Below are 57,465 nucleotides of genomic sequence, written 5' to 3'. Positions count from 1 at the left end.
AAAAATGAGTTATAATATCGGAAATTATGTTGTTTACTGTTCAAAGGAAATCTGTCGGATTGAAAGCAAAGTAAAAAAATGCTTTAACGGTGTTGATGAAACTGAATATTTTAAGCTTATACCAATCAGAACCAAAAATTCTTCTTATTATATTCCATGCAATAATTGTGAATCAAAAGTAAGAAACCTGATTACTAAGGAAGAAATTTATAGTTTGATTGATGAAATGCCTGAAGCTGAAACGCAATGGTACGAGGATAAAAATACAAGAAAAAATATATTTAACTCTGTACTAAGAAGCGACGATTATCATCAGATTATTTCAATGATGCATACTTTATATATTCAACAGGAAAATCAACGATTAAAGGGTAAAAAACTCCTTGCTGCCGATGAAAGAATGATGCAGGATGCTGAACATTTAATTCACCAGGAATTTGCTTTTGTTTTAGGCATTGAAGAAGATCAGATAGGTAATTTTATAACTGAAAGAATTAAATCTAAAAATTGCGAAGATTAGTTAAAATAATAATTAAATGGTACATGAAAAAGGCTGCGTATATATTATGCGCAGCCTTTTTGATATGTATAGTATTAATTAAAATTTTTTGACATTTAGATTCTGGATCTTTAATTTCATTAATTTACATAATTATCCCTATCATATTTTTTATATTATATAATTATAATTATGACAATTTAAAGAAAAAATATATTTATACTTGCATTTTATCAAATAACATGGTATAATATAATTCATAAAAATAAATAAATTAGTTCAACAACTTTGTATTATTTTTGTAATATTACTCAAATTGTAATGGGGATGATTTCGATGAATAAAAAAATAGTAATAACTTTGGAAAGACAATTTGGAAGCGGCGGACTTGAAATCGGTAAAAAGGTGGCCGACAAATTGGGTATACCATGCTACAATAAGGAAATACTTCAACAAGCAGCTGAAAAATGCAATGTTCCGGAAGAATATCTGGAAAGCATGCAGGAAGAAGTTTCACAAAGTTTTTTATATAAGTTATCTTTGGCGTCCAAATCCGGTAAAAAAATAGATAATATTATATCAAAGTCAAATATTCTATACAATGAAATAGTAAAAATAATAAATAAAATGGCTTCTTCAGGAAGTTGTGTGATTATTGGAAGGTGTGCGGATTTTATTCTTCGTGATCTTGATTCATGTTTCCATACATTTATTTATGCTGATATGGAAAGCCGCATTAAGCGTGTTATTGAAGAATATGGTGTGAGTCCTGGTTCTGCTGAATATATTATAAAAAAGAATGACAAGCGCCGCGAATCTTTTTACAGCGGCAATACTGGTCATACTTGGGGACTTAAGGAACATTATAATATTTGTCTTAACAGCGGAAAATTCGGTGTAGAAAATTGTTCTGATATAATTATTGACACACTTAAGTATATTTAAAATAAAAGGCACTGATTATATATCAGCGCCTTTCTTAAATACAGCATTAAACAGCAGTTTGAACTTTATTTTTAAAAAATCTGTTTTTGATCTTCTGGTATTTAGGTGACATTACTTCGAGTAGTGCGCAATATTTGTCAACAAATACAATAACATAACTTTCTTTGTATTTGGGAAGCTTAAATGTCATTGGCCACATGTGTTTTACAATAATGTCATGTTCAAGAAGACTTACATCAAATACTTCTCTGGCATTTTCAGCAGCTAAAACCGGATGATGTGCACAATGTGATTTTTCACCTTTATGTTTAACTCTTTCCTTTCGGTTATAATAGAAAAGATCATGCATTAGTCCGGCACGGGCGGCAGAAACAGCATTAAAACCAAAAAAATTACATATAATATAGTTATAATATGCAACATTAAGACTATGCTGAAGTCTTGTAGTATATATATGGTGAGTTATATCACCTAGTTTTTGAATTTCTTTACTTTCAAAAATATCAGAAATACAGTTATAAAACGGTAATTCAAGAATATTTTTTTTGGAACCTACGGCACTTATCATTTTTAACACCTCATTATTATTATATAGCTTCCAAAGTAAATTATAAATCATGCAGCATAATAAGTCAAGTGAAAATCTTGTAAAAAAATAATCGGTCATGTCGACCGATTATTAATTTTATATATAATTAAATAACACTCAGAAGAATTCCGGCAGCAACTGCGGAGCCTATAACTCCGGCAACATTTGGTCCCATAGCATTCATAAGCAGGAAGTTTGTGGGATCAGTTTCCGCACCAACCTTCTGTGAAACGCGGGCAGCCATAGGAACGGCAGAAACACCTGCTGAACCGATAAGAGGGTTAACCTTGCCGCCAGTAACCTTGCACATGATTTTACCGAACAATACGCCGCATGCAGTACCTACAGAAAATGCAACGACACCGAGAATGATAACCTTACCGAATTCAATATTAATAATTTTGTCAGCCTGAGTTGTAGCACCAACAGAAATGCCGAGGAATATAGTGATAATATTCATCAAAGCATTTTGAGCTGTATCAACAAGTCTGCTGCAAACACCGCTTTCCTTAAACAAATTGCCCAGCATCAGCATACCAACCAGCGGGGCAGCTGAAGGAACAAGAAGTGCAACAATTAACGTAACTGCAATAGGGAAAATAATTTTTTCTGTTTTTGAAACCTGACGAAGCTGAGGCATTTTTATTGCACGTTCTTTTTTGCTTGTCAGAAGTTTCATTATCGGAGGCTGGATAACAGGAACAAGAGCCATATATGTATAAGCAGCCAGAGCAATCGTACCAGTACTTATTTTATATCCGCCGCCGCTTAAAAGCTTACTTGAAACATAGATAGCTGTAGGACCGTCAGCGCCGCCGATAATGGCTATAGAACCGCATTCAGCAGCTGAGAATCCAAGCACTGCGGCACCGATAAATGTAAGAAAGATACCTGCCTGTGCGGCAGCGCCCAGCAAAAAGCTTTTCGGATTGGCAATAAGCGGACCGAAGTCAGTCATTGTACCAATTCCCAGGAATATAAGAGGAGGATATATTTGCAGCTTGACCCCTAGATATAAAATATCAAGAAGACCGCCCTCATGCAATACCTGTCCGAAGTCGATATTGGAAGCGTTAACCCATAATTCCGGATGGTACATACCCGCTTCAGGAAGGTTTGTCAAAAACATACCAAATGAAATCGGAAGAAGAAGAAGCGGTTCAAATTGCTTTACAATTGCAAGATACATAAAAACGAATGATATAAGAATCATTATGCCGCTTTTCCAGTCCATATGAGCAATACCGCTGGAAAGAGCAAGATCTTTAATGGTATCTATAAAGATACTGAAAACTTCACCCATAGATAATTAATCCTTTCATAAAATTATGCTGATTGAATCAGAACGGCATAGTATCGTTCTGAACGCCTGCCAGTGACCATGCAGATCTTGAAGGTCTGTTTTTAACGGCTTTGACAGATTTAACTCTGTAATTCTTTCCGTCTGCCTGTCCCATCGAAGCAACGGCAGCAGAAATAACCGCTATAATTTCATCTTCACTATCGTTGGAAACATTAACCGGCGCAGTTACGGGTGCAGGCGCAGTTACTTTGGGTGCAGGAACTTTTTCATTTGGGGTAGGCTTATTTCTTGAAGTGAAAATTTTGCCGAAAGCCCAAACAAAAAGTATAAGAATGACAAGACCTAAAAAAACAACGCTGAGACCGGTGATTACAACGGCAGTTACATAGCTGATTTCAAGCTTTTCAGCCATGGAATATAGAGCGGTCAGATCCATATTGCAACACTCTCCTATATTAAAATTTATAATACATAATTATTATTATACACTATTTTTTTCCGTTTTGCAAGAAAAAAATAAAATTAAAATAAAAAACAGTATTAATAAACGAAAATATTAAATCATTCAGGTTTTATTATAATTTCACCAATCTCGGGGCGATTGTTAAATCTTGCAGGAATCGGGTAATTTCCTATACCTGAGGTAATAAACATATATCCGCCGCTGTAGCTGAACAGACCTTTATCGTACACGTTTTCTTTACTGCCGAAAAGTTCCGGAAGTATTTGGCTGTTATGATATGCAGGCCCCAGGAACGGTATCTGAATCACTCCGCCGTGTGTATCGCCGCAAAGAGTAAGGTCTGCACCGAATGATTCATAATCTTTATACATTGGGATGTGTGCAAGTAATATGTTATATGTATTTTTATTCAGTTCAAATTCATTAGAAAGATCAAATGTTGGAGAGAAGTAGGCGTTGCTTATGCCATAAAAAGTAATTTCAGTATCCTTTATTTTAATAGTTTCAGATTCCTGATCCAGCACATTTATTCCATTTTTTTCCATTTTAGATACATATTCATTGTGTCTGTCGTCATGCTCGCCCAGAACAAAATAAAGCTTAAAGCCGTCTTTGATTATATCTGTCATAAGGTTCATAGAAATTTGTTTTTCATCTTCCGATGCGTTGCTTGAATGCATGTCTCCCAGAACGCATACTACATCAGGATTTATTTTATTTATTCTTTTAACGATTCTTTCATTGCTTATTGAAAACGGATAATCGGAAGCGTGCAGATCGCTGAGTACAGCAATTTTTATTTCATTTTTTATCTTATCGGATTTTATTTCTGCTTTGGTTGTTTTGAGAGTGCAGTTATTAAACCACCATACTATAAACAGAATAAGCGTCAGTTTTGCAAGTTTTGATATGCAGCCGCTTCTATTCTTTTTTTTACTGACCGGAGGCGGCTCCGGCTGTACTGATATATTCTGGTTTATATCTTCCATTATTTCAATGAGTCTCCTTTATGAATATGTACGTCAAGCTGTCTGAACGGAATAGTTATGTTATGTTCGTTAAACGCCTGGTTTACCATTTCGGTAAAATCAAATTTTACCTGCCAGTAATTTTCTGTTGCGGTCCATACGCGTGCAACAATTTGCAAAGAATCTTCTGCCTGAACCCCTAATCTTACAAACGGCGGTTCGGGTTCTTTGAGAATAAGTTCATGCTTTTGAGCAAGTTCTGTAATAATTTTTTTGGCGCGTTCAAGATCGTCTGAATAGCTGATTCCAAATTCAAAATCAACTCGGCGTTTGTTTTGTTCACTGTAATTTATTATCTGGGAATCAGCAACCTTTCCGTTGGGTATATATATTGTTTTATTGTCGGTAGTGAGAATTTTTGTATAAAGAATACTTATGCTTTCTACTGTTCCGGAGGCAGAATTAGTCTCTACAAAATCTCCGGACTTAAACGGTTTGGAAAATAATATTATAAATCCTCCGGCAAGATTTGACAGACTGTTCTGCAAAGCCAGTCCTATAGCAAGTCCGGCAGCGCTTAAAACAGCTATGATTGACGTCATCGGTATATTAAGTATTGACAAAGCAATAATTATTGTTATAATATAAAGAAGTACTTTGAGTATAGAGGAAATAAACCCTATAGCCGCTGCGTCAATATTTGCCTTATTTAGGCATTTTTTAAAAATTCTTAAAATAGATTTTGTGATTAATATTCCTATTAAAAAAGTTAAAGCTGCAGTTCCCAGAGACGGCAGCATGTCCTTGGCTTTATTGCCTACTGCGCTTATGATTATTTCCAGCTTGTCAGTTTCCTTGACCGGACTGTTTATAGCGCTGGATAGGATTTCCTGAAAAGACTCGGTAACAACAGATGTTTCCGTAGTTGTAGTTGTTTCCGATATTGACGTAATAGCAGCAGTAGTCATAAAATCCTCCGTATACTAAAAATATTTTTAATTTCTTATTTATAATTATATTGTGATGTGATAAAAAAGTCAATGTTTAAATATAATTAAAATAATTTTTTTTACGGCTTGAAAATGTCGAATTGTGTCGAATAACGCTTATATAAAGCGAATTACATGGAAAGTATATTTTATGAAAAAGAACCTTATTTTATATTTCAGCATATCTTTTTTGATTTTTATATCAGTATCTATTGTTCTGTTTTCAAAGGAAAGCAAAAAGGAAACGCCTGATGTATCTGATTATTATCAATTTTGGGAAAATACACAACCGGAAACGGAATTTGTTTCATCTTTTGCCGAATCATCGACGGCGAAGAATGAAAATAGTGTTATGGAGTCCACAGCGGCTGTATCTGAAAGTATTCCTGCTATAACAGAAGCAGAAACAGAAACGGAATTTTTGTATCTTGATTTGAATACGGCGTCTGTGGAAGAATTTATGAAGCTTAAAGGCATCGGCGAAATTACAGCACAGAAAATAGTTGATTACCGAAACGCTTTCGGACCGTTTTACAGTACTTATGAAATAATGAATGTCAGCGGAATAGGTGAGGGGACATACAGTGCGATAGAGCCGCATATATATGTAACATATGAAAAAATGGACGAAGAAGAAACTGAAGATGTACGGGAAGCAGAGGAGTTTGTTGCTCAGGAAATTATACCGTCTGAAAACTCTGTGTCTCCGCCAATGGAAAATTTTACTGAACAGACAGCGGAAACATCGGAAGCTGTAATACCTGTTTTGGATATTAATACGGCATCGGCAGAAGATTTTCAGAAGCTTCCCGGAATCGATATTATGACAGCGGAAAATATTGTGAAGCTGAGGACAAGTATACACTATTTTCAGAATATATATGAATTGCTTTATGCTGAAAATATGACGCCGGAAAAATTCCAAGATATAAAAAACTATGTTTACGTAAAGTAAAATTCGTTTTAAAAAAGTTATATGTTTAATGTAATGCACATTATTATAAATGAATGGTATGTTTTTAAAAGAATAAATGTGGAAATACACCAAAAAAAGATATATTTTTTTAATATTGAACAAAAAATATACTTTAACCGTTTTGTAACTATATTCTATAACTTGTATTTTATACGTTAAAATGCACAAAAATAAAATATTTAATTTGTTTAAATCGCTAAAAAAATATTAAGGATTGATGTTAGGCATTGACTTTTCGTTGTCAATATTGTATATTATTGATACGAAAGCGTTCGATTATTTTTCAGTTTTCATAGTGTTCAAGAATTTTTATACCACTTGAACGGAAAGGCGATGTCATAATGGTATCAATAAAGACCATTGCAGAAGAATGCGGAGTATCAATAGCGACAGTAAGTAAAGCTTTGAATAATCATAGTGATGTCGGTGTTGCTACGAAGCAGCTTGTTTGCGAAACTGCCAAAAGGCTCGGCTATCTTCCGAATGCTCAGGCCAGGGCACTGAAAACAAACAAGACATACAACATTGGTGTTTTACTTAATGACAAAGCTAAAAGCGGTCTGACGCATTGCTATTTTTCAGCTGTTCTTGATGGTTTCAGAGTCGAGGCTGAGAAAAAAGGCTATGATATAACGTTTATATGCGGTCAGATAGGCGGCAGTTCTATGTCGTATTACGAGCATTGCGTTTATAGGTGTGTTGACGGTATTCTTGCGGCATGCGTTGATTTTTACAGTAATGAAGTCCGAGAACTGATGGATGGAGATATCCCCATGGTTTCTATTGATTTCAGAAATGAAAACGGTTATTCCGTATCATCAGATAATGCCGAAGGTATAAGCGCTATAGTAAGATATGTTTATGAATGCGGTCATAGAAAAATTGCGTATATTTACGGTGACAGCTCACAGGTTACAACAACCAGACTTAATTCATATCGGGACACAATAAAAGAACTTGGAATTCAGCTTCAGCCTGACTATCTGAAGCAGGGCAGACATCTTGATTCTGAAATTACTGAAAAACTTACTGGGGAAATGATGAATCTTCTTGATCCCCCTACGTGTATAATTGTTCCAGACGATTTATCTGCAATAGGAGCAATGAATGCTGTTAAAAAAGTCGGTAAGACGATTCCAGACGATATTTCAATTGTTGGTTATGACGGTATTCAAATGACTCAGCTGATGAATCCGAGTCTTACAACGTTCTGTCAGAATACATATGAAATAGGTCGTACAGCTGCAGATCTGCTGATTAAAATTATTAAAAAAATTGAAATTCCGTTTAGTCAGCATAATATTATAGTCGGCGGTCATTTAATCAAGGGAAATACTGTCAAGCACATTTGACGGTTTTCATATAAACAAACAGTTTATTATATTTTATTTTTAAAATATAATATAATTATTAAGGAGGAAAACTACCAATGAACAAATTAAAAAGAACATTAGCACTGGTTGCTACTCTTGCAATCTCTGCAACAGCATTTGTAGGATGTGGTGATAGCAGCTCATCTTCATCATCATCTTCTTCAGAAGAAAGCAGCAGCAGTGAATCATCATCAAATTCTGAATCTTCTTCTGAAGGTGAAAGCTCAACTGCTGAACAGGGCGAATTTACATATTCAGGTTCACTTCCAACAGGCGGTGACAAGATGACAATCCTTTGCTGGACACCTGATGACGTAAATGTTATGCTCGACATGTGGAAAGCTGATACAGGTTACACAGATGATCAGATCAACTTTGTAAACTTCGGTGTTGGCGGCGGTGAAGCTTCTGCTCAGTATGACCAGTACTTCCTCGGCGGTTCTGACGTTGATATCTTCATGGTTGAAGCTGACTGGGCTCTCAAGTACATTAACGACGATTCAGCAACAGCTCCTATGAGCGATCTTGGTTTCTCAGATGACGCATTTGCTGGTCAGTATGCATATACAATGGATATCGGTAAGGATTCCAACGGTGTAATCAAGGGCGTTTCATGGCAGGCAGCTCCTGGTGGTTGGTGCTACAGAACAGATCTGGCTGAATCATACCTCGGCGTTAAGACACCTGAAGAAATGCAGGCTAAGGTTTCTGACTGGGATGCATTCCAGGCTACAGCTAAGGAAGTATATGATGCTTCAGGCAATAAGACAGCTCTGACAACAACACTCGGCGGTATCTGGCAGGCATTCGCTGCTAACAGATCTACACCATGGGTTGTAGATGATAAGCTTGCTGTTGACGATTTCTGCAACACATTTATTGATCTTGCTAAGAATATGAGAGACAATGGTTATGTTACAGAACTTAACCAGTGGACAGACGAATGGAAGGCTGCAGGCCAGACAGACGATACAATGGGTTACTTTGTATCAACATGGGGCTTCGGCGAATCAATCCTTCTTTCTGCTGCAGGCGGTGAAGGCGGTGCTACATACGGCAAGTGGAACGTATGCCAGGGACCTACACCTTACTACTGGGGCGGTACATGGATCTGCGTATCACCTAAGACAGATAATGCAGATATGGCTGCTAACTTCATCAACTACTTCACAGTTGATAACACATCTATGAAGAAGTATGCTCTCGGCAAGCCTGACTATGTAAATAACATGGCTGTAATGGAAGAAATTGTTAGCGAAGGTTCTAACAGCAACCCACTTCTCGGTGGTCAGGATCAGTTCGCAGTTCTTCACGAAACTGGTAAGAACATCAATCTGAACGGTCTTATCACTCCTTATGATGCTTCAATTAAGCAGGCATTCATTGATGCAGTAAATGCTTACTGTGCAGGTGAAACAGCTGATGCAGCTGCTTGTATCGAAGACTTTAAGGATAGAGTAGCTGAATCTGTTACAGATATTACAGTTGAATAATTAAATTATTTTATTTTCTTTAACATGCCTACGGGGTGGTATAATCCATCCCGTATACATGTATTATTAATCTGATTTCTTAGAGAGAGGTGTACTTTATGGCATCTGCTGCACAAAGAAATATTCGTTCAATCAGCTATGCTAAATACGGTTATTTCTTTATTTTGCCCTTCTTTTTGGTATATTGTTTTTTCCAGCTTTGGCCATTAATCAATACTTTTATTCTTAGCTTTAAGGGCAATGGTAAGAAAATTGATGAATTTATTGGCTTGGGCAACTTTGAAGCTTTGCTGTTCGGTACTGGTAACATGGGACGTACAGCATCGGCTATTCATGAAACATTTTTTCAGACATTAGGTAATACATTTATTGTCTGGATTGGTAACTTTATCCCGCAGATTATTATTTCTCTTTTGCTTGCCGTTTGGTTTACTGACGCAAAGCTTAAAATTCCGGGAAAAGGTTTCTTCAAAGTAGTAATGTACATGCCTAATATTATTACTGCTGCATCTGTTGCTGCTCTATATCTTTCACTTTTTGCTGAATCTAAGTATGGTCCTATAAATAATCTTTTACTTAGTGTAGGTTTAATTGATAATCCAATTAAGTTTGTAACAGGCGTTTGGCAGTCCAGAGGCATGATAATGTTTATTCAGTGCTGGATGTGGTTCGGTAATACTATGATCATGCTCATGTCTGGTATTATGGGATTGAATCCATCATTGTTTGAAGCTGCAAATATTGACGGCGCTAGCAGTGGTCAGGTATTCAGAAAGATAACTTTGCCGCTCCTTAGACCTATAATGTTATATACAATGGTCACATCAATGATCGGTGGCTTACAGATGTTTGATATTCCTTATATGTATATTAAAGGTACGCAGAGAAATGAATATACGAAAACTGTTGCGGTATTTATTTATGAGCATTTTCGTGAAAAAATGCCGAATCCAAACTATGGATTCTCAGCAGCAGCATCTGTTATTTTGTTTGTAATTACAATTGTGCTAGGATCTATTACTTTCTTTTTTAATCGTGATAAAGATGAAGCGGCTAGGAAGAAAGAACGTAAGGCTAATATGAAAGCTCTTAAGGCAAAACAAAAAGGTTTAGGGGGTATGGAGATATGAGTCAGCCAAAGGAAAATTATTCGGCTAAGCTCCGTGCTAAATCTATGGTTTATTTTGTCATTTGCATTATTTTGACTCTTATTTGTCTTGTTCCAATTTACATATTGATAATTAATGCAACACGTAAACATGTAGATATTATTAGTTCTGTTTCATTTATTCCGGGAAGTAATCTTGCTGCAAATGTTAAGAAGCTTCTTAATGACCCAATGTTTCAATTTGATCCGTTTATCGGTTTCAAGAACAGTGCTATTATTGCTGTAGGCAGTACGGTTCTTAGTGTTTTCTTCTCAGCTTTAACAGCATATGGTCTTGTTGTATATGATTTTAAACTTAGAGGACCGGCATATACATTTATCCTTGTAGTTATGATGGTTCCTATGCAGGTTACATCAGTTGGTTTCTTGCAGTTTATGATTAAATTGGGACTTTCGGACTCGTTTATTCCTTTGATTGTTCCTACAATTGCTGCTCCTGCTATTGTTTTCTTTATGAGGCAGTATTTGAAATCTTCTTTCCCGCTTGATATTGTCGAAGCGGCGCGAATTGACGGTTGCGGAGAATTTAGGACATTCCTTACAATTGCTATTCCTATGATGAAGCCGGCTATTGCTGTTCAGGCAATCTTTGCTTTCATTCAAAACTGGAACAACTTCTACCAGCCATCAATGATTCTTGTTTCACGTAAGTTTGAACAGTTAACAATGCCTATGATGATTAATATGCTTAAGTCAAATGATAAAATTGCTGACTATGGTGTAATTTATGCAGGTATTGCATTATCAATTATTCCAGTTGTAGTTATCTATCTCTTACTGTCACGTTTCATTGTTGAAGGCGTTGCACTTGGCGGTGTAAAAGAATAATAATTAATTATTATAATTCAAAACAGCAAGTGAATATTCACTTGCTGTTTAAATATATGAGGTGATATAATTGATTCGTGAAATAAAATCGGATGATAAAATTGATTTTATTAAAATGTGCATGGATTTTTATAATACAGATGGCGTTGATCATTCTATTCCTGTATCTAATATGGAAAAAACATTTAATCTTTTAATGGAAGGTTTAGATTTTGCAAAAGCTTATGTATGTGAAAAAAATAATAAAACTGTCGGTTATATTCTTCTTGCATTGACATATTCCAATGAAGCAGGCGGAATGGTAGTTTGGCTTGATGAAATTTATGTAAAACCTGAATTTAGATCTCAGGGAATCGGTTCTGAACTTATTGATTTTGTTATTGAAAAATATAAAAATAAAATTTCACGTTTTCGTCTTGAAATAACTGAGTCAAACATTGGGGCGAAAAAATTATATTTATCAAAAGGCTTTAAGGATCTATCTTATCGTCAGATGGAAATATTGTATGATTAAGAATAACCGTTTATGTAATTTCAACATAAACGGTCTTTTTTATATTTGTTTTTTATATTCGGATTCCAGCCATTGAATCATATTAGCAAATCCATCTTCATCAAGAGGAAAGTTTTTTTCAATTTCAATTTTTGCTAGTTCGGAGCACAACATACCGTGCCATATAAGAACAGTTAATTCATTCTCTTTGGGAATAATTTTGTAATTGAAATTATTAAGACTTCCGCTAAAAATATTTCCGCACTTATAATAATAAAAGTTTCTCAAATCAAATATTTCAGACGCACTTGTTCCCATAATAACACATCCTTACTCATCAAGCGCAGTTCTTAAATTGTTTGTAAATTTACCTACCATTTCGGCAGAATCTTTGCCATTTTTTCCAATTATATTTACAATAGCGCTTCCTACAATTACGCCATCACAATATTGCTTGAGATTTTTTGCTTGTTCCGGACCTGAAATACCAAATCCTATAGCACATGGCGTATCAGTATGCTTTTTAATTTCACCTATAAATTGGTTAAAATCTGTAGTAAATCCCGAACGCATACCTGTAACACCGGTTGACGAAACACAATAAACGAATCCTTTGGCTTCTTTTGCAATCATACTTATTCTGTCAGTTGATGTGGGGGTAATAAGACTTATGTTAATAATACTGTGCTTATCAGCTGATTCTTGAATTTCTTCTTTTTCTTCAAATGGAAGATCTGGTACTATAACACCGTCAATGCCTGTATCTTCACACATTGTAAAGAATTTTTCAGTACCGAAACGAAAAATTGAATTGACATACATCATAAGAAGCAAAGGAATATTTGTTTTACTTCTGAGACGCTTAACCATCTCAAAGATTCCTTTTAACGTAGTACCGTTTTTTAATGCACGTTCGCTTGCAGCCTGTATAACCGGCCCTTCAGCGATCGGATCGGAAAACGGTACGCCCAGTTCAATAATATCAGCGCCGTTTTCAGCCATTTTCAAAACGGCAGATTCAGTCGTATCATAGCCGCCATCTCCGCATGTAACATAAGTAATAAGAGCTTTTTTGTTTTCTGCTTTTAACTGTTGAAGTTTTTTATCAATCCTGTTCATTTAATTTCACCCCTCTGTATCTTGCAACCTGATAAACGTCTTTGTCTCCTCGTCCTGATAAATTTATAACCATAACTTGATCCTTATTCATTGAAGGAGCAATTTTCATTGCGGCAGCTACTGCATGTGCAGATTCAATAGCGGGAATGATACCTTCTGTTCTTGAAAGATATTCAAATGCACATACAGCTTCCTCATCAGTTATAGGCATATATTCTGCTCTTTTTCTCTTAAACAGATCAGCATGTTCAGGACCGATTCCCGGATAATCAAGCCCGGCAGAAATAGAATATACTTCATCGATTTGTCCCTCGTCATTTTGAAGAAAAATTGATTTCATACCATGGAAAATACCGTCACTGCCCTTGGCAGAGGTAGCGGCATGATATTTGGTATCAATACCTTTACCGGCAGCTTCTGCACCTATTAGTCTTACCGAATCATCTCCGATAAAATTGTAGAAAGCCCCCATGGCATTAGAACCGCCTCCTACGCAGGCTACAACGCAGTCCGGTAACTTGTTTTCTTTTTCATAGAGCTGTTCTTTTATTTCTTTACTTATGATTTTCTGAAAATCACGTACCATTTCAGGGTAAGGGTGAGGACCCATAACAGAACCTATTAAGTAATATGTTGTTTCTATATTTGTAGCCCAGTCTTTCATAGCTTCATTGATTGCATCTTTCAGAGTGCCGGTACCACTTTTTGCCGGAGTGACCTTTGCTCCCAGAAGTTCCATACGGTAAACGTTGAGAGACTGTCTTTCCATATCAACTTCACCCATATATACTTCACATTCCATACCGAAAAGAGCTGCGGCAGTAGCAGTTGCAACACCATGCTGACCTGCACCTGTTTCCGCAATAATACGCTTTTTGCCCATTTTCTTTGCAAGAAGGATCTGACCTAAAACGTTGTTTATTTTGTGTGAACCAGTATGGTTCAGATCTTCACGCTTGATATAAATTTTAGGACCATTTAAATCCTTAGTCATTTTTTCTGCATAGTAAAGCATTGAGGGACGTCCGGCATAATCTCTGTAAAGAGCCTTGAGTTCTTCACAGAATTCCTTGTCATTTTTATAATGCTCATATGCTGCTTCAAGTTCACATACGGCATGCATAACTGTTTCCGGGACATATTGACCGCCGTAAATTCCGAATCTACCTTTTTTATTCAAAGTTCCCACTCCTTATAAGTTTCATAATATTTTCTATTTTTTCCTTGTCTTTGAAACCGTCTGTTTCGATTCCGCCGGAGATGTCTATACCGTACGGTTTAACTGTTCTGACGGCATCACAGATATTATCCTTATTAAGACCTCCTGCGAGGAAAAAAGGGGTTTTTATATCAACGTTGTTAATAATACTCCAGTCTGCGGTTTTTCCTGTTCCGCCGTATTCATTTGCTGAAAAACTGTCAAGAAGCAGAAGATCTGCCCCCATCTTATCTGCAATTGTAATGTCCTCAGCATTTTTTACTCTGACAGCCTTCCATATTTTACATTTTACCATTTTTTTTAATTCTTGTAAATACTCGGCATTTTCATCGCCGTGAAGCTGAATCACGTCAAGTTCTTCGGCATAATATTTCAAAATGTATTCCAAAGGTTCGTTTACAAATACCCCCACAGTTCTGATGTTCTTATCAAGATAACTTTTAAGTTCACAGAATGTTCCCAGACCTATAGAGCGTCTGAAGCCTTGGGACAGAATAAAACCTACATAATCGGGTTTGAATTCATTTACATATCGGATATCCTCTAGTCGTCTTATTCCGCATAATTTTATTTTCATACATTTTTCCTCAATGAAGCCATAGTATCGCTGATATTTCCGCTTCTCATAAGTGTTTCACCGATTAAAACGGCATCGGCTCCGGCTGATTTAACCTTTTTCATATCATCGTTGACAGCAATTCCGCTTTCTGAAACCAGTAAGCATTTATCAGGGATCATTTTGCTTAAACGTACTGTATTTTCAAGACTTACTTCAAAGGTTTTTAAATTTCTGTTATTTATTCCCACTATTTTAGGGGAACACTTTAAAATTGATTCAAGTTCTTTTTCGCTGTGAGCCTCAAAAAGACAGTTCATGCCAAGTCCTTCTGCGATATCTTTAAAATGTTTCATGGTATCTGTATCCAGAACGGCGGCTATGAGAAGTATGGCGTCAGCGCCTATTGCTCTTGCCTCAAAAATCTGATACTCGTCAAAAATGAAATCCTTTCTAAGTATCGGTAAATCTACTGCTTTTCTGATTTCCTGAAGATATTTACTGCTTCCTTGAAAGTAAAATTCTTCTGTCAGACATGAAATAGCGTCAGCGCCTGCATTTTCATATGCAATTGCAATTTCAACAGGTTTGAAATCCTCTTTTATTACAGATTTTGAAGGAGACGCTTTTTTTACTTCTGAAATTACAGATAGTTTTTCACCATTTAAAGCTTTGTAAAAATCACGGCACGGAGTATCAATATTCAGCGCCTTTTTTTTGATTTCCGCAAATGGTACAGCCGATTTTTCTCTTTCCAACTGAATTTTTCTTTTTTCAATTATATCGTCTAAAATCATATGAATCACCATTAAAAACTGTTTGATTTTTCAATAAGCTGATTAAGCTTTGCCGCAGCCCAACCGCCGTCAATACTTGCGGCGGCAAGTTCTATGCCGTTTTTGATTGATTCAGCCTTACCGCATACATATAAAGCACATCCAGCATTGAGAAGTACAATATCACGTTTGGCATCTCTTATTTTACCGTTTAAAATGCCAAGAGTAATCTGCGCATTTTCTTCGGCAGTACCGCCTACAACATCTTCTTTGGATGCTTTGCTGAATCCGTAGTCTTCAGGATTTAGCTCGTAAAATGTCATTTCATTATCTTGTATTTCGCATACAGATGTATTATCGGAAATTGATATTTCATCAAGCTTATCGTTTCCGTATACCAGCATTGCTCTTTTAATTCCCAGATTTATGAGTACTTCACCCATTGGCTTTAAAAGTTCTTTGTCATAGACGCCCAGAAGTATATAATTTGTATTTGCAGGATTTGCAAGAGGGCCCAATATATTAAATACTGTTCGTATTCCTGTTTCTCGTCTTGAAGGACCAACAAATCTCATAGAACCGTGATAGCTTTGTGCAAAAAGGAATGATATACCGATAGAATTTATCATTTCCTTCGCCTGTTCCGGAGAAGATGTGATTTTAACGCCCAGATTTTCCAGTACGTCGGCAGCACCGCTTTTACTTGAAACGCTTCTGTTACCGTGCTTAGCGACCTTAGCACCGCAGCCTGCTATTACAAATGAAGATGTGGTTGAAATATTAAATGTATTGGACAGATCGCCGCCTGTACCTACAATGTCAATAGCGTCTTTACAGCCTTCAATGGTATTTGCTTTTTCTCTCATTACCTTAGCAAGACCGGTGATTTCTTCAATAGTTTCACCTTTGATTCGCAGTGCGGTAAGAAATGAAGAAATTTGTGCGTCAGTTGCTCTTCCGCTCATGATTATATTCATTGCTTTCATTGATTCTTCAAGTGTCAGATTTTTTTGATCTACCACTTTTGAGATTAATGATTTTAATTCTGTTTTGGGTAGTTCTTCTTCTGAAACTTCTTTTTCATTTAAATTAATATCTTTTATTTGTAAAAGGAAGTTTTTAATTATGATTTTACCGTATCCGGTAAGTACTGATTCGGGATGGAACTGTAAACCGTATGTGGAATGTTCTTTATGTTCAACAGCCATGATCTGACCGGCTGAATCTGTACCGGTCACTTTAAGACAATCCGGAATATTACTGCTGTCTGCAATCAATGAATGATATCTGGCAGAAACGATGGTTTCGGGAAGTCCTTTGAAAATTGCCGATGAAGTATCAATTTTTATATTACTTGATTTACCGTGCATAAGTTCTTTTGCAGGAATAATCGTGCCTCCGAAAGCTTCGCATATTGACTGATGTCCCAGGCAAATTCCCAGAATCGGTAATTTACCGCTGAAGTGCTTAATTGCTTCGACTGAAATTCCTGCATCTTTCGGATAACCAGGACCTGGAGAAATTATTAATGCCTGGGGTGACAGTTTTTCAATTTCGTCAAGTGTAATCTCATCATTTCTTACAACTTGTATGTCCTGATGTAATTCGCCGATATATTGATAAAGATTATATGTGAATGAATCATAATTATCTATTAATAGTATCATAAAGCGGTTGCCTCCTCTATAGCATTGATCATTGCTTTGGCTTTGTTCTGAGTTTCACAGAATTCTTTTTCGGGAACAGAATCGTAAACGATTCCAGCGCCTGCCTGAATATAGGCTTTTTTATTTTTAAATAAAACTGTCCGTATTGCAATACATGTATCAATATTACCGTCAAAGCCGATATATCCTACCGTACCGCCGTAAAGACCTCTTCTTTTATTTTCAAGCTCATCAATGATTTCCATAGCTCTTACCTTTGGTGCTCCCGAAAGAGTGCCTGCCGGAAGTACTGCCATTAATGCGTCAAGAGCATTTTTATCGGATCTAAGTTTTCCCTTTACGTCGGAAACAAGGTGCATAACCTTTGAATATCTTTCGGTTTTCATAAAGCTTGTTACTTCAACGCTTCCAAATTCTGAAACCTTACCCACATCATTACGTCCCAGATCCACAAGCATTGTGTGTTCTGCACATTCCTTCGGATCGGAAATCAGTGATTTTTCCAGAGTCAGATCTTCTTCTTCTGTTTTTCCTCGTGGGACTGTGCCTGCAATAGGCTTAGTTTTTACAATGCCGTCTGTAACGTTTACAAGCATTTCAGGAGAAGCGCCGGCAATATTGTAGTCCTTGTTTTTGAAATAGTACAGATAAGGGGAAGGATTGGTAGCTCTCAGCATACGGTAAACATTGAAACTATCTGGCGGATTGTCAATTTCAAATCTCTGAGATAATACTATCTGGAAAATATCTCCTGCAACGATATGTTTTTTTGCTGTTTCTACATTGTTTATAAATTCTTCTTTTGTTACATTAGAGTTTACCGTAATATTTTTGGTAGTGCCGATATTTCTTGGTCTTTCAAAATAAGAATTTATTTTATCAGTAATTTTATCCATTCTCTTTTCAGCATCTGTGTACTGCTGTTCGATATTATCATTATTATAAATATTTATTATAATTATTATTTTACTGTTAAGATGATCATAGGCTACAACTTCATCATAAAGGAACAGATGACAGTCCGGCATCAGAGTGTCGTCTTCCGGAACATTAACAAGCTTTTTTTCCGTATAGCGTACTGTATCGTATCCGAAATAACCAGCAAATCCGCCTGTAAAGTTCGGCATGCCTTTAATTTTAGGGGCTTTATAATTATTTAGAATATTTTGAAGAAAACTAACGGGATTTGAAATTTTTTCTTCGGTTGTTATTCCGTTTTCAGTAAGCATTGCTGTACCTTTGTTGATTTTTACTTCAATTTTCGGGTTAATACCAATAAAGGAATAACGTCCCCATTGATTGCCGTTATTTACACTTTCAAGTATAAAAGCGTTTTCTTCGTTCCTTTTCAGAGCTTTGAAAATATGAATAGGTGTAAATGAATCAGATAGTATTTCCCTTACAACCGGAAATACATTGTATTCACTGTATTTTTTCTTTGCTTCTTCAATTGACGGATAAATCATAATTATTTCTCCTTTTTTAGCTCAGGCAAACTTGCAAAAGGCAATAAAAAAAGCCCATCATCCTCATAAGGGACGATAGACATCGTGGTGCCACCCAAATTCGAGAGTTAAAGTAAAAACTCTCCTTTTTCAGATACGCCGGAATCAATCCTTAATATCCTATCCCTGTAACGTGGGAACAACGGCGATAGATACTTGAAGCTAAAAAGCTTTGTTCACTATGCTTCTCACAAATCCATTCATCAAACAGCGTATGTACCGAATTCACACCATTCATCGGCTCTCTGAAACATCGTTTTGCAGATTACTTACCTTTGCTCTTAGAATTTAAAAATATTATGTTAATATTATATGCCCGAATTTTTGATTTGTCAAGAGTTTTTTAAAATTAAAGAATTTAATTTTTTGTTTTGATATTTCTTAAAAAAATTAATATAATAGAAATTAATATGATTCCCAGAACGGAACCGGAAAAATCTATAAATACGTCACGCAGTTCACAGCTTCTGCCGGGTACAAAATATTGATGGATTTCATCGCTTACCGCATATGCCAGACAAATAACCAGAGCAATCAAGTGAGGAAATTTAAATTTAGAAATACGAACTGCTGTGTTTGTAAGTATGCCTAAAGTTGCATAAACTGTAAAATGTGCGGTTTTTCTGACAATAAATTGGCATTTATTAATTAGGATATCCTGAGAAGGTTTATCTATAGTGTTAAAGTCACGGTAAAGTATTTTTGCAAGAAATTTAGCAAAGCCACCGCTTGTGCCTGACGATTGATCTGCATTCTGTGCGGAAAAGCAGAATATAACCAGCATGCAAAGTATAACTGCCGTCCATGAAGTTATAATTAATATTTTTGAATTTTTCATATTTACCACCATTTAAAGAATTATTTTATTGTAACATTTATTATTAATAAAGTCAATAAAAAGAAAATATTGAAAATATTTCTTAAAAGTGTTAAAATGATTTTATATAAAAATAAAGGAGAGTGCGGATATGAAATTATGCGCCGGACAGTATAAGTATTTACTGACAGTATATGAATTAAGCAAAACGCTTAAAACAGTACGTTCTGTTGATATTGCCAACAGTCTTTCTGTTACAAGACCCAGCGTCAGCAAGATGTTAAAATGTATGGCAAGACTTGAGCTAATAGAACCTGAATATGCAACAAGCGTTATTATGACCGATTTAGGAAAGGAAACTGCAAAAAATCTTTCTGTTAATTTTAATACAATAAATACTTTTTTTACAGAAATTTTAAAACTGGACGAGCATTCTGCCCACGAACAAAGCATATTGTTTTTGGCGTCATTTCCTGAAACAACAGTTGAGAAATTGTCTGCAATAACCAGAAATACGATAAAAAAGAGACATAAGAAGGCGCATGAAAATAATACGTAGTATTTTTGAAATAAAATTTTTTTAACTCTTTTATTTTAGACATGAATGTGGTATAATTATATTTATAATTATTATTTGCGGTTTTTGACCGGTATTTTAAGGAGGATATTTATGAGAGCGGTTATAACTGTTATCGGAAAAGATAATGTAGGAATATTAGCAAAGGTAAGCAATGTCTGTGCTGAATATAATGCAAATGTTATGGACGTTACACAGAGCGTACTTCAGGATATGTTCGCTATGATTATGATGGTTGATATATCACAAATGAATACTGATTTTGTGGTACTTGGCGAAAAACTTAATGAATTGGGAAAATCACTGAATCTTTCAATTCATACTATGCATCAGGATATATTTAATTCTATGCACCGTATATAATTTTTAAGGAGAATTATTTAGATGATTAACGTTTACGATATACTTGAGACTATCAGAATGATTCAAGACGAATGTCTTGATATCAGAACGATTACAATGGGAATCTCTCTCCTGGACTGTATTGACAGCGATATTGACAAGGCATGTGAAAAGGTTTATAACAAGATTACTTCAAAAGCAAAGGATCTTGTAAAAACAGGAGAGCGGATAGAAAAGGAATACGGTATTCCTATAATACATAAAAGAATTTCTGTTACTCCTATAGCAATAATTTCAGCGGCATGTACGGAAAAGAATCCCGTAAAATTCGCTCTTGCGCTTCAAAAGGCAGCCGATACATGCGGTGTAAATTTTATAGGCGGTTATTCAGCACTTGTACAAAAGGGTTTCAGTGCGGGAGATATTGAGCTTATCAATTCAATTCCCGAAGCACTGGCAGTTACTTCAAATATCTGTTCATCAGTAAATGTAGGTTCAAGCAAAACAGGTATTAATATGGACGCAGTTGCAATGATGGGAAAAATTATAAAGCAATCCGCTGAAAGAACCGCTGACAATCAGTGTATAGGTCCTGCAAAACTGGTAGTATTCTGTAATGCTCCTGAGGATAATCCGTTTATGGCGGGAGCTTTCCATGGTACGGGAGAACCTGATTGTGTTATTAATGTGGGCGTTTCAGGGCCGGGTGTAGTGAGGGCGGCAATTGAAAAGCATCCTGATGCATCAATTGACGAAATTGCTGACATAATAAAGAAAACGGCTTTTAAGGTTACCAGAATGGGACAGCTGGTGGGCTCTAAAGCGTCTGAAATGCTGGGAGTGCCTTTTGGTATAGTAGACTTATCTTTGGCACCGACTCCGGCAGTAGGAGACAGTGTTGCTCATATTCTTGAAGGAATAGGACTTGAATCGTGCGGAACTCACGGTACGACAGCAGCGCTTGCACTGCTTAATGACGCTGTAAAGAAAGGCGGCGTTATGGCGTCATCAAATGTGGGCGGACTGTCCGGCGCATTTATTCCTGTTTCTGAGGACGCAGGTATGATTGATGCTGTAAATAACGGCGCTCTATGTCTTGAAAAGCTTGAGGCAATGACAGCCGTATGCTCAGTGGGACTTGATATGATAGTTGTTCCCGGAGATATTACTGCCGAAACAATTTCCGCAATTATTGCCGATGAAGCGGCTATCGGTATGGTTAATAATAAAACTACTGCTGTAAGACTTATTCCGGCAATTGGAAAAAATGTCGGCGATACTCTGGAATTCGGAGGTCTTTTAGGCAGCGGACCGGTAATGAATATAAACAGAAAATCTCCTGCCAAATTTATTTCAAGAGGCGGAAGAATACCTGCGCCTATGCACAGTATTAAAAACTGATATTAACGAGGTTATGATTTATGGAAAGTGTTATAAACAGGATCATTGAAATAGATAAGAATGCAACTGAACGAATAAATTCAGCGTCTGAAAAAAGAAATCAGATTATTGAAGATACTAAAAAGCAGTGTATGGAAATAAGAACCAAAATTGAACGTGATGCCGATATGAGGATTTCTCAGATAGAGGATTTTAATAAGTCGGAATTTGAAAAGGAAGTTTCAGAGCTTGAAAAAAAATTCAATGATGAAATTAATGAAATGAACGCTTTTTATGATTATAATCATGAAACAATAGAAAAGGAAATATTGGCAGAAATAGTAGGTGAGTAAATGAAAGCTTCAAAGAATGCAACTGTCGCAAAAATAAGAGCTGTTTACGGTAAACGGCTTAAAGAAAATGATTATTATGAACTTTCTGCAAAGAAAAAAGTCAGCGAAGCGGCAGAATATTTAAAACGCAATACTCACTTTTCAGCCGTACTTTCCAATATTGACACGTCAGTTATACATCGGGGATTTCTTGAATCTCTGCTGAATAAAGCGTATTATGACCAATATGAACGTCTGTGCAGATTTCAACATTTAAATGAAGAACCTTTTTATAATTTCCTTCTGGTGCGTTTTGAAATACGTGAGCTTCTTAAAGCAATACTTTACCTGAATAACGACAGCAGCGATGTTTATATTGAATCTATGCATGCGTATCTTCTAAAAAAGGCAAGCTTTGATCTCATAGAACTGGCAAAAGCATCTGATTTTAGGCAGCTTCTTAACGTTATAAGACATACGCCTTACTATAATATTATTAAAAATATTGAAACGGATAAAAACGGTATTATTCCGTATACAAAATGTGAGGTAATGTTAAGAACATACTATATGAAATGGCTTATTGAAACAGCTAAAAAAGATTTCAGCGGAACGTCTCAGACAGCTCTGCTTGATCAGTTCAATATTCAGACAGACGTTATAAATATTATAAATGCTTATCGTATGAAAAAATATTTTAATGCGGATATAAATTTTCTGAAAGACAATATGCTTCCGTTCTATGGAAGATTGGGACGTGAAAAACAGTCTGAACTGTTTGAAACGTCATCTCCAGAAGAGTTTTTGCGTATGCTGTCAAAGACGTCATATGGAAGGCGCATGGATAATCTTGATGAAAATATGGAGAGTGAACAATTTGAACGTGAATTGGTAAAACTTAAATGCAGTATGGCAAGAAGAGCGCTGATGTTTTCTGAAAATGCAGCCGTAAGTCTTTATTCTCTTATGTATCTGTCTGAAGTAGAATTAAATAATATTGTTAATATTGTTGAAAGTATAAGATATAATAAAAGTATATCTTATATGTCTGATATTATTGTAATACAATAAAATAAGATACGGAGGTGAAAAAATGTCAATAGAGAAAATGGAGTTTCTGACAATTGTCGGCGTTATGAAAGACCTTGACAGAGTTCTTGCAAAATGTGTTGAAAGCGGGTGTTTTCATATGACTGACGCTTCTAAGGAAACCTCCGGAAACAATGAAGAATTTATTCGTCTTGATGAAGAAAATCCATATAAAGATCTGCTTAAAAGAATAGTGGATATAAATATCGGTGAAAATTTTAGCTTTAATGAGGTAAGTACCGATGATATTTTAGCTATGACTACAGAGGATATTGACTCGTCGTTTACTCAACTGGAAAAGGAATTCAAAATTCAAAGCGATGAGATTTATGAACTTAACTCAAAAATCAAGGAATGCAGACAGGCAATGCTTCAGATGAAGCATTTAAAGGGTATGCATATTGATTTGGAGCGTTTGCTGAACTGCTCTCATATAAAAGTCAGATTCGGAAGACTTCCGTGTGAAAGCTATTTGAAATTGTCATATTATGATAATAAAACATTTATATTTATGCCGTATGACGATGACGGGAATTATAAATGGGGATTTTATTTAGCTCCGATTGACAGTATAAAGGAAACAGATAATATTTTTAAATCATTGTATTTTGAAAGAATCTGGCTACCTGATTTTGTTACCGGAACACCTGAAGAAGAATACAGTAATCTCAGCCGGAAAATTGAAAAAATGGAAGAGAAGAAAAGTATTGCTGTAGAATGCCGCAGTCGCATGATTTCTGATAAGGGAGAGCTTGTTAATAAATACTTTTGCCGTATTAAATACTTATATGATTTGTTTGAGATGAGACGAAATGTAACTGTCTATAAGGAAAAATTTTATATGACGGGATTTGTTCCTAAAAAATGTATAGAGGAATTTAAAAAGCTTTTTGACAGTATCAATACCGTTTCGCTTGTTATAAAGCCGGCAGGCGAGGGGAATATTGAGAAAACGCCTGTAAAGCTTAAAAATAATTCATTTTCTAAACCGTTTTCAATGTTTGTTGAAATGTACGGATTACCGTCCTATAACGGATTTAATCCTACTATGCTTGTAGCTGTTACCTATACTTTATTGTTTGGAATTATGTTCGGTGATTTGGGACAAGGTTTGGTTATTTCCTTGGTGGGATATTTTGTGTACAGAAAAAAGGGAAATCTGCTTGGCGCTATTTTACAGCGTGTAGGACTTTCCAGTGCATTTTTTGGTTTGGTGTACGGTTCTGTGTTTGGATTTGAGCATGCTCTTGACCCTTTGTATAAATCAATGGGTCTTAAGCATAAACCGTTAGAAATCATGGACAATACTATGGTTATTCTGCTTGGAGCAATTGTAATAGGTATAGTTATAATCTTGATATCTATAATTATAAACATATTTATTAGCTTGAAACACAGGGATTATTCTGAGGCATTGTTTGGAAATAACGGGATAGCGGGGCTTATACTGTTTAGTTCGCTTTTAGCGGGGGTTGCAGTTATGATGATAGGAAATGGAAGTCTTTTTACAGCTCCGTATGTAATCTGTCTTATAGTGATCCCGCTGGTAATAATGTTTTTCAGGGAACCGCTGGGTTGTTTGGTTTCAGGTAAGAAATTTAAACTAGAAAGCGGAATAGGAGATTTTATTGCGTCTAACTTTTTTGAAGTGTTTGAATTTATTTTAGGGTACGCTACCAATACTCTTTCATTTGTCAGAATAGGAGGATTTATTTTCTCTCATGCCGGAATGATGTCGGTTGTGATGCTTCTTTCAGAAAGCGTTTCAGCGGGTGCGTCTCCTGTTGTTGTAGTTATCGGAAATATTTTTGTAATGGGTATGGAAGGTCTTATTGTAGGTATTCAGGTTCTGAGACTGGAATTCTATGAAGTATTTTCTCGTTTTTATGATGGAGACGGTCAGCCCTTTGAACCGGTAAAAATAAATTATGATAAAAATATTGATTAAAGGAGTTATTTTATTATGAATATTTATGAAATAATGTTGCTGCCTCTTTTTGCTGTTGTAATGCTGATTCTTCCCGTGGTGTATATTCTTAAAAAGAAAAAGAGCAACAGCGCTGCTAAAACTGCATTTGTTGTAAATATATGCTCATTTTTTGCAGTGTTGGCACTGGGAATTATCCTTCCTGTGGGCGGATTTGTAAACGCTGAAGCTGTTGAAACAGTAAACGATGTAATCGGAAATGCGGGTCTGGGGTATCTTGCCGCAGCACTTTCTGTAGGTCTGGGTTCTATCGGATGCGGTATTGCCGTAGGCTCTGCTGCACCGGCCGCTATCGGAGCAGTTGCAGAAGAGCCAAAGTCATTTTCAAAAGCATTAATTTTTGTGGCTTTGGGCGAGGGCGTTGCTTTATATGGATTTTTGATCTCATTTATGATACTGAATGCACTTTAATTTATAAAAATCGTTAAGGTATACTGATATGAAATTTTATTTAATAAGCGATAATATTGATACTCAAATGGGAATGAGACTGGCAGGAATCAGCGGAGCAGTTGTTCATGAACCGGATGAAGTAAGAGAAGAACTTGAAAAGGCTGTTCGTAATAAAGAAATTGCAATTATACTTATGACGGAAAAGCTTGTGAAGCTTTGCAGTGAGTTGGTATATGACATAAAGTTAAATTATAAATCGCCTCTTATTGTAGAAATTCCGGACAGACATGCCACATCTCATATTACTGATACAATTAACAGGTATGTAAGCGATGCTATAGGACTTAAATTATAAACAAGGAGTGCGGTGTGATGAATGAAATACAGGCTGAAAAGCTTGACAGATTTGTAAATTCAGTAAATAATGAGGTTGATGAAAAAATAAATAAAATAATTTCCGAGGCTGAGATTCAGAAAAGTCATCATGTTAAAAAAACAGAAGATGAGGAATTGTTGAATGCATATAATAAAATTCAGAGATCAATCAGGGATATCGAATCAAAGTACCGCAGAATGCTGGCGTTAAAACAGCAGCAGCTGAAAACTGATTCTCTCATGCAGAGAGAAAATCTTGCGCAAAAAATTTTTGATGCAGTAAGTAAACGAATCTGTGAATTTACCGTTTCGGAAAAATATGAAAATTATCTTATAAATCTTGTGAAAAATGAAAAGATAAATGAGAATTTCATTATAATGATTTCCGAAAAGGATTTAAAGTACAGTAATGTTTTGCAGGATATATCCGGCTGTAAAGTTGAAACTGATCCTGATATAGTAATGGGCGGAATATCAATTGTCGATACTGAAAACGGTATTGCAGTAGATAAGACATTTGACAGTGCGATAAAAGAACAAAGAAAACAATTCAGCAGCAGGTACAAATTCAGAAATGAAAATCTCAGTTGATTAGGAGTGTGATCGGTATTGAATAAAATATACTCTGTCAATGGACCTGTTGTAAAGGTTAAAGATACCAAAGACTTTTCTATGCTTGAGATGGTGTATGTAGGAGAAAAAAAGCTCATAGGGGAAGTTATCGGAATAACCGGAGAATTTACAACAATACAGGTTTATGAAGTGACGACAGGACTTAAAGTGGGCGAACCGGTTTTTAATACAGGTTCGCCTATGAGCGCAACTTTGGGACCGGGAATAATTTCAAATATTTTTGACGGAATTGAACGTCCTTTAAAAGAAATTGAAAAAATTTCCGGAGCATTTATAAATGAAGGATCTAATGTTCCGGCAATTGATACGGAAAATATATATGACGTTACAATGGAAGTTACAGTCGGAACAGAACTGACAGGCGGAAGCGTATATGCCTCCTGTCCGGAAACGCCTGTTATCAGGCATTATTGTATGCTTTCTCCTTTTCTCAGCGGAAAGGTTATATGGATCGCTGAAAACGGTAAATATCGTGTAAATGATACTGTATGCAAAATAGAAGATAATAAGGGTAAGGTTCATGAGCTTACACTGTGCCAGAAATGGCCGATACGTCAGCCCAGACCTGTAGCTGAAAGGCTTATGATTTCACGTCCGCTTATTACAGGACAGAGAATCATAGATACCATTCTGCCGATTGCAAAAGGCGGTACCGCCGCAATTCCCGGCGGTTTCGGAACAGGTAAGACTATGACTCAGCATCAGCTGGCAAAGTGGTGCGACGCTGATATTATCGTGTATATTGGCTGCGGCGAACGAGGAAATGAAATGACTCAGGTACTGGAGGAATTTTCAGAGCTTATAGATCCGAAAACCAACCGTCCTCTTACCGATAGAACAGTACTTATTGCCAATACGTCAAATATGCCTGTAGCGGCAAGAGAAGCATCAATTTATACAGGAATCACTCTTGCCGAATATTACAGAGATATGGGATATCATATTGCTATAATGGCTGATTCCACTTCCAGATGGGCAGAGGCTTTAAGAGAAATATCCGGACGTCTGGAGGAAATGCCGGCAGAAGAGGGATTTCCTGCTTATCTGCCGTCCCGCCTTTCGGAATTTTACGAAAGAGCAGGTTACATGAAAACACTTTGCGGAAAAGAAGGTTCTGTGACAATAATCGGTGCGGTATCTCCGCAGGGTTCTGACTTTTCCGAGCCTGTAACTCAGAATACAAAGCGTTTTGTGCGCTGCTTCTGGGCGCTTGACAAATCTTTGGCTTATGCCAGACATTATCCTGCTATTAACTGGACGACAAGCTACAGCGAATATATAGATGATCTTTCTGAATTTTATGATAGGGAAGCAGGATCGGATTTTTTAAAGCTTCGTCAGGAAATATCAAATATTCTAATAGAAGAAAACCAATTGATGGAAATAGTAAAGCTTATCGGTGCAGACGTATTGCCTGATGAGCAAAAGCTGATAATAGACCTTGCAAGGGTTATAAGAGTTGGATTTCTTCAGCAGAATGCATATCATAAAGACGATACTTATGTTCCGCTTCAGAAACAGAAGCTTATGATGGAGGTTATCCTTACTCTTTACAATGAAGCCAAAAAAGCTTTATCACAAGGAGTATCTATGGAACAAATTACCAGTACCGGCTTAATGGAAAAGATTATTAAAATAAAGTACGATATACCAAATGATAAATTGGAAATGTTCGATGATTATAAAAAAGAAATAAAATCAGTATTTGATAAGCTTGAAAGCAATGAAGAGGAAAGGAGTGCCGTATGAGTATTCAGTATATTGGACTGAGCGAAATAAACGGTCCTCTTGTGGCTCTTGATCATGTTAAAGGCGTGGGATATGATGAAATTGCAAATATCCGTTTAAGCGACGGTACGGAAAGAGTCGGCAGAATTGTTGAAATATCCGGAGAAAAAGCTATTCTTCAGGTGTTTGAGGGTACTAAAGGGCTTTCTCTTACTAATACTAAAACAAGCTTTACAGGCAAACCAATGGAGCTTGCTTTGTCTGAGGAAATGTTGGGCAGAGTATTCAGCGGTTCGGGAAAACCTATTGACGGACTGGGAGATATTTATCCAGAAAAGTTTGCTGATATAAACGGAAAGCCGTTGAATCCTGTTTCAAGAACATATCCAAGAAATTATATCAGAACAGGTATCTCTTCAATTGATTGTCTTATGACGCTTATCAGAGGGCAGAAGCTTCCGATTTTTTCAGGTTCCGGACTGTCTCACAATAAGCTTGCAGTACAGATCGTAAGACAAGCAAAGATCGCAGATGAAAACGGTCAGGATTTTGCAGTCGTATTTGGAGCTATGGGCGTTAAAAATGATGTTGCGGATTATTTTAAAAAATCCTTTGCGGAAAGCGGCGTTCAGCAAAAGGTTGTAATGTTTATGAATCTTTCAAACGATCCGATCATTGAAAGAATATTGACTCCCAGATGTGCTCTTACGGCAGCTGAATACCTTGCCTTTGAAAAGAATATGCATATACTTGTTATTCTGACCGATATAACTTCCTATTGTGAAGCGCTTCGTGAATTTTCATCTTCAAAAGGTGAAATTCCCGGACGTAAGGGTTACCCTGGATATTTGTATTCTGATTTAGCGTCACTTTATGAGAGAGCGGGGATTGCCGAGGGTTCTACAGGCAGCGTTACACAGATTCCCATTCTGACCATGCCTAATGATGATATTACTCATCCGATTCCTGACTTAACTGGATATATTACCGAAGGTCAGATCGTTCTGGACAGGAGTCTTGACCAGACCGGTATCTATCCTTCAATTTCGATTTTACCTTCTCTTTCAAGACTTATGAAGGACGGTATCGGAGAGGGCTATACAAGATTTGATCATTCTTCAGTTGCTAATCAGCTTTTTGCGGCGTATGCAAAGGTTCAGGACGCAAGAGCTCTGGCATCGGTAATAGGTGAGGAAGAGTTGTCTGAAGTTGACCGTCAGTATATGAAATTCGGCGTGCAGTTTGAAAAACATTTTATCACTCAGGGGTTTAATGAGGACCGTTCTATTGAAGAAACTCTTGATTTAGGTTGGGCTTTGCTGTCACTTTTGCCGGTAAGTGAGCTTGACCGAATAGACGAGGATATGCTGAACAAATATTATGACGCTGAAAAAGCATTGCAAATGTTTAAGTAAATAGTGCATCAAAGGGGGTATCTTTATGGCAGAACAGATTTTTCCAACTAAAGGAAATCTGATTAAAGCACGAAAAACTTTAGCGCTTTGCCGTCTGGGATATGACCTTATGGACAGAAAGCGCAATATTCTCATAAGAGAAATGATGCAGCTTATGGACAAAGCAAAGTCTTTGAGAAATTCCATTGAGGATACTTATAAAGAAGCGTATGCTGCTTTGCAGGATGCAAATATTACCCTTGGCGTTATTGATAAAATTGCCAGAAGTGTTCCCATAGAGGACGGTATTACAGTTACTTACAGGAGTGTTATGGGTGTTGACATTCCTAATGTAACGCTTGAGCGCAGAGAAATAGAAGTACCTTATGGGTTTTATTATACAAATTCACAGCTTGATAAAGCATATGTTTCTTTTTCCAAGGTTAAAGATATGACTGTATTGTTAGCGGAGGTTGATAACAGTATTTATCGTCTTGCTACAGCAATAAAAAAAGCACAGCGCAGAGCAAATGCATTACAGAATATATTGATTCCAAGATATGAAGGAATGGTAAAATATATTCTTGAAAGTCTGGAAGAAAAGGAACGTGAGGAATTTTCACGTCTTAAAGTAATTAAATCATATAAATTGAAGAAAAATAAAAATGCCTTTTAAGTTTATAAAAGGCATTTTTATCTAATATAGGTTTACTACAAATCTTTCCCAAAAGCTATTTTGATAATCATTGATTATCAGATAGGTAATTTACAATAAATTCCTTTAATTCGTTCTGCTGGACTGATTTTTCAGACAGTTCAGAAAGAATTTTTTCGCACAATTTTAAATCAGTAGAAATATCTTCGATCGTTAAGACATTATAGCAGTCTGATGCAGAAATATTGTATGTAACCGCTGTTAAGCCGTCAATTGTCTTATTAAAGGACGACAGGAAATATATCCTCTGACTGTCTTTTGATACATTACATTTTATCAATTTTAAATTACTCATATTTTTTCTCCTTTTATTTTGATATTTACATTATATCATAAAATTCGACAAATTAACGTCACAATTATCGCAATATTCGCCAAAATATGTCGAATATGGTGTGAAATTAAAATGATAACCGCACATGGAAGTGTGCGGTTATCAAAAGTTATCAAATAGTTCGTTTGTTTTTTCAATTAAAATTTTTCCGCTTGTAATGTCGGTTAATTTTTTGCAGAATGAATCATAAAGTTCTGATTTAACATTTACAGTAATTTTCACATTATTTCCAAAATCTGAACTAATTAGCTTTGTTTCAAATTCAGGAAGAATATAACTGATTTTGCCGTATAAATCGTAGTCCATTGTGATTATTGCCGTATTACAAAAATACATGTTTAAAATATCAGCTTCGTTTACTGCTAGCGAGGCGCAGTGTGAATACGCACGCACAAGTCCGCCGCCGCCTAGAAGAATTCCGCCAAAATATCTGGTTACAACACAGCATATATCAGTAAGTTGATGTTTTTGTAAAACGTCCAGAACAGGTATACCTGCAGTACCCTGAGGTTCGCCGTCGTCTGAATATCGTGTTATGTTATTATCACGCAATATATAAGCATAAACATTATGTTTGGCTTTTCTATGTTCCGCCTTGATATTATTTATGAAATTAACTGCTTCATCATTAGTAGAAACAGGACATAAATAGCCTATAAATTCTGAACGCTTTTCAATAAAAGACGCTTTAGCCGGTGCTTTGATAGTTGTGTAATTCATAATTTAACTCCGAAAATGCAAAAAGGACGACACATAGCCGTCCTTATTTTTACTTGTCCATATTGAAACGCTTTTTAAATCTGTCAACACGTCCACCTGTATCAACAAGCTTTTGCTTGCCAGTATAGAACGGATGGCACTTTGAACAGATTTCAACCTTAATGTCCTTCTTAGTAGAACGAGTTTCAATTACATTACCGCAATGGCAAGTGATTGTAGTTTTTTCAAACTGCGGATGGATTCCTTCTTTCATGATTGTCACCTCTTTCAATTTAACAATTATGATTAACACAGCAGCCCATCAGTTACCTTAGACAGTAGTGCTATTGATAATTCACTAACATTTATAATTATATCATATCAAAAAAGAAAAATCAAGTGATTTTTAAAGTTTTTTATATTTTTTTCCCTGCCAGCTGTCAGAATCAGCCTGTAACTTGTCAATTCCTCCGAGAACTGAAATTTTGTCTGTACTCCATAAGGGTGCAATAAGTTTATCCTTATTTCCGTCGCCTGTTATTCTTTCTATAACAGTTTGGGGTGGAATGTATTCCAGTTGATTTACAACAGTAGAAATGTAGTTTTCTTTTGACATTACATTAAGCATATCGTTTTTATACATCTCTTCGAGCGGGGTATTTTTTATAACGTGAAGTAACTGAATTTTTAGTGCGTCCGGTTTCAATTTTCCAACATTACGGGCAGTTTCGAGCATCATATCTATGTTTTCGCCGGGCAGACCGTTGATAATATGAATACAGGTTCTTATGTTTCTTTTTTTCAGTGAAAAGAAGCCTTTTAAAAATTCATTGTGGTTATAGCCTCTGTTTATCAATTTCAGAGTATTGTCATGAATCGTCTGCATGCCCAGTTCTACCGTAAGATAGGTTTTATGCGAAAGCTCTTCCAGAAAGTCAAGGATTTGTGGCTGAAGGCAGTCTGCCCGTGTGCCTATGGAGATACCTGCTACATCTGGCTGAGACAGTACCGGCAAATATATATTTTTTAATTTTTGAACGTCGGCGTAGGTATTGGTATTTGCCTGAAAATAAGCAATGGCACGGGCGTTCAGATTTTTTTTCTTAATTCTTTTAAGTTCCATTTTTATTTGTTCTTCTACTGATTTTAAATAGGAATTAGTGAAATAACCGCTTCCGCCGTCACAGAATATACAGCCTCCGATACCTTTAGAGCCGTCTTTATTGGGACAGGTAAATCCTGCGTCTATAACAGCTTTAAAGATTTTTACATTAAATGTTTGTTTGTTATGATAAGAAAGGGTATGATACCGTTTATTATCACAGGAGAATTCAAATGGATTTTTCATAAATTATGTTCCTTTATAAATTTACAAAATGTTAATAAATTAGATAAAATTTATAATATTTATTATGATAACATATAATAAGGGAGGTTGGCATGTTATCATGTTATCATATAAAAAATTTTTTAAACTGGCTGAATCAAAGAATCTTAATATTGAGGAACTCCGGAAAATGTTTACACCAAGGACAATTTACAGACTTGAAAACGGATCAGAAATATCAATTTATATAATTGAAAAAATCTGCTGTAAAATGCATTGTCAGCCTGGGGACTTTATGGAATATATAAACGATAAGTAAGAATGATTTGATTTAACCAAAACTTCCTTACAGCATATAATGTATTATCCTGTCTGATAATCAGGAAAAATATAGATGTATTTGCTGTAAGGGAGTTTATTTTTATGCCTAAAGTTTTTTTAAGTCCTTCCACACAGGAATGGAATGAATATGTAACCGGCGGAAATGAAGAACAGTATATGAATCTTCTTGCCGATAAAATGGAGCCGTATCTAAGGTCAAGCGGGATAACATATGTCAGAAATGATCCTGACCGTAATGTTACGGGTGCAATTGCTGATTCAAATTCAGCTTATTATGATGTACATCTTGCATTACATTCAAATGCTGCCCCAGAACGCCTTGCGGGACAATTGAGAGGAATAGATATTTATTTTGCACCCGGAAGCTTTGACAGTGAACGTCTTGCAAATATTATTGCAAATAATTTAAAAAGTATTTATCCGCTTCCGGATAAAAGCAGAGCTGTTCCGACAACCAGTCTCGGAGAAGTGACCCAGACTCGTGCTACAGCTGTATTGTGCGAGCTTGGATATCATGATAATGTTGAAGATGTTACATGGCTGAAAAACAATCTTGACGCTATAGCCAAAAATCTTGTACAGTCCCTTTGCGATTATTTTGGAATACCGTTTGTAAATGCCGGACCTGTTTATAAAGGAATGGTTGCAGCCGGAGGTTCAACTTTGAATTTAAGGGATTATCCGTCAATGGGAGGAAAGATAATAGGTTCTATTCCTGACGGTTCAATGGTGACTATTTATGGAGATACAGGTAACGGCTGGTATATTGTGAATTACAACGGACAAACAGGATATGCAAGCAGTCAGTTTATTGTTGCCGGTTAGGTCGGTAAAAATGCCGTCGCTCAAGCGACGGCATTTATTGTTTAAATGTTTCTTAAATTTCAACAGTTACTATAAAACCGTCAATATTATTTCCTGAAACGGTATACGTTTTATCTGACGGAACCGGTATATCAGTATTTGAAGAAAGGTCGGCAGCCACATAATAAATTTCATAGTTTTTATCTGTTCCTGCTACCTTAAGGTGTTCGCCTTCGTAAGTATAGTTTTTCACCTGATCAATATATTCTTCAAGACACAGATTGTTTTCGCTCATGTAAACAGCATGGGGAACGCCTACATATCTAAACTGGTAGCTTTTTGATTCCATTCCTGTTTTGTCTTCCTTTTTTTCAGGATAACGTACAATAAAACCGTATTTTGCACAGTTTTCTTCGATCCACGCATAATTCCCGTCCGGAATATAGTAGTATGAATTTTCATCCTGAGGGAATATGCCTAAGTCAAAGCTTAAACCGGTATGATATTCAGAATATCCGCCCTGAACGTCTGATGTTCCGGCATTGTATTTGTCGTCTTGATATTCCTTTGTTCTGTATCCTGATATGACCATTATGTCAGTCAGACCGGATTCATTGTAAAAAGCGTCCAATAATGAATTAAGCGCTTTGATCGTATTGGAATCCAGATAAGTTTCATAGTCATTGACCTGATAGCTATCGGACTTGATTTCGTATACAGGGACGATGTTAGAATCCTCTTCTGTGGCAGGGAATGAATATTCATGCTGTTTGTTAACGAGGATCAGATCGCCTGTATATATATCGTTGGGCATTGCGCTGATTGTGGAATAACTGTCTAAGGATTCAAGGGAAGAGTCGTCCGAAGCGCTGCTTTCACTGTCTTTACTGTTATTTTTGTTATCAGTGGGCACAATGGAAGAAGTGTTTCCGGCTTTTTTATCATCATTTTTGCCGCATGATTTGCAGCAGGAAACCAGCAGTATTAACAATACTATTAAAATTGCCGCTACTCCTATAATACGGTCATATCTTATTCTTGGTTTTCTTTTTCTGTATGTACTCATTATAACATAAATCCTTTCTTATGAAATTTGTGAAGATATGTCTATTTTTATATAATATCATATTTTAAAGAAAAAGTAAATAAAAATAAGTTCAATTAGCATGAATTTTATCGAAAAAATAATAGAGAAAGGTTTTAATGTGCGTAATGCTGTGTTTTATACTGATTTTTATAAAAAAAATGTTAAAAAAATATAAATTAAAAAGTTGCTATTGACATTTTATGAGTTTGGGTGTATTATAAATACATCAATTTAATATAAAATGATTTTGAAACAATGGCGTTTCGGCAGTAATAAAATATGTATATACTGCTGAAGCGTCTTTTATTTTTAAAGGAGGATTTTCTTATGTCAGAAGTTCAGACAGTAGCAGATTATTTTGGTTGTAATGTATTCAGCGATAAGGTGATGAGAGACAGATTACCTAAAAACATTTATAAATCTGTTATGAATACAAAAAAATTTGGTATTGCTCTTGATGATGATGTTGCAAATGTCGTTGCAAATGCCATGAAGGACTGGGCAATTGAAAAAGGCGCTACGCATTATACTCACTGGTTTCAGCCTATGACAGGCATTACTGCTGAAAAGCATGACGCTTTTATCACTCCTACAGAGGACGGCAATATTATTCTTGAATTTTCCGGTAAAGAGCTTGTAAAGGGCGAGCCTGATGCGTCTTCGTTTCCATCCGGCGGATTGAGGGCAACATTTGAAGCAAGAGGCTATACGGCGTGGGATCCTACTTCAAACGCTTTTGTTAAAGACAATACATTATATATTCCTACAGCTTTTTGCTCATATACCGGTGAAATCCTTGATAAGAAAACTCCTCTTCTGCGTTCAATGGAAGTCGTAAATGAACAGGCTTTGAGAATCCTTAAGCTCTTCGGAAATACAACAGCTACAAGAGTTACGACAACGGTAGGTCCGGAACAGGAATATTTCCTTGTTGACAAAAAATACTATGATCAGAGAAAAGATCTTATGCTTACAGGCAGAACTCTGTTCGGTGCTATGGCTCCTAAGGGACAGGAACTGGAGGATCATTATTTTGGCAATATCAAGCAGAGAGTATCTGACTTTATGAAGGATCTTGACTGTGAACTCTGGAAGCTTGGTATTTATGCTAAAACAAAACATAACGAAGTTGCTCCGGCACAGCATGAGCTTGCACCGGTATTTACTACATCTAACATTGCTGCTGACCATAATCAGCTTACTATGGAGATTATGAAGAAGGTTGCTTTAAAGCATGGTTTGGTTTGCCTTCTTCATGAAAAGCCTTTTGCAGGTGTAAACGGTTCAGGTAAGCATAATAACTGGTCAATTTCGTCCAATGACGGTCAGAATCTTCTTGATCCGGGCGATACTCCGATGGAAAATATGCAGTTTTTGACTTTCCTTTGCGCAATTATCAAGGGTGTTGACGAGTATGCTCCGTTGCTTAGAATTTCTGCTGCTTCCGCAGGAAATGACCACAGACTCGGTGCTAATGAAGCTCCACCTGCTATTATTTCAATGTTTGTCGGTGATGAGCTTCAGGCAATACTTGATGCTATTGAAAACGGTACTTCTGTTGCTGAAAATTCAGATAAGACGTTTGAAATCGGCGTTGACGCACTTCCTAATTTCCCTAAGGATGCAACTGACAGAAACAGAACTTCTCCGTTTGCGTTTACAGGAAACAAATTTGAATTCAGAATGCTTGGTTCAGCTGATTCAATTTCCTGTACAAACGTTATGATGAATACAATTGTAGCACAGGTTCTCAGCGAATTTGCAGATGAACTTGAAAAAGCCGATGACTTTAAATCAGCTCTTAAAAAGCTTCTGGTAAAAACTATTAAAGAACATAAGAGAGTTATTTTCAATGGCAACGGCTATTCGGACGAATGGATTGACGAGGCTATAAACAGAGGACTTCCTAACCTTGTTTCTACTGTTGACGCACTTCCGCATTATACAGATGAAAAGTATGTTTCAATGTTTGAAAAATTTAAGGTTTATTCAAAGACTGAAATTGAATCAAGAAAAGAAATTCTTTTGGAAAATTATAGTAAGGTTATTAATATCGAAGCTTTGACAATGCTTGATATGGCTAAGAAGCTTATTGCTCCTGCGGCTCTTGAATATACAAAGATCATGTGTGATTCTGTAGTGTCAAAAGAGAATGCCGGAATCGACAGTTCACTTGAAAAATCACTTGCTAATAAACTTTCAGGTTTGACTGCTTCACTTTATGAAGCTATTGATACTCTTGATTCCAAGAGAATTGCTTCAAAGGATCATGAGGATTCAGCTGAATCACTGGCTAGGTATTACAGAGATGAAGTATTTGCAGATATGCAGAATCTGCGTGCTATTGCTGATGAGCTTGAAATGAACGTTCCTGAAAAATACTGGCCGATTCCAACTTATACTGACTTACTGTTTACAGTTTAATTAAGAATAATAAAAATTAAAGCGGACGATAATGTCCGCTTTTTATTTATAAAAAAATTTTTATACTCTTTACTTTTACATTGTAATGTGCTAAAATAAAAAAAGCAGATATTATTAATGGAGGAACGCCTGTGAATAATAAATTAAAAGATAAGGCAATGGACGATTTATTTGACGCTGTATTGTGCCTTGAAACTAAAGAAGAATGCTATAATTTTTTTGAAGATTTATGTACAGTGCTGGAACTTAAAGCGCTATCACAAAGACTTCAGGTAGCAAAAATGCTTAGCGAGCATCATGTATATAATGATATTGTTGCTGCAACCGGCGCAAGTACCGCTACCATCAGCCGTGTTAATCGTTCTTTGAATTATGGGTGCGACGGATATAGCATAGTATTCGAACGTATGAATAAAGGAAATGATAAAAATGATTAAAAGCTATGGTGTTTTTGCTGAATTTTATGATGTTCTTACCGCTAATATTGATTATAAAAAGCGTGCCTTATATTTTGACGAACTTATAAAGCGGCATGACGGTAAACAAGGCGGTTTGCTTTTGGATTTAGCGTGCGGTACAGGAAGCTTGTCAGAGGAGCTGGATAATTTGGGGTATGATATAATTGCTGTAGACAATTCTCCGGAAATGCTTGGAATTGCTATGAATAAAAAGATTGAACATCAGAAGAATATACAATATGTATGTCAGGATATGCGGGAGTTGGATCTGTTTGGAAATGCTGATATAACAGTCTGTGCTCTGGACAGTTTAAACCATCTTAAGAACTTTAAGGATTTATGCACTGTTTTCAGAAAAGTTTTTATGTTTACTGAACCCGGAGGATTATTTTTATTTGATATAAATACAGAATATAAGCATAAAACAGTGCTGGGTGAGCATACATTTATTTATGACGCAGATGAGGTTTACTGTGTTTGGCAGAATAGCTGTCAAAACAGTACGGTCAATATTGACCTGGACTTTTTTGTGCCTGAGAATGACAAATATCTGAGGTATTCTGAAAGCTTTCAGGAAACGGCATATCCTTTAGGTGATGTAGAAAGTGCATTAATAGATACCGGATTTGAAATACTTGGTATTTATGACGATGACAGCTTTGAACCTGTAAGACTAAACAGTGAAAGGGCAGTTTTTGCTGTTCGCAAAGGAGTGTAAAATGGGAATTTTAAAAAGAGCTATATCAAAAGACGCTTCTGTTGTATCAATGGTTTTAGACGCAACAGATATAGTTAATAAAATTGAAAGTATTCATAAAACAAGTGCGGTGGTCACTGCTGCTCTCGGCAGACTTTCTATTGCAGCGTCAATGATGGGATATGGATTAAAAGGAAAAAAAGATTCGGTAACTGTAAAAATTGACGGCGGCGGTCCTGCCGGAATGCTTATTGCAGTAGCGGATGGAATGGGAAATGTAAAATGTTATGTGCAGAATCCTGTGGTGGAAATTCCTCTGAACAGTATTGGAAAGCTTGATGTTTCCGGAGCAGTCGGTACAAACGGAACTTTAACAGTTTCAAAGGATCTTGGTCTGAAAGAACCTTATTGCGGTATGGTTCCGATAATATCGGGAGAAATAGGGGAGGATATAGCAAATTATTTTGTATCCAGCGAGCAAGTTCCTACAGTGTGCGGACTTGGCGTACTGGTCAATCCTGACTTGTCAGTAAAATGTGCAGGAGGATTTTTAGTACAGCTTCTTCCGTTTGCAGATGAAAACTGCATTTCAGTTATTGAAAAAAATATCAGTGAAATCAAATCAGTGACAGAATTGTTTATGTCGGGAAAATCAGCGGAAGAAATTGCACTTGATCTTTTAGAAGGTCTGGAACCGAATATTCTGGACAGTAATGAACCGGTTTACAAATGCGATTGCAGCCTTGAGAGAACACAGCGTATTCTTTCAGGATTAAACAGCAAAGAGCTTGAAAGTATGGCAAGAGAACAGGAAATTACTGAGGTATGCTGCAATTTTTGTAATAAAATATACAGCTTTTCTTCAAAAGAAATACTGGATATAAAAAATTTAAAAAAATTTTAAAAAAGGTATTGACAAATAAAAAAATATAGTGTATAATTAATAACGTTGCATGAGATAATTGATGTTGGTCAAAATTGGGAGCATAGCTCAGCTGGGAGAGCATCTGCCTTACAAGCAGAGGGTCATAGGTTCGAGCCCTATTGTTCCCACCATTATGGCCTGGTAGTTCAGTTGGTTAGAACGCTAGCCTGTCACGCTAGAGGTCGTGGGTTCGACTCCCATCCAGGTCGCCAACATATGCGGATTTAGCTCATCTGGTAGAGCGCCACCTTGCCAAGGTGGAGGTAGCGAGTTCGAGCCTCGTAATCCGCTCCATGTGACGGCGCTATAGCCAAGTGGTAAGGCGTGGGTCTGCAACACCCTGATCCCCAGTTCAAATCTGGGTGGCGCCTCCAAAAGCTTTGTAAATTGCGTAAATACGTAGTTTACAAGGCTTTTATTTTTACAATAATTATAGTAAAGAATATTATGTTTTTACACTGAAAATATAAATTAGTTAAGATAACGTTGTCAAAAAGATAAATTTCCTGTACATATGCAATGCCTCAGTTTATGTATAAAACACAAACTGAGGCGGTATAGAATAATTATTTTTTATTGCATAGCATATATTCGATAAAACTTTAAAGAAAATGAACATTAAATAAAAACTCAATGCTTTATTGACTGAGCCACTTGTACATTCCTTCATATTGAAGTGCGGAGCTACCCCATGAAAAGTCAGTTTCCATGCCTCTTTTTATAATTTGATTCCAGTTTTCACGGTAATTGAAATATACAGATTTTGCGTAGTTAATTACATTCAGCATATCATTTGCATTGTAGTTTGTAAATGAGAAGCCGGTACCGTAATTTTCAAATTCATTGTATGGAACAACTGTATCTTTAAGACCGCCCGTTTCTCTGACAATTGGTATTGTTCCGTATCTTAAAGCAATCAGCTGCGTGAGTCCGCAGGGTTCAAATCTTGAAGGAACTAGCATAGCGTCTGCGGCTGCATATATTCTATGTGCACGTTCATCGGAAAAGTAAATATTTGCTGAAACCCTATCAGGATATTTCCATTGGAAATGTTTGAATATATTTTCATATCTAGCTTCACCTGTGCCTAAAACAACAAATTGCGTATGTTTATCTGCAATACGTTCAATCATGTTGTTTACAAGGTCAAGACCTTTTTGATCTGTAAGACGTGAAATTATTGCGATCATGAATTTATTTTTATCCTGAGGAAGACCTAGTTCTTCCTGAAGTTTCAGCTTATTTTCAGCTTTTTTAATTTCAAAATTTTTAATTGTATATTTTTGAAAAATCTTATCATCAGTTTCCGGATTGTAAACATTGTAGTCAATACCGTTTAAAATTCCCCTCAGCTGGAGATGTCTTGCACGAAGCAGACCGTCCAGACCTTCGCCATAGTAAGGAGTTTGTATTTCATGTGCATAAGTATTGCTGACTGTTGTAATGTAATCTGCGTAAACAAGACCGCCCTTTAACATATTGGCATCTTTTTTAAATTCCAATTTATCCGGAGTAAAAACATCTGCCGGAAGATTTGTAAACTTTTTAAAGGTTTTAATATCCCATATCCCCTGGAATTTTAGATTGTGAATTGTCATTACTGTTTTGGTTCCCCAGTAGAAGGGATTATCCTTATACAAGGTTTTTAAAAATACGGGAATCAAGCCGGTTTGCCAGTCGTGACAATGAATAATATCCGGTTTGAAATCAATAACAGGCATAATTGCCAGTACTGCTTTAGAGAAAAAAATGAATTTTTCAATATCATACAGTGTTGAGCCGTAAGGAGCATCATTTTTAAAATAATCTTCATTATCTACAAAATAATATGTTACTCCATCGTATTCATACTGCATTATTCCTACATGAGGACGAAAATTCATCTGTCCCATATCCATGTAGAAGTGGTGAACATATTTAAAGTTACTTCTGAATTCCCACGGAATACAAGTATAACTTGGAAGAATAACTCTTACATCAAATTCGTTCTTGTTAAACATTTTAGGCAATGCGCCTACAACATCTGCAAGTCCGCCTGTTTTGATAAAGGGTACGCATTCTGACGCTGCAAACAAAATTTTTTTCATTAAATTTTCCTCCTCTTTTTATTTTAGCTGAGGTTCTATTACTATTATAATATTATATGATTTAACAGTCAATAGAATATCAAAAAATTATATGTATTTTTTTGAAAATTTGTGTAAAACTAACAAAAAAAGTCCCTGAGATTTATTCAGGGACTTTTAAATCATTATGAATTAATTGTTAGATTTTTGAATATAACAACACAGCCCGGCTCGTTGGCAACTATTTCATAATTTGGATCATTTATATAATTATCTGCGGAATATGAATCTGATGAATATCTTAAATCAATCACAATATATTCAACGGAATCTCTGTGCTTTGTAGTGTCTAATTCATAAACCTCACGGCAGTCATACAGTGCCGGAACAAGGAATGTTGAAGCTGCAATTGATGAATCTTTAGGGATCAATTCCAGAGCATTGTCAATTTTCTCTGTTGTTTGCTTGTCGTCTTTATATCGTTTAAAATCTTCCGTCCTATGGTAGGTATTGCCCATAAACATAAAGATTGATGAAGCTGCGGCAATTGCAAGTACTTTATTTCTGAATCCGGGTTTGAGTTCAGCATAGTTGAGAACCATAAGATAAATTAAAAATGCTGCGCTGCCATAGGTATATTGATATCCTATGTCGTGAAGATATGAATAATCACCCATAAGATTGAACATTATAAACGGGATCAGAAGAACAAGTTTTGACGGTTTTTTTATCATAAACGGTATAAATCCCAGAGGGACAAGCATTTGCAGGAAGAATTTTATTCTGTCTTCATTAAAGCATTCGTAAAGAGTATACATAGGATTCATAATAACAGCTTTTATAATGGTTAAGAAGCTGTCAGAACCGTCATAGAAGAAGTTGTTAAATCTGTCATTAAGCGTTCCGGAACCGAATTTGTTTATACAGTAGGTTGCAGTAAAGAAATAAATTATTGCCAGTATCATAATAACAATTCCTTTTTTGGGGGAACGTTTGGAAAGAAGAAAATACAGTCCGAGAACTGCAACATAGACCGGAGCGTCTTCTTTTACCGACATTACGAGCAAAGCGCAGACTATAACGGGAATCCATTTATTTTTTTCAAGTGCATATGCCAGCCATAGAACCAGTGGCGCTAAGAATTTATTTTCGTGGAAAAAGAAAAAGCAGCCGTTTGACATAGACGGGAGAAGTACATAGCATAATGAGAAGAGAATTATTGCAGGATTGGAAAGTTTGTACTTTCTGCAAAGCAGATAAAGCGGAATAAGTCCGCTGGCAATTACTGCCGCCTGACACATAAGTAAAGTAACAGGCGTCGGGAAGATCATATAAATCGGAAGAAGTATATAATATATAGGGGAGAAATGTACGGAAAAATGGCTTAAGAGCTCATCACGTTCACAGGTTGTAAGCGGAAGTCCGGTTTCTTTCATATATTCATACATTTGTGAGAAAATGCCGAAATCGTAGCACGCTGACCAGTGTCTTAAGTGATTAAGTGAAGTAAGTATTCCTGTAAATAGAGTAAAAAGCAGACCTAAAACAGCGATTATAATAATAGTAGGAGCTTTTTTTAGTCTTACTTTTATCCATGTGCCTACACAATAGGTACATACAATACCGATAATAACGCATCCGCCTATTGTAAAGTAGAAGCTGTCGTCCTGAGCAATTGCATAGCAGCCGTAAGCCAGTGTGACCAGAATAAGCAGACATTTGTCAAGCTTGGGCTTGTTTATAATGCTCAGTATAATAAATATACCTATTATATATAAGATATAAACAGGAAATCTAATTGCGGTAAAGAATTCAAAAGTGGTGAAGCTTTCCTTTACTGTAACAATTTCATAAAATGCAATGGATAGCCATGCTATAAGAAGTCTTACAATACTTCCTTCATATCCTCGTTTTATCAGAAGGTCTTTAACAATTTCCTTCAGGGGCGGTTTAGGTTCTTCTTCGGTTAATTCTTCTGGGTCGTTTATTCCGTTAGATAGAGTTAAATCTTCAGGATCGGGAATAGGTCCGGTTTCATTTTCAACCGGAAGATTTAATGATTCCTGAATTTCAGAAGAATCATTAAATTCAGAATTGTCAATTTGTTTGTCCATAACTTTTCCTTTCTTTATTAAAAATATACAATTTTATTTTATCATAGTTAAATAAATATTGTCAAGTACTTTGACTTTTTTATTGATATATGTTATAATTTAAAAATTAAATATTAAGGAGAAATAGAAATGAATACTAATAATGTTGTGAACGTAGGTTCAAAATCTATCAAAAGAATTATAATCATAGCTGTGGTAATACTGGTTTTGCTTATTGCAGGATTAAGTTGTTTTACCGTAATACAACCCGGACATACCGGAGTCGTTGTAAATCTGGGCAAGGTATCCTCTACCGTTCTGGAAGAAGGGCTGCATTTTAAAGCGCCTTTTGTTTCACAGATAGTTCAGATAGACAACAGAGTTATGAAAACGGAAGTTGAATCAAATGCGGCTTCTAAGGATCTTCAGACTATTTCCTCAAAAGTATCAATTAACTACAGAGTAAATAAATCTTCTTCGGCAGATATTTACAAAAATGTGGGTACTGATTTTACAAATGTAATAGTAAATCCGGCAATACAGGAATGTGTAAAATCCATTGCCGCAAAGTATACAGCGGAGCAGCTAATCACTAATCGTGCTACAGTATCAACTGAAATGGAGGACGCTATTTCCCAGAAAATAAATCCTTACGGACTTTCAATAGAGGTTTTCAATATTGTAAATTTTGACTTTTCAGAAGAATTCAATAAAGCTATTGAAGCAAAGCAGACCGCACAGCAGGAAGCTTTAAAGGCTGAACAGGATCTGGCAAGAATCAAAGTTGAAGCTGAACAGACTATTGAAAAAGCAAAGGCTGAAGCGGAAGCGTATAACCTTAAAAACGGACAGCTGACAGATAAGGTAATAATGATGGAATTTATTGACAAATGGAACGGCGAATTGCCAAAAGTTGCTTCAGACGCCGGAGCATTATTTGATGTAAGTTCTTACATAGGTGCTACTGTTGAAGCTCCAACAGATTCCGGAAACGAGAATAATCAGAATAATGAGTAATTGTACAGAAAAGATAAATAAGAAATTCTTATTTATTGACAATAATGTCTATAAATGTTATAATTGTAAAAATAATATTTAGTAGGAGATATATATGAAATTGAAAGAAATTTTTTCGTCTTTACTTTCATGTGCATTGATTATTTCGGTTATTCCTTTTAACACTTATGGTGCAAATATAGAATTGCAGAATACGGGAGACTTACAGACCACAGATTTGACCTCTGCATGTGAATTTAAACTTAAAGAAGACGATACTTATGAAATTATAGGACACGAAGGATTTATAGGAAACGATGTGATTACAGAAGGTTGGGTTCAGCTGCCCTCAGAATATAATGGTAAAAAGGTCACCAGTATAGGAACAAATGTATTTTGGGGTTCGAAAAATATTACCGGAATGATTATTCCTGAAGGAATAACATCTATCGGAACAAGAGCTTTTTATGGCTGTGAAAAGCTTGTTAATATTAAAATACCTAAAAGTGTAACAACTGTTCTTGAGGAGGCATTTGAAAATACACCGTGGCTTGAAGCTAAAAGGGCTGCTGACCCGCTTGTTGTGGTCAACAATATTTTAATAGACGGAAAATCTGCAAAAGGTAATGTTACTATTCCAAATGAAGTAACATATATAAGTGAAGGTTCTTTTAAAAAAAATAATAATATTACTTCAGTTACAATGCCGTCAAGTGTTAAGACGATTGGAAACAATGCTTTTGCTTCTTGTAAAGCTTTGAATAAGGTTGTTTTATCGGATAATATTACAAGTATTGGTTTCGGCGCTTTTTATAGATGTACATTTTCTGAGATTAAACTGCCGTCAAGCTTGAAGAAAATTCAGGAATTTACATTTGGTGAATGTGTAAATCTAAAGGAAATAGATATTCCGAATGGTGTTCAGGAAATAAAAGACGGTGCTTTTGAATATTGTACCGGTTTAACAAGCGTTAATATTTCAAACAGCGTAAAAGAGATAAGATATAGGGCATTTGCAGAAACCCATAGTCTTGTAAAAATAACGATTCCTGAAAATGTAGTTAAAATTGGACAACGTGCCTTTTATAATTCAAAGATAGAATACATTACTATAAAAAATTCTGCTTGCGTAATTTATGATGAGGCTTTAACACTTCCGACAAGCGCTGCAATTTGGGGTTATTCAAATTCCACTGCACAAGCTTATGCGAAAAAATATTCCAGAAATTTTATAGATATGGGGCTTCTTAAGGGCGATGCCAACAGAGATGGCGTTGTGCGTGCAAGCGATGCGGCATTTATTGCACGAAAACTTGCAGAGGCATCTATTTGGGGTGAAATACTGACTGTTGAAAAATATCCTAATGCAGATTTTAATGGTGATGGAAAAGTTACAGCGGCAGATGCGGCGGCAATTGCTAAATATCTGGCTGAACAAAGTATTAAAAAATAGTATTATAAAGCTAAGCGGACGTTTTTAAACGTCCGCTTTTGTTTTGTCGGAATTTTTGAATGTTCCAAGCAGCATTATCATCATGATGATCAGAAATATTGTGGGAAGAGGAGAATATTTGTTATCTGATATTATATTGTAAGAAACAACTTCTTTAACATTGTGCATATTAAGAAACCTCAGAAGAAAACGGCATGCCGTGCCTGAAATAAACGCAGCAATTAGTCTTGTTCGGATAAACATTTTAATACTGAAATTTTTATCTGAAAGCGCAGTAATCTGCATTAAAACGCATATTCCTCCAAAGGATAAGAGCGATGCGGCGACCGGCATAAGAGAAATGTTCATTTGCGGTAAATTTACAATATTGCTGATTTCCAGTATAGTCATTAGAGTATTGTAAATTTCATCCGGATTTTTATTCAGTATATTTCCTGTGAATATTGAAATATACTGCAATATGCCGGTAAGTCTGAGTATACAGCAAAAGCCTCCGAAAGCCGCGATCATAATACACATCTGTATCATTGCCGATGAGGCGGATTTTACAGACGGTATTATACAGCCAGTGCTGACAGACGTTATATTTCTCTTATTTTTTTTGGCGACCTTCGGAGCGTTTATACTTAGAATAAGAGCTGTGATAATATTTCCCGCAGTTACAGACAGAAATATTAACAATCCGGCATTGGAGTTTGGATACAGTATTCCTGCTGCAGTACCGGAAATAAAAGCCGGTCCGCTGGAAAAGCAAAAGCAGTACATACGCTTTGCCTGTTCGCCGTTTATATCTCCGTTTTTAAAGCTGTCCGCTACAAGCTTGGTTCCGGCAGGATAACCGGCGATCATACTTAAAATAAAGACTGCCAGACCTTCCTCGGGTATACGAAAAAATTTTTCAGAAATAAATCGTAAAGGACGGCCAAGAAATCTGTGAAGTCCGGAATTAGTTATAAATGATGTTATGCACATAAAAATAAACATGGACGGTATTATCAGCGTCATACATCTGTTTATGGAATTTTCCACGCTTTCACCTATATCTTTTGGATATTTAAGGCAAAAATAAACTGCTGTTACTATAGAAGCCGCATAAAAAATATTTTTGATTTTTTTCATTTTTTATCACCTGTAAAATATACGCTTATTTTTTTATGGATATTACAGCATGTTTGATAATATAATTAAATGAGGTGGTATCAATGTCTGAAAAGATTATTCAAAAGGGAAAAAAATTTATCAATATGGATACTCAGATACAAATTACCGGAAATCATGAAGTATTAGTTGAGGGCTGCAAAAAAATTCTTGAATATAACGATGTGTTTATAAAGGTAAAAACATGGGATATGATAATTCAGGTATGGGGCAGCGGTCTGAAGGTCAGTGATTTCAATTCAAACGGTATTTATATTTTCGGAAATATTCAGTCGGTTGAACTGATTAAGAACGGGTGAAAAGCTATGCTGAAAAATATAAGAGGTATAGTAAGCTTTAAGGCTTGCGGAGAAAATATTTATAAATTTATAAACGGTATTCGTGAAAGCAGTATTGTATGTACTTCTCAGTATTGCAAGAATAGCTTTTTTTTCGGTCAGGTTTATAAGAAAGACGTGGATAGGATTTTTGAACTTGCAGAAGAATACGGCATCAATATTGAAATTACTGAAAAAAGAGGACTTCGGTTTAAAGCCGGCGGGTATCGCTTCCGGTTTGGTATTGTTTTAGGAATTATAATTGTGCTGGGATTTGTTTTTTATCTTTCAAATATTGTAGTTTCAATAGAAGTATGCGGAAATTCAGCAGTTACTGAAGAACAGATCGTCTCAGCGCTTACTGACATAGGGATTTATAAGGGAAGGTTTATACCGGATATAAATTTCAGAAGCTGCGAACAGAAGCTGAGACTCAGTATACCTGATATTGCATGGACGGGTATAAGACATACGGGAAGCAGGATAGTTGTAGATATAACTGAAGCGGTAGATCCGCCTGAAATGGTGCGGGACGATATACCCTGTAATATTGTGGCTGCACAGGACGCCCAGATTACAGGTATTGAGGTGCATGCAGGACAGCTTGTTAAAAAAATCGGAGACGGTGTAAAAAAGGGAGATATTATTGTCAGCGGAACGGTAGATACCGGAAACGGGCATTTGATAAAAAAACATGCAATGGGAAAAATTACAGGAATTTACACGGCAGAGGTGACATTCAGACAGGATTTTGAAGAATCCGGACAAATTTATACCGGAAGTCAGGTTACTAAAAAATATTTTGACTTTTTCGGTTACCGAATACCTTTGTTTTTTAAAGATGTTGATTATGATACATATGATTACAGTGAAAGTACAAATAATTTTCAGATTCTTGGAAAAAGTATTCCTTTAGGTATAGTACACAGTTCATATTCTCCTTTTGAGTACGATACTATTACCTATAGTGATGAAGAAGCTGATAAAAAATTACAGCAGAAAACGGCGCTTTATGAAAAAAATTTTTATGACAGTAAAGAAATAAAGGTTATTGAACGAAATATTGAAAAGAAGATAAATTCAGATCATATGGAATATATTGTAACATATTCACTTGAAGGACCTATTGGAATGGATTATGAAATATATGTGGAATAAATTGTAAATTAAATTAATAATTTTATGACTTATTTTTAAAAAAAATGTAAACTTTTGAAAAAAATTATAAATAAGTATTTAAAAATAAATAAGTTTATGGTATAATAGTTTTAAACATGTATTGTAAAAATGCGTTTTTGCATAATTTGCAAAATAAGTATTTGCTTTTGATTATTAAATAATTGAAAAATAATCCGGTGCAAATCCGAAAATATAAGAAAAGAGTGTTATGATGGCTGAAAGAATTATAAATGTAAATGATACAGAACAGATTATTAATTTATTCGGAACATATGATGAAAATATAAATATGATTCAGAGACAGTATGACGTTGTCGTACTTAGCCGAGGAACTGATATCAAGATTTCCGGCAGCGATGAAAATGTGACCAAAGCGTCTCAGGCAATAGAAGCTTTAATGAAAATTTCCAAAACCGGTGAAAGAGTTACCGGACAGACAATCCGTTACGTAGCTTCAATGGTATCCGACGGCGCCGCCGAACAGGTAAATGAGCTAATCGGGGACGGAGTATGCGTTACCGCTACGGGAAAAATCGTAAGGCCGAGAACTGTCGGACAGAAAAAATATGTTGACGGTATAAAAAACAATACTATCGTAATGGGTATAGGACCTGCCGGAACAGGTAAGACATACCTTGCCGTAGCTATGGCGGCAAAGGCGTTCAAGGCACATGAGGTAAATAAAATTATTCTTACACGTCCGGCGGTTGAAGCCGGTGAAAAACTGGGATTCCTTCCGGGAGATCTTCAGGATAAGGTTGATCCTTATCTCAGACCGCTTTACGACGCTTTGTTTGAAATGTTCGGCGCTGATAATTTTTCAAAATATATGGAAAAAGGAATAATTGAAGTAGCGCCTCTTGCGTATATGAGGGGACGTACTCTTGAGGGTTCGTTTATCATATTGGACGAAGCCCAGAATACTACCTCCGAGCAGATAAAAATGTTTTTAACTCGTCTGGGAAACGACAGTAAAATGGTCATTACAGGTGACGTTACACAGATCGATCTGCCGGACAGCAAAAGCTCCGGACTTATCGAAGCTATGAAAGTTCTCAGAAATGTAGACGATATATATATTCATAAATTCAATGAAAAAGACGTAGTAAGACATAAGCTTGTACAGGATATTGTAAAGGCATATGAGAAATATAATAATGAAAGGAGAAAATAACTATGTCAAAATTAAAGGTTTATGTAAAAAATAATCAGAATGCTGTTAAAATACCTGTTGGTATAAGACTTCTCATTCGCCGCTGCTGTCAGGCAGTGCTTGCGTCGGAAGGCTTTAATAAAGACGCTGAAGTAAGCGTTTCATTTGTCTCAAACAAAGAAATAAGAAGTCTTAACAAGGCCTATAGGGCAAAAGACAAAGAGACAGACGTACTGTCCTTTCCTCTTACCGGAGAAGACGGCACTACTGAAATAAATGCTGAAACCGGAGCAGTACTGCTGGGAGACGTAGTTATTTCTCTTGAAATGGCTGTAAAGCAGGCTAATATGTACGGCCATTCTCTGGAAAGAGAGATAGGATTTCTTACCGTACATTCAATGCTTCATCTTTTGGGATATGACCATGAGACAAGTCCTCTGGACGAGAGAATTATGAGAGAAAAGGAAGAGACTGTACTTGGAAATTTAGGTATTTCAAGGGACGCTACTTTTGTGACGGAAGAATTATAATAATAAAGGAAATTTATATGACAAAAACAGTTTTTGTAACTATAATCGGCAGAACAAACGCCGGTAAATCATCGTTGCTTAATGCAATAATAGGAGAAAAAATTGCTTCGGTAAGCAGTAAGTCTCAGACAACCAGAACAAGGATCACCGGAATTAAAACAATCGAAGAAACACAGCTTGTATTTATGGATACTCCGGGGCTTCACAAGCCGAAAAATAAGTTGAGTACACATATGCTCAATGCTGTAAAAGAATCAGTAGCGGAAATTGATGCTGTAATATTTATGGCGGACTGTACCAAGCCGATGAATGAACAGGAAGAAAATATGCTTGCAGATTTGTCTGCCGGAAAGATGCCGGTAATATTTGTGCTGAATAAAATAGACCTTCTGGAACATAAAAGCGAGCTTGTACCTATGATTGCAAAATTAAGCGGAAAGTACAGCCTTGAAGCTATTGTACCAATAAGCGTTACAGAAAATAACGGTGTGGATATTGTAGAAGAGGAAGTTATGAAGCTTGCATCGGAAAGTCCGCATTTCTTTCCGGATGATATGATAACTGATCAGCCTGAAAAAGTAATCGCTGCGGAAATTGTCAGGGAAAAGCTGCTTAATCTGCTGAACGATGAGGTACCTCACGGTATTGCCGTTACTGTTGAAAGAATGCATGAACGTGAAGATAAGGATATTCTTGACGTGGATGCTGTTATATACTGTGAAAGAGAATCTCATAAGGGAATTGTTATCGGAAAAGGCGGTGCAATGCTGAAAAAGGCAGCTATGTTTGCCAGACAGGAATTGGAAGGCTTTTTTGGGATTAAGGTTAACTTACAGTGCTGGGTCAAGGTGAAAGAGGACTGGAGAAACCGTGAGGGACTTATAAGATCTTTTGGCTTGACGGAAAAGTAGGACAAGTATGCTTGAAGTTGTAGCTGAGATCGTATTAGAAGTATTCGGTGAAATCATTTTAGATTTATTTGGTTTGAATGAAAAAATAAATAAGATGAAATTTAAAAGAAAAGTTAAGAAAAAGCGTAACTGAAAAAAGGCTGCCCAAAAGGAAAACTGTAAATAAATTGTTACTGGTTTTATCAATAAATAACTTTTCAATTTCCATTGATTACATTATATAAAAATACTCTGTTTGGGAAATAATTTTAGGGAAATAAATTTCTGTATAAAATATTTTCATACGGAAGAACGGAGTTTTTTATGACTGATGAAAAATGGAACATTTTTATGTCAACCGGAAAAGTAGAAGATTATTTGGAATATAAAGCAGCTGACCGTGAAGTAAAGGAGGGGGACATAAATGGAAATGATAACCCTCAAGGGTATAGTTATAAGGGAATATCCGGTAGGTGAAAATGATAAGTTTATTCATGTCCTTACAAAGGAACGGGGAGTAATTGAAATTTCTGTCAGGGGCGGAAGAAAGATGATAAGTAAAAATGCAGGCGGAACTCAGCTTTTTGCTTATTCTGTATTCTCAGTACGCTCTGATAAGGGCAGATATTATCTTGACAGCTGTGAGCCAATAAGATTTTTTTATAAAATCAGAGAGGATCTTGACAGACTTGCTTTGGCAGATTATATAGCAGAAGTGGTATCGTATGTTGCTGGTCAAAACGAGCAAAGGGAAGATGTTATGAGACTTGTTTTGAATACTCTGCATTTCCTTTCAAACGGCGAAAGGGAATGCAGTTTTTTAAAGTCGGTCTTTGAAATGAGGTTTATGACTGAAATCGGTATGATGCCGGATATAGTATGCTGTCCCGTTTGTATGACATATACTGCTGATTATATGTGCTTTGATATGCTTAGTACTAAGCTTTATTGTCACGGATGCTTTAAAGGTTCTTATGACGATACACAGATAAGAATCAGTGCATCTGTGGTACATGCTTTGCGGCATATAGTATTTGCAGATTTTAACAGACTGTTCAATTTTAGAATGTCTGATGAAAACATGAAAAAGCTTTCGATATTGACAGAAAAATATCTGCTGATACATTTGGGAAGAGAATTTAAAACTTTAGAATTTTATAAATCGTTGGGAAATTAGAATTATGAATAAATATTATAAAACTTTAGAACTACATAAGGTATTAAAAATGCTTGCCGATTTGGCAGCTAATGAAAAAACTAAACAAATGGCGTTGGAGCTGGAGCCGTGTACGGAATATGATACGGTGTGCCGTGAGATCGACAAAACTGCTCAGGCGTTTGATCTTGCAGTACGCTTTGGAACACCGCCGTTTTATAATGTAAAAGATGTAAATGCTTCACTCAGACGTGCAGCTTCAGGTTCGAGAATTTCACTTAAAGAGCTTCTGGAAATTAAAAGTATTTTGGGACAGATAACTGCTTTATCTGACTGGTATTCACATTGTGAAAATATCCAGACGGATCTTGATTACCTGTTCTCTTCGCTTAGACCTAACAAGTATCTTTATGAAAAGCTTGACCGTTCTATTATATCGGAAGATGAAATTTCAGATGCTGCTAGTCCGGAACTGGCAGCTATCAGAAAAAAAATTAGCCGTGCGGGTTCTAAGCTTCGTGATACACTTGATAAAATGATAAAATCCGACAGTGTTCAGAAAGCATTGCAGGAAAATATAGTTACAATGAGAGACGGCAGGTATGTTCTTCCTGTAAAAGCCGAGCATAGAGGAAAAATACAGGGACTTATTCATTCCTCCTCCGCTACAGGTCAGACTATTTTTATTGAGCCTATGGCAGTTGTGGAGGCTAATAATGATATAAGAATGCTTGAAAGTCAGGAGCAGGAGGAAATCGACAGAATCCTGACAGAGCTTTGCCGTGAGTGCGGGGAATTTTCGGAAGAAATTATCGGAGGATATGAAGTCTGTACAGAACTGAATCTATATTTTGCGAAGGCAAATTTGGGAGCAAAAATGAAAGCGTCTGTTCCGGAGGTTACATGTGACGGTAAGCTTCACTTGAACAAGGCAAGGCATCCTCTTTTAGACCCAAAAAAGGCAGTGCCTATTGATATAAGTCTTGGAGAGGATTATCAGGCGCTGATCATTACCGGTCCTAATACCGGCGGTAAAACAGTTGCTCTTAAAACTGCCGGACTGCTGTCTGCAATGGTAATGTGCGGATTGCTTATTCCGGTGTCCGACGGAAGCAGTGTGTCTGTTTATGAAAATATTCTTGCGGATATCGGAGATAATCAAAGTATTGAACAGAGTTTGTCTACTTTCTCATCTCATACAAATAAAGTAATTGAAATTATCAATGTTGCTGATGAACGTTCATTGATCCTTCTTGATGAGCTTGGTTCTGGTACTGATCCTGTAGAGGGTGCAGCTCTTGCAATTTCAGTAATTGAGCGTTTGAAATGTCAGGGAGCTAAGATGATGGTGTCTACACATTATCAGGAATTGAAACTTTACGCAATTGAACAGAACGATGTTGAAAATGCAAGTTGTGAATTTGATTTGGATACTTTAAGGCCAACCTACAGGCTTATTACTGGTTCTCCGGGAAAATCAAACGCATTTTCCATTTCAGCTTCACTGGGTATGCCAGAGGACGTAATTGAACAGGCGAAAGGCTTAGTAAGCGAGGAAAACACAAGGTTTGAAAAAGTCGTAGAGCAGCTTGAGCAATCCAGAGTGGAGCTTGAACGTCAAAATGAGGAATTGCGTATTATAAAACAGGAAGCCGAAGAAACTCGTCAGAAGCTTAAAGAAGAACTGGACGCTCTGGAACAAAGCAAAGAGAAACAGCTTGAACAGACCAGATTACAGGCTATGAGTATTATTGAGAGCGTTAAAGCCGAATCTAATAGTCTGCTTGACGAACTTGAAGCTATAAAGAAAGAAAAGGATAAAAAGGACTTTTCAGAAAAATATGCAAATGCAAAAAGCAGAAGCAAGCAGAGATTTAATAAAATGTACGACAGTGCAAATCCTGTTTTGGATAAGCGTGACGACGGCTATAAACTACCCAGAAAGCTTAAAAAGGGTGATACAGTACTTGTCCGTGACATAGACAAGAAAGGTACTGTATGCAGTGAACCGGATGATAGCGGAAATGTTTATGTTCAAATGGGAATCATGAAAACAAAGGTTTCAGTTATGCAGTTAAAGCTTATTGAAGAACAGAAAGTAACCTATAAAAGTAAACCTGTTTCTACCAGAAATATTAAAAGTAAAATGGAACGCCGTGGTACAATGGAACTTGATATAAGAGGGAAGAGTGCAGACGAGGGCGTTTATGAAATGGAAGCATTTATTGATAATGCCGTTCTTTCCGGACTTAATATGGTTACAATAATTCACGGTAAGGGTACTGGTATTCTCAGAACAGCAATTCATCAGAGATTAAAATCCATGAAGTCCGTAAAGAGCTTCAGACTGGGACTTTACGGTGAGGGCGAAAACGGAGTTACTATTGTGGAGTTGAAATGATGAATGAAAAAAAGAAAAGTAAATCATTTATAGTTGTTTTGGGATTTTTAATTTTACTTTTTATATTTGCAGTTGTCCGTACAGTGTGGGGAGTAACCTATTTTTTTAAATATCTGACTTACGATAATCATTCATGGGGAGAGATTATTTATATTTCTGATTATTCGCTTCCTAACAGACCATATCCTGATACTATAAATATTCAAATGTCTTTAGATGAACCTGTAAACGGTAACTACCGATATTCAATAACCTTTTCCAGATGTCATGCCCGTGATGATAACATTGATTTTAAAGGCGAACGAGCGCTGGCTGTTTATAATAGCTTTGAACATAGTGACGGAGATATTATTACAAAATGGGATATAATTATTTCATACGTATCAGCGGCAGTTTTTTTAGTTTATTTGATAGCTGGGATTATAATTTTTACCAGAATTAATAAGAAAGCAGATAGTTAATTTAACTATCTGATAATGATTACTAAAAAATTCTTTAAATATTTTTTAAAACTACTTGACAAAATAGCAAAAATATTATATTATAATAATATAAGTAAATGCAATGACGGGAAATAAAGCCGTGAACGGATTTTCAGAGAGCTGCCGTATGGTGCAAGGCAGTATTCCGAAATGGTCATAACTCCTCCCTGAGCAGTTCGCTGAACGCTTTAGTTATTAGGTTGAAACGGGTTCTCCCGTTATAGAGAAATGCATTGTCAGATGCAGCTGAGTGGGCATAGATTATAGTATGCCAAAAAGAGTGGTACCGTGGAGTATTATGCTTCATCTCTTTGTATAGAAGAGGTGAAGCTTTTTTGTTATAATTGCATTCCTGACAATAGTTACAGAAAGGAAGAAATATACAATGAAAAATTTTGAAAAGTACACAAGACAGTATTTTCCAGTAAAAAATGCACCTATGAAATGGGCTGAAAAGGATTATATTGATCATGCGCCTATATGGTGCAGCGTTGATTTAAGGGACGGTAATCAGGCGCTTATAAATCCTATGACTCTGGAAGAAAAATTGGAATTTTTTAAGTATCTGGTTAAGATTGGTTTTAAAGAAATTGAAGTTGGATTTCCGGCAGCGTCTGAAACTGAATATGAGTTTTGCCGTGCTCTGATCGAAAAAAATTTGATTCCTGATGACGTTACAATTCAGGTTTTGACTCAATCAAGAGAACATATTATCAAGAAAACCTTTGAAGCACTGGATGGCGCTAAAAATGTTATAGTTCATCTTTATAATTCCACATCTGTGGCACAGAGAGAACAGGTTTTCAGAAAAGAAAAAAATGAGATTATTGATATTGCAGTAATGGGTGCAGAGCTGTGTAAAAAGTACAGAGAAAATGCATCAGGAAACTATAGCTTTGAATATTCTCCGGAAAGCTTTACCGGAACAGAACCTGAATTTGCTGTTGAAATCTGTAACAGAGTAATTGAAATATGGGAACCAACTCCAGACAATAAAGTCATAATCAATCTGCCGGTTACTGTTTCTCATTCAATGCCTCATGTTTATGCAAATCAGGTTGAATACATGTGTGATAATCTTATTGATCGTGAAAATTTGATCATTTCTTTGCATCCCCATAATGACAGAGGCTGTGCCGTAGCTGACAGCGAAATGGGACTGCTTGCAGGTGCTGACAGAATTGAAGGTACTCTGTTTGGAAACGGAGAAAGAACAGGTAATGTTGACATAGTTACTTTGGCTATGAATATGTTTTCACAGGGAGTTGATCCGGAACTGAATTTTGAAAATCTGCCGGAAATTACAGAAATTTACGAAAAAATTACCGGTATGAAAGTGTATGAACGTCAGCCTTACAGCGGACAGCTGGTATTTGCAGCATTCAGCGGTTCTCATCAGGATGCTATTGCTAAGGGCATGAAATGGCGTAAGGAGAAAAACTGTCAGCACTGGACAGTTCCGTATCTGCCTATTGATCCGGAAGATGTTGGCAGAGTTTATGAAGCTGACGTTATCAGAATTAACAGTCAGTCAGGTAAGGGCGGAATTGGATATATTCTGGAAAATCAGTTCGGTATTATTATGCCTCCGAATATGAGAGAAACTGTAGGATATCTGGTAAAAAATGTTTCGGATAATGCTCATAGAGAACTTATGCCATCAGAGGTTTATAATGTGTTTGAGAAAACTTTTATTAATAAGCAATCACCGGTTTCTCTTAAAGAAGCTCATTACGTTCAGAAAGACGGTATTGAAGCAGACGTTACTATTGAATATAACGGTGAAATTATAAATGAAAAAGC

60 protein-coding genes, 4 tRNA genes and 2 other annotated features (1 of these 66 cut by a window edge) are annotated in these 57,465 nt (G+C 36.2%); of the genes, 43 read left to right on the top strand and 21 right to left on the bottom strand.

The features are described from left to right. The first annotated feature begins 4 nt into the window (after positions 1-4). Together OCV67_RS03690 and OCV67_RS03685 are read left to right on the top strand one after the other, a co-directional pair. A complete protein-coding gene (locus OCV67_RS03690; protein ID WP_147642512.1) occupies positions 5-520 on the top strand; it encodes a CarD family transcriptional regulator in 516 nt (171 codons plus the stop codon). Between the two features lie 315 nt (positions 521-835). After that, a complete protein-coding gene (locus OCV67_RS03685) occupies positions 836-1,444 on the top strand; it encodes a cytidylate kinase-like family protein (RefSeq protein WP_178084982.1) in 609 nt (202 codons plus the stop codon). Between the two features lie 46 nt (positions 1,445-1,490). Here OCV67_RS03685 and OCV67_RS03680 read toward each other — a convergent pair whose 3' ends face one another. The 5 genes from OCV67_RS03680 to OCV67_RS03660 form a co-directional block, all read right to left on the bottom strand. Then, positions 1,491-2,012 carry an HD domain-containing protein gene (locus OCV67_RS03680; protein ID WP_147642510.1) on the bottom strand — a complete coding sequence of 174 codons (522 nt, stop codon included), beginning with the start codon at positions 2,010-2,012 and terminating at the stop codon, positions 1,491-1,493. A 127-nt stretch (positions 2,013-2,139) separates the two neighbouring features. Continuing rightward, positions 2,140-3,336, bottom strand: a complete 1,197-nt coding sequence (locus OCV67_RS03675) for a sodium ion-translocating decarboxylase subunit beta (protein WP_147642509.1) — start codon at positions 3,334-3,336, stop codon at positions 2,140-2,142. A 37-nt stretch (positions 3,337-3,373) separates the two neighbouring features. Next, positions 3,374-3,772, bottom strand: a complete 399-nt coding sequence (locus tag OCV67_RS03670) for an OadG family protein (protein WP_147642508.1) — start codon at positions 3,770-3,772, stop codon at positions 3,374-3,376. A gap of 125 nt (positions 3,773-3,897) precedes the next feature. Further along, positions 3,898-4,788: a metallophosphoesterase gene (locus OCV67_RS03665; protein ID WP_147642507.1), complete on the bottom strand. Its 891-nt coding sequence runs from the start codon at positions 4,786-4,788 to the stop codon at positions 3,898-3,900. Next, positions 4,788-5,735: a mechanosensitive ion channel family protein gene (locus OCV67_RS03660; protein WP_147642506.1), complete on the bottom strand. Its 948-nt coding sequence runs from the start codon at positions 5,733-5,735 to the stop codon at positions 4,788-4,790. Before OCV67_RS03660 ends, OCV67_RS03665 begins: the two co-directional genes overlap by 1 nt. A 172-nt stretch (positions 5,736-5,907) precedes the next feature. Between OCV67_RS03660 and OCV67_RS03655 the strand changes: the two genes are divergently transcribed. The 6 genes from OCV67_RS03655 (at position 5,908) to OCV67_RS03630 (ending at position 12,108) form a co-directional block, all read left to right on the top strand. Further along, the gene (locus tag OCV67_RS03655) at positions 5,908-6,711 is read left to right on the top strand and encodes a ComEA family DNA-binding protein (protein WP_147642505.1); all 804 of its coding nucleotides are present in this window, start codon (positions 5,908-5,910) and stop codon (positions 6,709-6,711) included. Positions 6,712-7,073: 362 nt separating this feature from the next. Beyond that, positions 7,074-8,084, top strand: a complete 1,011-nt coding sequence (locus OCV67_RS03650) for a LacI family DNA-binding transcriptional regulator (protein ID WP_147642504.1) — start codon at positions 7,074-7,076, stop codon at positions 8,082-8,084. A 77-nt stretch (positions 8,085-8,161) separates the two neighbouring features. After that, positions 8,162-9,598 carry an ABC transporter substrate-binding protein gene (locus OCV67_RS03645; RefSeq protein WP_147642503.1) on the top strand — a complete coding sequence of 479 codons (1,437 nt, stop codon included), beginning with the start codon at positions 8,162-8,164 and terminating at the stop codon, positions 9,596-9,598. 98 nt (positions 9,599-9,696) lie between these two features. After that, on the top strand, positions 9,697-10,728 hold the full coding sequence (locus tag OCV67_RS03640; RefSeq protein WP_147642502.1) for a carbohydrate ABC transporter permease: 1,032 nt from the start codon (positions 9,697-9,699) through the stop codon (positions 10,726-10,728). Continuing rightward, entirely contained in the window at positions 10,725-11,594 is an 870-nt protein-coding gene (locus OCV67_RS03635; RefSeq protein WP_147642501.1) for a carbohydrate ABC transporter permease, read from the top strand. Before OCV67_RS03640 ends, OCV67_RS03635 begins: the two co-directional genes overlap by 4 nt. Positions 11,595-11,664: 70 nt before the next feature. Next, complete coding sequence (locus tag OCV67_RS03630; RefSeq protein ID WP_147642500.1) at positions 11,665-12,108, top strand: GNAT family N-acetyltransferase; 444 nt, start codon at positions 11,665-11,667, stop codon at positions 12,106-12,108. 39 nt (positions 12,109-12,147) lie between these two features. Here OCV67_RS03630 and OCV67_RS03625 read toward each other — a convergent pair whose 3' ends face one another. From OCV67_RS03625 to OCV67_RS03590, 8 genes are all read right to left on the bottom strand, one after another. After that, positions 12,148-12,405, bottom strand: a complete 258-nt coding sequence (locus OCV67_RS03625; protein WP_147642499.1) for a hypothetical protein — start codon at positions 12,403-12,405, stop codon at positions 12,148-12,150. Positions 12,406-12,417: 12 nt separating this feature from the next. Then, positions 12,418-13,206 carry a tryptophan synthase subunit alpha gene (trpA, locus tag OCV67_RS03620; protein WP_147642498.1) on the bottom strand — a complete coding sequence of 263 codons (789 nt, stop codon included), beginning with the start codon at positions 13,204-13,206 and terminating at the stop codon, positions 12,418-12,420. Continuing rightward, entirely contained in the window at positions 13,193-14,329 is a 1,137-nt protein-coding gene (gene trpB / locus OCV67_RS03615) for a tryptophan synthase subunit beta (RefSeq protein ID WP_394802681.1), read from the bottom strand. The genes trpA and trpB overlap by 14 nt, the downstream gene beginning before the upstream one ends. Positions 14,330-14,378: 49 nt before the next feature. Beyond that, the gene (locus tag OCV67_RS03610; RefSeq protein ID WP_147642496.1) at positions 14,379-15,002 is read right to left on the bottom strand and encodes a phosphoribosylanthranilate isomerase; all 624 of its coding nucleotides are present in this window, start codon (positions 15,000-15,002) and stop codon (positions 14,379-14,381) included. After that, on the bottom strand, positions 14,999-15,778 hold the full coding sequence (gene trpC, locus OCV67_RS03605) for an indole-3-glycerol phosphate synthase TrpC (protein WP_147642495.1): 780 nt from the start codon (positions 15,776-15,778) through the stop codon (positions 14,999-15,001). Before trpC ends, OCV67_RS03610 begins: the two co-directional genes overlap by 4 nt. Positions 15,779-15,789: 11 nt before the next feature. Continuing rightward, positions 15,790-17,424 (bottom strand): bifunctional anthranilate synthase component II/anthranilate phosphoribosyltransferase, encoded by a 1,635-nt coding sequence (locus OCV67_RS03600; protein WP_147642494.1) that lies wholly within the window; start codon positions 17,422-17,424, stop codon positions 15,790-15,792. Next, positions 17,421-18,890 carry an anthranilate synthase component I gene (gene trpE / locus OCV67_RS03595; RefSeq protein WP_147642493.1) on the bottom strand — a complete coding sequence of 490 codons (1,470 nt, stop codon included), beginning with the start codon at positions 18,888-18,890 and terminating at the stop codon, positions 17,421-17,423. The genes OCV67_RS03600 and trpE overlap by 4 nt, the downstream gene beginning before the upstream one ends. A 65-nt stretch (positions 18,891-18,955) precedes the next feature. After that, positions 18,956-19,221: a binding site (T-box leader), on the bottom strand. Positions 19,222-19,287: 66 nt separating this feature from the next. Next, entirely contained in the window at positions 19,288-19,767 is a 480-nt protein-coding gene (locus OCV67_RS03590) for a VanZ family protein (protein ID WP_178084981.1), read from the bottom strand. A gap of 130 nt (positions 19,768-19,897) precedes the next feature. Between OCV67_RS03590 and OCV67_RS03585 the strand changes: the two genes are divergently transcribed. The 12 genes from OCV67_RS03585 to OCV67_RS03530 all read left to right on the top strand — a co-directional run bounded on the left by OCV67_RS03585 (position 19,898) and on the right by OCV67_RS03530 (position 30,652). After that, positions 19,898-20,305, top strand: coding sequence for a metal-dependent transcriptional regulator (locus tag OCV67_RS03585; protein ID WP_147642491.1), 408 nt, complete (start codon positions 19,898-19,900; stop codon positions 20,303-20,305). Between the two features lie 111 nt (positions 20,306-20,416). Continuing rightward, positions 20,417-20,686, top strand: coding sequence for an ACT domain-containing protein (locus tag OCV67_RS03580; RefSeq protein WP_147642490.1), 270 nt, complete (start codon positions 20,417-20,419; stop codon positions 20,684-20,686). 21 nt (positions 20,687-20,707) lie between these two features. Next, a complete protein-coding gene (locus OCV67_RS03575) occupies positions 20,708-22,066 on the top strand; it encodes a PFL family protein (RefSeq protein ID WP_147642489.1) in 1,359 nt (452 codons plus the stop codon). Between the two features lie 20 nt (positions 22,067-22,086). Beyond that, entirely contained in the window at positions 22,087-22,398 is a 312-nt protein-coding gene (locus OCV67_RS03570) for a hypothetical protein (protein ID WP_147642488.1), read from the top strand. Continuing rightward, a complete protein-coding gene (locus tag OCV67_RS03565) occupies positions 22,399-23,448 on the top strand; it encodes a V0D/AC39 family V-type ATPase subunit (RefSeq protein WP_147642487.1) in 1,050 nt (349 codons plus the stop codon). A 22-nt stretch (positions 23,449-23,470) separates the two neighbouring features. Further along, complete coding sequence (locus tag OCV67_RS03560; RefSeq protein ID WP_147642486.1) at positions 23,471-25,414, top strand: V-type ATP synthase subunit I; 1,944 nt, start codon at positions 23,471-23,473, stop codon at positions 25,412-25,414. Between the two features lie 15 nt (positions 25,415-25,429). Next, complete coding sequence (locus OCV67_RS03555; RefSeq protein WP_147642485.1) at positions 25,430-25,864, top strand: ATP synthase subunit C; 435 nt, start codon at positions 25,430-25,432, stop codon at positions 25,862-25,864. A 28-nt stretch (positions 25,865-25,892) separates the two neighbouring features. Next, entirely contained in the window at positions 25,893-26,201 is a 309-nt protein-coding gene (locus OCV67_RS03550) for a V-type ATP synthase subunit F (RefSeq protein ID WP_147642484.1), read from the top strand. Positions 26,202-26,218: 17 nt separating this feature from the next. Continuing rightward, a complete protein-coding gene (locus OCV67_RS03545) occupies positions 26,219-26,812 on the top strand; it encodes a V-type ATP synthase subunit E (RefSeq protein ID WP_147642483.1) in 594 nt (197 codons plus the stop codon). A gap of 18 nt (positions 26,813-26,830) precedes the next feature. Next, positions 26,831-28,603, top strand: a complete 1,773-nt coding sequence (locus tag OCV67_RS03540) for a V-type ATP synthase subunit A (protein WP_147642482.1) — start codon at positions 26,831-26,833, stop codon at positions 28,601-28,603. After that, the gene (locus OCV67_RS03535; RefSeq protein ID WP_147642481.1) at positions 28,600-29,997 is read left to right on the top strand and encodes a V-type ATP synthase subunit B; all 1,398 of its coding nucleotides are present in this window, start codon (positions 28,600-28,602) and stop codon (positions 29,995-29,997) included. The genes OCV67_RS03540 and OCV67_RS03535 overlap by 4 nt, the downstream gene beginning before the upstream one ends. Before the next feature lie 25 nt (positions 29,998-30,022). Further along, the gene (locus OCV67_RS03530) at positions 30,023-30,652 is read left to right on the top strand and encodes a V-type ATP synthase subunit D (RefSeq protein ID WP_147642480.1); all 630 of its coding nucleotides are present in this window, start codon (positions 30,023-30,025) and stop codon (positions 30,650-30,652) included. Positions 30,653-30,719: 67 nt separating this feature from the next. Here OCV67_RS03530 and OCV67_RS03525 read toward each other — a convergent pair whose 3' ends face one another. From OCV67_RS03525 to OCV67_RS03510, 4 genes are all read right to left on the bottom strand, one after another. Further along, complete coding sequence (locus OCV67_RS03525) at positions 30,720-30,986, bottom strand: hypothetical protein (RefSeq protein WP_147642479.1); 267 nt, start codon at positions 30,984-30,986, stop codon at positions 30,720-30,722. A 141-nt stretch (positions 30,987-31,127) separates the two neighbouring features. Then, complete coding sequence (locus OCV67_RS03520) at positions 31,128-31,745, bottom strand: YigZ family protein (RefSeq protein WP_147642478.1); 618 nt, start codon at positions 31,743-31,745, stop codon at positions 31,128-31,130. Positions 31,746-31,794: 49 nt separating this feature from the next. After that, positions 31,795-31,998, bottom strand: a complete 204-nt coding sequence (gene rpmE / locus OCV67_RS03515; RefSeq protein ID WP_147642477.1) for a 50S ribosomal protein L31 — start codon at positions 31,996-31,998, stop codon at positions 31,795-31,797. Positions 31,999-32,130: 132 nt separating this feature from the next. Beyond that, positions 32,131-33,072: a TIGR01212 family radical SAM protein gene (locus tag OCV67_RS03510; protein WP_147642476.1), complete on the bottom strand. Its 942-nt coding sequence runs from the start codon at positions 33,070-33,072 to the stop codon at positions 32,131-32,133. 100 nt (positions 33,073-33,172) lie between these two features. Between OCV67_RS03510 and OCV67_RS03505 the strand changes: the two genes are divergently transcribed. Further along, positions 33,173-33,370, top strand: coding sequence for a helix-turn-helix domain-containing protein (locus OCV67_RS03505; RefSeq protein WP_178084980.1), 198 nt, complete (start codon positions 33,173-33,175; stop codon positions 33,368-33,370). A 104-nt stretch (positions 33,371-33,474) separates the two neighbouring features. After that, positions 33,475-34,218, top strand: a complete 744-nt coding sequence (locus OCV67_RS03500; protein ID WP_147642474.1) for an N-acetylmuramoyl-L-alanine amidase — start codon at positions 33,475-33,477, stop codon at positions 34,216-34,218. 52 nt (positions 34,219-34,270) lie between these two features. On the opposite strand, the gene OCV67_RS03495 is transcribed toward OCV67_RS03500, so the two are convergent. Beyond that, the gene (locus tag OCV67_RS03495; protein WP_147642473.1) at positions 34,271-35,263 is read right to left on the bottom strand and encodes a M15 family metallopeptidase; all 993 of its coding nucleotides are present in this window, start codon (positions 35,261-35,263) and stop codon (positions 34,271-34,273) included. 348 nt (positions 35,264-35,611) lie between these two features. Between OCV67_RS03495 and OCV67_RS03490 the strand changes: the two genes are divergently transcribed. The 8 genes from OCV67_RS03490 (at position 35,612) to OCV67_RS03455 (ending at position 40,162) form a co-directional block, all read left to right on the top strand. Then, on the top strand, positions 35,612-37,708 hold the full coding sequence (locus OCV67_RS03490) for a glutamine synthetase III family protein (protein ID WP_147642472.1): 2,097 nt from the start codon (positions 35,612-35,614) through the stop codon (positions 37,706-37,708). A gap of 131 nt (positions 37,709-37,839) precedes the next feature. After that, positions 37,840-38,145: a YerC/YecD family TrpR-related protein gene (locus tag OCV67_RS03485; protein ID WP_147642471.1), complete on the top strand. Its 306-nt coding sequence runs from the start codon at positions 37,840-37,842 to the stop codon at positions 38,143-38,145. Then, on the top strand, positions 38,138-38,884 hold the full coding sequence (locus OCV67_RS03480) for a class I SAM-dependent DNA methyltransferase (RefSeq protein ID WP_262644244.1): 747 nt from the start codon (positions 38,138-38,140) through the stop codon (positions 38,882-38,884). Before OCV67_RS03485 ends, OCV67_RS03480 begins: the two co-directional genes overlap by 8 nt. A 1-nt stretch (position 38,885) precedes the next feature. Further along, positions 38,886-39,767, top strand: a complete 882-nt coding sequence (gene hslO / locus OCV67_RS03475) for an Hsp33 family molecular chaperone HslO (RefSeq protein WP_147642469.1) — start codon at positions 38,886-38,888, stop codon at positions 39,765-39,767. 76 nt (positions 39,768-39,843) lie between these two features. Continuing rightward, positions 39,844-39,919 (top strand) — tRNA-Val (locus tag OCV67_RS03470). A gap of 4 nt (positions 39,920-39,923) precedes the next feature. Next, a tRNA-Asp gene (locus OCV67_RS03465) sits at positions 39,924-40,000 on the top strand. Positions 40,001-40,006: 6 nt separating this feature from the next. Next, positions 40,007-40,082, top strand: a tRNA-Gly gene (locus OCV67_RS03460). Between the two features lie 6 nt (positions 40,083-40,088). Further along, positions 40,089-40,162, top strand: a tRNA-Cys gene (locus tag OCV67_RS03455). 264 nt (positions 40,163-40,426) lie between these two features. Here the strand turns inward: OCV67_RS03455 and glgA are convergent. Next, positions 40,427-41,875, bottom strand: a complete 1,449-nt coding sequence (glgA, locus tag OCV67_RS03450; protein WP_147642468.1) for a glycogen synthase GlgA — start codon at positions 41,873-41,875, stop codon at positions 40,427-40,429. 164 nt (positions 41,876-42,039) lie between these two features. Then, positions 42,040-43,968 carry a DUF2079 domain-containing protein gene (locus OCV67_RS03445; protein ID WP_147642467.1) on the bottom strand — a complete coding sequence of 643 codons (1,929 nt, stop codon included), beginning with the start codon at positions 43,966-43,968 and terminating at the stop codon, positions 42,040-42,042. Between the two features lie 129 nt (positions 43,969-44,097). Between OCV67_RS03445 and OCV67_RS03440 the strand changes: the two genes are divergently transcribed. Both OCV67_RS03440 and OCV67_RS03435 read left to right on the top strand, forming a co-directional pair. After that, positions 44,098-44,964, top strand: coding sequence for a prohibitin family protein (locus tag OCV67_RS03440; protein WP_147642466.1), 867 nt, complete (start codon positions 44,098-44,100; stop codon positions 44,962-44,964). Positions 44,965-45,058: 94 nt separating this feature from the next. Continuing rightward, positions 45,059-46,396, top strand: coding sequence for a leucine-rich repeat protein (locus OCV67_RS03435; RefSeq protein ID WP_147642465.1), 1,338 nt, complete (start codon positions 45,059-45,061; stop codon positions 46,394-46,396). A 24-nt stretch (positions 46,397-46,420) separates the two neighbouring features. Here OCV67_RS03435 and OCV67_RS03430 read toward each other — a convergent pair whose 3' ends face one another. Then, a complete protein-coding gene (locus OCV67_RS03430; RefSeq protein WP_147642464.1) occupies positions 46,421-47,515 on the bottom strand; it encodes a hypothetical protein in 1,095 nt (364 codons plus the stop codon). An 83-nt stretch (positions 47,516-47,598) separates the two neighbouring features. On the opposite strand from OCV67_RS03430, the gene OCV67_RS03425 reads away from it, so the two are divergent. The 11 genes from OCV67_RS03425 to OCV67_RS03375 form a co-directional block, all read left to right on the top strand. Then, entirely contained in the window at positions 47,599-47,853 is a 255-nt protein-coding gene (locus OCV67_RS03425; protein WP_147642463.1) for a YabP/YqfC family sporulation protein, read from the top strand. Positions 47,854-47,859: 6 nt separating this feature from the next. Continuing rightward, positions 47,860-49,029 (top strand): sporulation protein YqfD, encoded by a 1,170-nt coding sequence (locus OCV67_RS03420; RefSeq protein ID WP_147642462.1) that lies wholly within the window; start codon positions 47,860-47,862, stop codon positions 49,027-49,029. 232 nt (positions 49,030-49,261) lie between these two features. Further along, a complete protein-coding gene (locus OCV67_RS03415) occupies positions 49,262-50,224 on the top strand; it encodes a PhoH family protein (protein WP_147642461.1) in 963 nt (320 codons plus the stop codon). A gap of 2 nt (positions 50,225-50,226) precedes the next feature. Next, positions 50,227-50,733: an rRNA maturation RNase YbeY gene (gene ybeY / locus OCV67_RS03410; protein WP_147642460.1), complete on the top strand. Its 507-nt coding sequence runs from the start codon at positions 50,227-50,229 to the stop codon at positions 50,731-50,733. A 17-nt stretch (positions 50,734-50,750) separates the two neighbouring features. Further along, positions 50,751-51,644 (top strand): GTPase Era, encoded by an 894-nt coding sequence (era, locus tag OCV67_RS03405; RefSeq protein ID WP_147642459.1) that lies wholly within the window; start codon positions 50,751-50,753, stop codon positions 51,642-51,644. A 7-nt stretch (positions 51,645-51,651) separates the two neighbouring features. Continuing rightward, positions 51,652-51,777 carry a hypothetical protein gene (locus OCV67_RS03400; protein WP_262644240.1) on the top strand — a complete coding sequence of 42 codons (126 nt, stop codon included), beginning with the start codon at positions 51,652-51,654 and terminating at the stop codon, positions 51,775-51,777. A gap of 170 nt (positions 51,778-51,947) precedes the next feature. Beyond that, positions 51,948-52,100: a hypothetical protein gene (locus OCV67_RS03395; protein WP_178084979.1), complete on the top strand. Its 153-nt coding sequence runs from the start codon at positions 51,948-51,950 to the stop codon at positions 52,098-52,100. After that, on the top strand, positions 52,048-52,800 hold the full coding sequence (recO, locus tag OCV67_RS03390; protein ID WP_147642458.1) for a DNA repair protein RecO: 753 nt from the start codon (positions 52,048-52,050) through the stop codon (positions 52,798-52,800). Before OCV67_RS03395 ends, recO begins: the two co-directional genes overlap by 53 nt. A gap of 4 nt (positions 52,801-52,804) precedes the next feature. Then, entirely contained in the window at positions 52,805-55,180 is a 2,376-nt protein-coding gene (locus OCV67_RS03385; protein WP_147642457.1) for an endonuclease MutS2, read from the top strand. Continuing rightward, positions 55,177-55,641 carry a hypothetical protein gene (locus OCV67_RS03380; RefSeq protein ID WP_147642456.1) on the top strand — a complete coding sequence of 155 codons (465 nt, stop codon included), beginning with the start codon at positions 55,177-55,179 and terminating at the stop codon, positions 55,639-55,641. Before OCV67_RS03385 ends, OCV67_RS03380 begins: the two co-directional genes overlap by 4 nt. Before the next feature lie 94 nt (positions 55,642-55,735). Further along, positions 55,736-55,976, top strand: a binding site (T-box leader). 71 nt (positions 55,977-56,047) lie between these two features. Further along, positions 56,048-57,465 carry the 5' portion of a 2-isopropylmalate synthase gene (locus OCV67_RS03375; protein WP_147642455.1) on the top strand. Its footprint extends 244 nt past the window's final position, so only the first 1,418 of its 1,662 coding nucleotides appear in the window; the start codon lies at positions 56,048-56,050; the stop codon falls past the right edge of the window.

The sequence above is a fragment of the Porcipelethomonas ammoniilytica genome (assembly GCF_025567485.1).
GTDB classification, from domain to species: Bacteria; Bacillota; Clostridia; order Oscillospirales; family Ruminococcaceae; genus Porcipelethomonas; species Porcipelethomonas ammoniilytica.
This window is presented reverse-complemented; position numbering and strand designations above follow the sequence as displayed.

Excerpts from the sequence above, each read along its gene's own strand:
- OCV67_RS03690 (WP_147642512.1), top strand. The coding sequence starts at position 5 with ATGAGTTATAATATCGGAAATTATGTTGTTTACTGTTCAAAGGAAATC.
- OCV67_RS03685 (WP_178084982.1), top strand. The coding sequence starts at position 836 with ATGAATAAAAAAATAGTAATAACTTTGGAAAGACAATTTGGAAGCGGC.
- OCV67_RS03680 (WP_147642510.1), bottom strand. The coding sequence starts at position 2,012 with ATGATAAGTGCCGTAGGTTCCAAAAAAAATATTCTTGAATTACCGTTT.
- OCV67_RS03675 (WP_147642509.1), bottom strand. The coding sequence starts at position 3,336 with ATGGGTGAAGTTTTCAGTATCTTTATAGATACCATTAAAGATCTTGCT.
- OCV67_RS03670 (WP_147642508.1), bottom strand. The coding sequence starts at position 3,772 with ATGGATCTGACCGCTCTATATTCCATGGCTGAAAAGCTTGAAATCAGC.
- OCV67_RS03665 (WP_147642507.1), bottom strand. The coding sequence starts at position 4,788 with ATGGAAGATATAAACCAGAATATATCAGTACAGCCGGAGCCGCCTCCG.
- OCV67_RS03660 (WP_147642506.1), bottom strand. The coding sequence starts at position 5,735 with ATGACTACTGCTGCTATTACGTCAATATCGGAAACAACTACAACTACG.
- OCV67_RS03655 (WP_147642505.1), top strand. The coding sequence starts at position 5,908 with ATGAAAAAGAACCTTATTTTATATTTCAGCATATCTTTTTTGATTTTT.
- OCV67_RS03650 (WP_147642504.1), top strand. The coding sequence starts at position 7,074 with ATGGTATCAATAAAGACCATTGCAGAAGAATGCGGAGTATCAATAGCG.
- OCV67_RS03645 (WP_147642503.1), top strand. The coding sequence starts at position 8,162 with ATGAACAAATTAAAAAGAACATTAGCACTGGTTGCTACTCTTGCAATC.
- OCV67_RS03640 (WP_147642502.1), top strand. The coding sequence starts at position 9,697 with ATGGCATCTGCTGCACAAAGAAATATTCGTTCAATCAGCTATGCTAAA.
- OCV67_RS03635 (WP_147642501.1), top strand. The coding sequence starts at position 10,725 with ATGAGTCAGCCAAAGGAAAATTATTCGGCTAAGCTCCGTGCTAAATCT.
- OCV67_RS03625 (WP_147642499.1), bottom strand. The coding sequence starts at position 12,405 with ATGGGAACAAGTGCGTCTGAAATATTTGATTTGAGAAACTTTTATTAT.
- trpA (WP_147642498.1), bottom strand. The coding sequence starts at position 13,206 with ATGAACAGGATTGATAAAAAACTTCAACAGTTAAAAGCAGAAAACAAA.
- trpB (WP_394802681.1), bottom strand. The coding sequence starts at position 14,329 with ATGCATGCCGTATGTGAACTTGAAGCAGCATATGAGCATTATAAAAAT.
- OCV67_RS03610 (WP_147642496.1), bottom strand. The coding sequence starts at position 15,002 with ATGAAAATAAAATTATGCGGAATAAGACGACTAGAGGATATCCGATAT.
- trpC (WP_147642495.1), bottom strand. The coding sequence starts at position 15,778 with ATGATTTTAGACGATATAATTGAAAAAAGAAAAATTCAGTTGGAAAGA.
- OCV67_RS03600 (WP_147642494.1), bottom strand. The coding sequence starts at position 17,424 with ATGATACTATTAATAGATAATTATGATTCATTCACATATAATCTTTAT.
- trpE (WP_147642493.1), bottom strand. The coding sequence starts at position 18,890 with ATGATTTATCCGTCAATTGAAGAAGCAAAGAAAAAATACAGTGAATAC.
- OCV67_RS03590 (WP_178084981.1), bottom strand. The coding sequence starts at position 19,767 with ATGAAAAATTCAAAAATATTAATTATAACTTCATGGACGGCAGTTATA.
- OCV67_RS03585 (WP_147642491.1), top strand. The coding sequence starts at position 19,898 with ATGAAATTATGCGCCGGACAGTATAAGTATTTACTGACAGTATATGAA.
- OCV67_RS03580 (WP_147642490.1), top strand. The coding sequence starts at position 20,417 with ATGAGAGCGGTTATAACTGTTATCGGAAAAGATAATGTAGGAATATTA.
- OCV67_RS03575 (WP_147642489.1), top strand. The coding sequence starts at position 20,708 with ATGATTAACGTTTACGATATACTTGAGACTATCAGAATGATTCAAGAC.
- OCV67_RS03570 (WP_147642488.1), top strand. The coding sequence starts at position 22,087 with ATGGAAAGTGTTATAAACAGGATCATTGAAATAGATAAGAATGCAACT.
- OCV67_RS03565 (WP_147642487.1), top strand. The coding sequence starts at position 22,399 with ATGAAAGCTTCAAAGAATGCAACTGTCGCAAAAATAAGAGCTGTTTAC.
- OCV67_RS03560 (WP_147642486.1), top strand. The coding sequence starts at position 23,471 with ATGTCAATAGAGAAAATGGAGTTTCTGACAATTGTCGGCGTTATGAAA.
- OCV67_RS03555 (WP_147642485.1), top strand. The coding sequence starts at position 25,430 with ATGAATATTTATGAAATAATGTTGCTGCCTCTTTTTGCTGTTGTAATG.
- OCV67_RS03550 (WP_147642484.1), top strand. The coding sequence starts at position 25,893 with ATGAAATTTTATTTAATAAGCGATAATATTGATACTCAAATGGGAATG.
- OCV67_RS03545 (WP_147642483.1), top strand. The coding sequence starts at position 26,219 with ATGAATGAAATACAGGCTGAAAAGCTTGACAGATTTGTAAATTCAGTA.
- OCV67_RS03535 (WP_147642481.1), top strand. The coding sequence starts at position 28,600 with ATGAGTATTCAGTATATTGGACTGAGCGAAATAAACGGTCCTCTTGTG.
- OCV67_RS03530 (WP_147642480.1), top strand. The coding sequence starts at position 30,023 with ATGGCAGAACAGATTTTTCCAACTAAAGGAAATCTGATTAAAGCACGA.
- OCV67_RS03525 (WP_147642479.1), bottom strand. The coding sequence starts at position 30,986 with ATGAGTAATTTAAAATTGATAAAATGTAATGTATCAAAAGACAGTCAG.
- OCV67_RS03520 (WP_147642478.1), bottom strand. The coding sequence starts at position 31,745 with ATGAATTACACAACTATCAAAGCACCGGCTAAAGCGTCTTTTATTGAA.
- rpmE (WP_147642477.1), bottom strand. The coding sequence starts at position 31,998 with ATGAAAGAAGGAATCCATCCGCAGTTTGAAAAAACTACAATCACTTGC.
- OCV67_RS03510 (WP_147642476.1), bottom strand. The coding sequence starts at position 33,072 with ATGAAAAATCCATTTGAATTCTCCTGTGATAATAAACGGTATCATACC.
- OCV67_RS03505 (WP_178084980.1), top strand. The coding sequence starts at position 33,173 with ATGTTATCATATAAAAAATTTTTTAAACTGGCTGAATCAAAGAATCTT.
- OCV67_RS03500 (WP_147642474.1), top strand. The coding sequence starts at position 33,475 with ATGCCTAAAGTTTTTTTAAGTCCTTCCACACAGGAATGGAATGAATAT.
- OCV67_RS03495 (WP_147642473.1), bottom strand. The coding sequence starts at position 35,263 with ATGAGTACATACAGAAAAAGAAAACCAAGAATAAGATATGACCGTATT.
- OCV67_RS03490 (WP_147642472.1), top strand. The coding sequence starts at position 35,612 with ATGTCAGAAGTTCAGACAGTAGCAGATTATTTTGGTTGTAATGTATTC.
- OCV67_RS03480 (WP_262644244.1), top strand. The coding sequence starts at position 38,138 with ATGATTAAAAGCTATGGTGTTTTTGCTGAATTTTATGATGTTCTTACC.
- hslO (WP_147642469.1), top strand. The coding sequence starts at position 38,886 with ATGGGAATTTTAAAAAGAGCTATATCAAAAGACGCTTCTGTTGTATCA.
- glgA (WP_147642468.1), bottom strand. The coding sequence starts at position 41,875 with ATGAAAAAAATTTTGTTTGCAGCGTCAGAATGCGTACCCTTTATCAAA.
- OCV67_RS03445 (WP_147642467.1), bottom strand. The coding sequence starts at position 43,968 with ATGGACAAACAAATTGACAATTCTGAATTTAATGATTCTTCTGAAATT.
- OCV67_RS03440 (WP_147642466.1), top strand. The coding sequence starts at position 44,098 with ATGAATACTAATAATGTTGTGAACGTAGGTTCAAAATCTATCAAAAGA.
- OCV67_RS03435 (WP_147642465.1), top strand. The coding sequence starts at position 45,059 with ATGAAATTGAAAGAAATTTTTTCGTCTTTACTTTCATGTGCATTGATT.
- OCV67_RS03430 (WP_147642464.1), bottom strand. The coding sequence starts at position 47,515 with ATGAAAAAAATCAAAAATATTTTTTATGCGGCTTCTATAGTAACAGCA.
- OCV67_RS03425 (WP_147642463.1), top strand. The coding sequence starts at position 47,599 with ATGTCTGAAAAGATTATTCAAAAGGGAAAAAAATTTATCAATATGGAT.
- OCV67_RS03420 (WP_147642462.1), top strand. The coding sequence starts at position 47,860 with ATGCTGAAAAATATAAGAGGTATAGTAAGCTTTAAGGCTTGCGGAGAA.
- OCV67_RS03415 (WP_147642461.1), top strand. The coding sequence starts at position 49,262 with ATGGCTGAAAGAATTATAAATGTAAATGATACAGAACAGATTATTAAT.
- ybeY (WP_147642460.1), top strand. The coding sequence starts at position 50,227 with ATGTCAAAATTAAAGGTTTATGTAAAAAATAATCAGAATGCTGTTAAA.
- era (WP_147642459.1), top strand. The coding sequence starts at position 50,751 with ATGACAAAAACAGTTTTTGTAACTATAATCGGCAGAACAAACGCCGGT.
- OCV67_RS03400 (WP_262644240.1), top strand. The coding sequence starts at position 51,652 with ATGCTTGAAGTTGTAGCTGAGATCGTATTAGAAGTATTCGGTGAAATC.
- OCV67_RS03395 (WP_178084979.1), top strand. The coding sequence starts at position 51,948 with ATGACTGATGAAAAATGGAACATTTTTATGTCAACCGGAAAAGTAGAA.
- recO (WP_147642458.1), top strand. The coding sequence starts at position 52,048 with ATGGAAATGATAACCCTCAAGGGTATAGTTATAAGGGAATATCCGGTA.
- OCV67_RS03385 (WP_147642457.1), top strand. The coding sequence starts at position 52,805 with ATGAATAAATATTATAAAACTTTAGAACTACATAAGGTATTAAAAATG.
- OCV67_RS03380 (WP_147642456.1), top strand. The coding sequence starts at position 55,177 with ATGATGAATGAAAAAAAGAAAAGTAAATCATTTATAGTTGTTTTGGGA.